We start from the raw sequence: 56486 nt of genomic DNA on the forward strand, positions 1-56486 counted from the left end.
TGGGCGCCGGCAAGACCACCTTGCTGCGCCATCTGCTCAAGGCCGAACATGGCCTGAAAATCGCGGTGATCGAAAACGAATTCAGCGATGCCGGCATCGACAGCCAGTTGCTCGGCGACGAGCCGGTGCAGGTCATGACCCTGTCCAACGGCTGCGTGTGCTGCACCATCCACACCGACCTGACCAAAGCGCTGTACCTGTTGCTGGAGCGTCGCGACAGCGGCGAGATCGCCTTCGACCGTCTGGTGATCGAATGCACCGGCCTGGCGGACCCTGCTCCGGTGGCGCAAACCTTCTTCATCGACGAAGAGCTACGCGAGCGCTACATCCTCGACGGCATCATCACCCTGGTCGATGCCGCCCATGCCGATGTACACCTGACCCAGACCATCGCCCAGGCGCAGATCGGTTTTGCCGACCGGCTGCTGGTCAGCAAGCGCGACCTTGTTGACGACGCAGCTTTTGAAGCCCTCAGCGCACGCCTGACGCGCATCAACCGTCGCGCGCCGATCCGCCTCGTCGACCACGGCCGCATCGACCTTGCCGAGCTGCTCGACGTGCGCGGCTTTAACCTCAATGCCGACCTGGGCGGCGGCATGACCCTGCGCCCGGTGGCCCCCACCGGTAATAGCGGCGACCGCATCTCCAGCCTGGTGCTGCGCACCGACCAGCCGCTGGATATCGACAACCTCAGCACGTTCATGAACGAACTGCTCGAAGAACACGGCAAGCAACTGCTGCGTTACAAAGGCGTGCTCAGCATCAAGGGCGAACCGCGTCGCCTGGTGTTTCAGGGCGTGCTCAAGTTGTACGGCTTCGACTGGGACACCGAATGGGCCGAGGGTGAGCTGCGCGAGAGCGTGATCGTGTTCATTGCCGATGAACTGCCGGAAGAGAAGATCCGGGCGGGGTTTGCGGCGATGGCGGGGGTGTAACGGTTTTAATCCTGACCCCCGCAAGGCAAGCGGGGTCAGGTATGTGCGAGCCTGGCAATTAGCGTTCTTTGCACGCGTCCAGTTCTTCCTGAGTGTTCAGCTTGGTTTCGATGCCCAGGCGGTATTTGCAGTAATCCTGAACTGTCTTCAATTCAATCTCACTGAGTTCCGCCAAGGACCTGCTGTCCCTGTCGCTGGTATAGATGTTTTCAAACCTGAGTTGCAGGGTCGGGTGTTTTTTTATAAATACCATATATCGAGGGTCTTCAATGTCCAGGGAAATGTAGTAGCCAATATAAAGATGAGTGATTGTCATCAGGGTGAAAATGGATAGAGTTTTCTTCATGGTTGATATTGGCCTGGACAGTTTTTACTCGCTTCGGCAAGCGCGGAATTCTTTCTCGGTTTTTAGTTGGGTTTCTATGCCCAGTCGGTATCTGCAGTAGTCGATCATGTGTTGTCTTTGTGTATCGGTCAAATCATGCAGGCTTGTTTCAAAATTTGGGTGAAATATTCGATGAAATATGATTTTTGATGTGGGCTCTTTCTTGATGAATATCACAGGGTATGAGCCAATTTCTTCGTGGTGCTCATAGTAGCCAACAAAGGGCAGTGTTACCAAAACTGTGATTATCAACGCAGTTGTTTTTTTCATGGTGTGGGCGGTGCCAGTAATTGGGTTTTGATTCGTATCATATGGGCGAGCTCCATGCCGATATGGCCCGGGCAGATCTTTCCCTCACCTTCCTGAAAAGGAAATTCTTTATGGCCGCCAAAATAGGTGAGTGTGAAGACCGCTTTTAGCGCAGTAAGAAGCGCAAGCGTCGCATCTATTTGCGGAGCGGGTATCTGGTTGGTTGTGCCAATACCTATGGAGTCCAGTGCCTTGCGTCCAAAGGCCACGACACCTCCGCCTTCTTCGATTGTAGTGAGGTTATTGAGTAGTACGATACCAATTACATGTGTGTTGAAGAGCGAAACGCTTGAGCCTTTGAATCGAATATCCCGCCCTTCGTATATGTTTCCCGAGCAGTCAATCCCAAAGTGATAGCCGATGTCTGAAAATCCTTTCTGGTATTGAAGCCTCTGGGTTTCAAGCATCTGCTGCGCACCTGCGCCACACGAGTAACTTCTGCCTGCGTGATGTAGCGCGACCATGCTGTAATCCCAATCTTTTTCAGGGATTCCTTTAAATTTATGAGCGTCCCATTCTGATCGCTCCACAAACTCATGCCCCAATCCCCTGATCTTACGAATCAGCGCCTCACGCGTCGCCGCTCGGTCATTCACGGTAATCACTATTGGCTCCGCCGCTTGTCCCGCCCAAACTTCGTGTGCATTGGCCGTTGCCGTAAAGCGTGGATCACGTCCTGACAGTTCATCCAGCAGACGTGCCGGCGATTTGAATATCATATGCATTGCAATGATCGAATCCACCGACGGCGCCTCTATCTGCGCCATGCCGGCAGCATCGGTGGTGCCAGTGACCTGCTGTTCATCCACCACCGCAGTAAACGGGCGGTTGGCCAGCGGTTCGCCGGTTTCGCTGTCCGTCACCTTGAATACGCGGGCAAAAGTTCTGGCAGCATCAATCGGCACATCGTTGGGTTGCACCAATGCCCCGGCAGCCTGAGCACGTTGTTCCAGTTGCGGATCGGCAAGCAGGGCTTGCAGCTTCTGATCGTCGACATTGCCCAATTCATCGATAGCGCCAAGCCTGGCGAAATTGATCGCCATTCTGGGCGTCACGAAGTTGACCGGGCAGCCTTGAGTGTCCTGGCTGCCGGTAACAATCCCGCCACCATGGCTGGTCAGGCTGCCCATGTGCGCCATGGGACGGCCATCAACCAGAATATTGACGAAGCCACTGACGATCACCGCACCACAGGCGGACCTGTCGCCGATGCGGGCCACGGGCAGGCCGTTGACATAGACGGTGGGGGAGGCGGACACCAGCGGGGTAATGCCATGCAGCGGAATCGGGCAGGCGTGCAGGTCGGTCAGGCGCGAGACGGGAATCATGGTCAACCTCGTGAATGCGGGGTGTGCATCCTGACGCGGGTTGCCATGAGCTTTATGTAGGGCGTTTCTGCGTGTTATGTCCGATATGGCTTCGCAGCCTGTCCAATAAGGCCGCAAAGAAAAAGCCCGGCGCAGAGGCCGGGCTTTTCAGGGTGTTGCCAGCGCTATCAGGCGCCGTAAACCGGCAGGCGGGCGCAGATGGCCTTGACCTTTTCACGAACGGCGTCGATCACCGCTTCGTTGTTCAGATCGGCGAGGATGTCGCAGATCCAGCCGGCCAGCTCTTTGCAGTCGGTTTCGTTGAAACCACGGGTGGTGACGGCCGGGGTGCCGAAACGCAGGCCCGAGGTGACGAACGGCGAACGCGGGTCGTTAGGCACCGAGTTCTTGTTGACGGTGATGTAGGCGCGGCCCAGGGCTGCGTCTGCGTCTTTACCGGAGATGTCCTGCTTGATCAGCGAGAGCAGGAACAGGTGGTTCTCGGTACCGCCGGAGACCACGTCGAAGCCGCGCTCGATGAACACGCCGGCCATGGCCTTGGCGTTTTTCACCACTTGTTGCTGGTAAGCCTTGAACTCAGGCTGCAGCGCTTCCTTGAAGCACACGGCCTTGGCGGCGATGACGTGCTCCAGCGGGCCACCCTGTGCACCCGGGAAAACGGCCGAGTTGAGCTTTTTCTCGATGTCGGCGTTTGCCTTGGCCAGGATCAGGCCGCCACGTGGACCGCGCAGGGTCTTGTGGGTCGTGGTGGTGACCACGTCGGCGAATGGCACCGGGTTCGGGTAGACGCCCGCAGCGACCAGACCGGCTACGTGAGCCATGTCGACGAACAGGTAGGCACCGACCTTGTCAGCGATTTCGCGGAAGCGCGGGAAGTCCAGCACTTGCGAGTAGGCCGAGAAACCGGCAACGATCATTTTTGGCTTGTGCTCGACCGCCAGGCGCTCGACTTCGTCGTAGTCGATCAGGCCGTTGCCGTCGATGCCGTACTGGATGGCGTTGTACAGCTTGCCCGAGGACGAAACGCTGGCGCCGTGGGTCAAGTGACCGCCGTGGGCCAGGCTCATGCCCAGGATGGTGTCGCCGGCTTGCAGCAGCGCCAGGTAGACCGCCGCGTTGGCTTGCGAGCCTGCGTGCGGCTGAACGTTGGCGTAGTCGGCACCGAACAGCTCTTTGGCGCGGTCGATGGCCAGTTGCTCAACGACGTCGACGTATTCGCAGCCACCGTAGTAGCGCTTGCCCGGATAGCCTTCGGCGTACTTGTTGGTCAGGGCCGAACCCTGAGCTTCCATGACGGCGGGGCTGGTGTAGTTCTCCGAAGCGATCAACTCGATGTGCTCTTCCTGACGCACGGCTTCTTGCTCCATGGCTTGGAAGAGATCGGGGTCGAACTTGGCGATAGTCAAATCACGGCTGAACATGGCTGTCCTCGGGAGGTCGGAGCGGAAAAGGGAGGCATTCTACCCCATCGGCTTTTATCTGGCATATGAAAGGCAATCATCTGCTGGATAAGCGGCTTTCATTCGTAGGACCGGCTTTAGCCGGGAAGCAGACACCACCAATTCGTGTTGGTGCCTTCGCGGCTAAAGCCGCTCCTACGACGACCGTGCGTAGCGGTCAATCGAGCATGAACAGGGCATCATTGCTGAACTGGGCTTCGAAGTGGCTGGCCGACATCGGGCGGCCGAACAGGTAGCCCTGGACTTCGTCGCAGCCGTGTTCGCGCAGGAATTCGAGTTGTTCGTGGGTTTCGACGCCTTCGGCGATCACCGCCAGGTTCAGGCTGTGGGCCATGGCGATGATTGCACGGGCGATTTGCGCGTCCTGTTCTCCCGACGGCAGGCCGTCGACGAAGGTGCGGTCGATTTTCAGTACGTCGATCGGGAACTGCTTGAGGTAGTTCAGCGATGAGTAACCGGTGCCGAAGTCGTCGACGGCGATGCTCAGGCCCAGGTTTTTCAGGCCGTCGAGAATCTGCATGGCTTCGCTGACTTCGCGCATCAGGATACTTTCGGTCAGTTCCAGTTCCAGGCATGCCGGTGGCAGGCCGGTCTGACGCAGGATTTCGGCGATGCGCTCGCCCAACTGGCCGTCGGAGAATTGCCGCGCCGAGATATTCACCGAGACTTTGGGCACCCGCACCTTGTTCTGGTGCCAGGTCTTGAGCTGGCGGCAGGCTTCGGCCAGCACCCAGTCGCCGACTTCGACCACCAGGCCCAGTTCTTCAAGCACCGGAATAAAATCGTTGGGCGGTACCAGCCCGCGGCGAGGGTGACGCCAGCGCAGCAGCGCTTCGGCGCCGGTCAGGCGCTTGCCGTCGCCGCTGAACTGCGGCTGGTAGAACAGCACGAATTCCTGCTGCTCCAGCGCGTGGCGCAGGTCGCTTTCCAGTTCCAGGCGCTCCAGCGCCGTGGCGTTCATGTCGGCCTGATAAAACTGGAAGTTGTTCTTGCCGCGCTCCTTGGCGTGGTACATCGCGGTGTCGGCGTTTTTCATCAACTGACTCAGCTCGTTGCCGTCTTGTGGGCTGAGGGCGATGCCGATACTGGCGGTGACGAAGAACTCGCGGCCTTCGAGCACGAACGGTGTCACCAGGCTGGTCAGAATTTGCTCGGCGACATGAATAGCGCGGTTCAGTGCGGTTTCACGGGTGATGCTGGGCTCCAGCAGCAGGGTGAATTCGTCGCCGCCCATGCGTGCCACGGTGTCATCGTCGGTGACGCAGGCCAGCAGGCGGCTGGCCATTTCCTTGAGCATCCGGTCGCCAGCGGCGTGGCCCAGCGAGTCGTTGATCGGCTTGAAGCGGTCCAGATCGAGGAACATCAGCACCACCCAGGCCTGCTGGCGCTCGGCGTGTTGCAAGGCCGAATGCAGACGGTCCTGGAACAAGGTGCGGTTGGGCAGGTGGGTCAACGCATCGTAATAGGCCAGGCGATGAATATGCTGTTCGCTGGCCTTGCGTTCGCTGATATCGCTGAAGAAGCACACATAGCTGGCCAAGTCGCCTTCATCGTCGAACACCGCCGTGATGCCGACCCACGCCGGGTATTGCTCACCGTTGCGGCGTTTGAGCAGCACTTCACCTTCCCAACTGCCGCGCTGGTTGAGCTGCGTCAGAATGTGGTGCAGGTGTTTTTCCTGTTCGTACTCGACGGTGAGCAGGGTAGGCAACTGGTCGAGCACTTGCGCCACTTCATAGCCGCTGACCCGGGTGAACGCCTCGTTGGCCTGAACGATGTAGCCGGCCGGGTCGGTGATCAGAATGGCCGAGGTCGAGTGTTCGAACACCGTGGCGGCCATGCGCAGGTCTTTCTCGGCGCGGCGCTGTTGGCTGACATCGCGGCCTACGCCCAGAATGCCCTCGAAGCTGCCGTGCTCGTCCCAGACCAGCACCAGACGCAACTCGATGGGAATCTTGCGCCCGTCGGCGCGCAGGCTGTCGAACAGAAACAGATGGGTCGGCGCTTCATTACGCAGCTTGTCCAGCTCGGCGGGCTTGTTCAGCACTTTGCGAATACGCGCGATCAAGGCGTGAATCGGCATGAGTTGTTGCGGGTTGGCGATGGCTGCGCTCCAGCCATTGTGCAGAATCCACTCGGCGTCGTAGCCCAGCACGCTTTGCACCGAAGGGCTGACGTAATTGAGATCCAGCTGGTTATCGGTGGAGAAAATCACATCGCTGATGCTTTCGGCGAGCATTCGATAACGTTGCTCGCTGTCGCGCAGCGACTGGCTGGCGGCAACCTGTTCGGTAATGTCCTTGGCGATGCCGATGATCCGCGTGACCAGACTTTCCTTGTCCCAGGCCATGGCTTGCTCGCGAATATCGAAGCAGCGCCAGTTCTGTTGCTGGTCGCGAAAGCGCAGCACGCATTGCAGCAGCTCGTTATGGCCATGGTGGCGCTGGCGCAGGCGCATGTCCCGGTAGTCACGGGCGTCGTCCGGGTGCAGGAGGATTTCCCAGAAAAACTCGCCCATCGCGTGCAGCTCGGCCTTGCTGTAGCCCAGCGTCTGGCCCAGATGATGGTTGCTGTAGATCATCCGCTGGCTGAGCACGTCTTGCACATAGAGGTGATCGGGAACGGTGCGCACGACATCCGACCAGAAGCTCTCGCGGTCCAGCAGCGACAGTTCGATCTGTTTGCGGCTGGTGATGTCGCCGATGCTGAGGATCACTGCGTCGAAGTCGGCCTGTGCCTGGGGCAGGCGCATCACCAGCCACAGATGCTGGTCCTGGCCATTGTCCTGGGTCAGACGGATTTCCAGCTCAAGGCGTTGTTGTCCGTTGAGAACCGCTTCGATGATCTGCAGGCCGATCCCGATGCGGCTGCGCTGGCAGCCTTCGATCAATTGCTGCCAGGCCTGTTGGTTGTTATCGATGGCCAGCAGGTCCAGCGCGACCTGATTGACTTCGGTAATGACCAGTTGCTGCAGCAGGCGCCCGCGCTGGCCGGGCTGATGGTCGAGCAGCTTGTGCAGGTCATTGGCGGTCTTGATGTGCAGGTTGTCGAGCAGCGCCGGCAGCCCGGACATATCCAGTACGCAAAGGGCCACGCCGGTGCCTTCGAAAATGCCCTGATAGCGGCGCCGGCTTTCGAGCAATTGCCCTTGGCGGCGGCGCAGGCTGATCAGGGCCATCAACGGCAGGATCGAGAACAGCAGGGCGAACACGCACTTGATGATCAGCGGCACCAGCAAGGTCTGGCGCTCGCGGTAGGCGTCGAACAGGCCGCGCAGTTGCCAGTCACTGTTGCTGATCGGTTGCAGCAGCACGGTTTCGGCGCTGCCGGTGGCTTTATGGTTGTCGCGGGCCAGGGTCTGCTGACCTTCGCGGCTTTCGAGGCGCCACAGGTGGATAAAATCGTGGTCGTACTGCTGGGTCAGCCCCTTGAATACCTCGGTGCCCAGGCGCAAAACCCAGTAGTCGCCGCTGAACCCGCCGGCCTGGCGCAGCAGCAGATAGACCCGGGTGCCGTCCTCGGCGTGGCTGTAATAGAAGGGCAGCCCTTGTGCCTGAGCCAGTTGAGCCTTGAGAAACGCAGCGTCATGGGTGCCGCCGGCACTGTCCTTGATCACCTCGCCGGTCGGGTTGAGCCAGACCACGCTTTGCAGGGCAGGCAGTGCCTGGCGCAGCGGGGCCAGGGTCGATGGCTGGTCAAGGGACTGGCCGATGGACTTGGCCTCGTCCAGCAGGCTGGTGCTGACTTGCGCACTCAGGGCCATGTTCAGGCTCAGGCGGTCGGCAAGCTGGGTGCTGTAGTCGAGGCTGCGTTGACGCTGGCGGTCCTGGGTCTGCTGAAACTGCTCGAACGATTGCCACAGCAGCAAGGTGAGCATCAACAGTACCAACGCGGCCAGCACACCTTTCAATGAGCTGCGCAAAGGCACAGCACCGGTGCTGTTGGCGATACGCTGCGATGAGAGAGAGTTAGGTGTGGGCAAGTCGTTGTTCCTGACTACTGGACTGAAGCAGCGAATGCGCTAATGCATCAACTATAGGCCGGGCGCCCAAAGGGCGGCTAGCATGCCTTGAGTCTAGGCGAAGTGCCAGCGTTTGTTGGGCTTTACGCCCGCGCCATGGACGCGGGCCTTGCCTTGCGATACTCGTCCGGGGTGACGCCCATCAACTTGCGAAACATGCCGATAAATGCCGATGAGCTGCTATAGCCCAGATCCAGTGCGATAGCCTCGACGGTCATCGACGTTTCCAGGCGCTCCAGGGCACGGACTACGGTCAGCCGTTGCTTCCATTGCGCCAGCGACATGCCCAGATCACGCTGGCAGCGGCGCAGCAGGGTGCGTTCGGTGGTGTTGGCCATCTTCGCCAGTTCCAGCAGTGAGTTCGAGTCGCCGGGATTACGCTCAAGCCACAGCAAGACCGGTGCCAGAACCGGGTCGTCGGAGCCGGGCAAATAGCTGCCCGCTTGTGAGGTCTGCTTGAGCTTGTCGAGCAGCACCTGCAACAACCGCTCGTCCTCGGCGCTTTGCGGCACGCCGGGCGGTGCGGCGTGCAGGTCGTCGAGCAGAGCGCGGATCAACGGGGTGATGGTCAGCACACAGGCCTGTTGCGGCAAGTCTGCGCACAGGGGCCGGGCGATGTACAGCGAGGCATGGCAGGCTTCGTAGCGATTGCGCCCTACGTGTTCGGTTTCGGGCGGCAGCCACACACCATAGTGCGGCGGCGCCAGCAAATGCTGGTCGCGCATCTTGATGTCCATCACGCCGCTGTATGAATAGACGAACTCGCCCCAGGGATGACTGTGCACCGGATAGGTGCTCGAAGCCGGCACCCAGGCGCTGCGAAAATAAATCGGCGCAGGAATCGCTTCGGTAAAGGGCGGCAACTGCAGGTGTCGGGCTGTTTCAGCCATGGGCAGGTTTTCCGTCAGGTAGACGCAGAGTGGCGATTATGCGCTATGGCTTGTCGGTTTGGCGCTATGTACTTCTGATCCGTCGCACCCACACTGCCGGTACTAACTGATGAGTACCGATCATGAACACACGCTTACCCGTCGATGCCCGCGCCGCCGCGCTGATGTGCGGCATTTGCGCCTTGTGGGGCTTGCAGCAGGTGGCGGTCAAGGTGGCGGCAACTGACATGGCGCCGCTCATGCAGTTGTCGATCCGCTCGGGGCTGGCGGCGATTCTGGTCTGGGCGCTGATGCTCTGGCGCGGCGAAGGACGTACCTTTGATCGTGCGACGTTGATACCCGGCATTGTCGTCGGACTGCTGTTTGCCCTGGAGTTTCTGTTCGTGGGCGAGGGCCTGCGCTATACCAGTGCTTCGCGGATGGTGATCTTCCTTTATTGTGCGCCGATCTTTACCGCCATCGGCCTGCACCTGTTCGTGCCGGGCGAGCGTTTGAGCCCGGTGCAGTGGGGCGGGATTCTGCTCGCGTTCGTCGGGGTGGTTTTTGCGTTCTATGGACCGGCCGACAACCTGGCCAACAGTCCGGCAGCGGCCGCCGATCAGCGCCTGGGCGATGCCTTTGGCTTGCTGGGCGCCATTGCCTGGGCGGCGACCACTGTCACGGTACGCGCTACACGTCTGGCGGCGGCACCGGCCAGCCAGACGCTGCTGTATCAACTGCTGGGCGCATTCGGTTTGCTGCTGGCGGTGGCCTGGCTCAGCGGCCAGACCAGCTTCACCCTGTCGCGTACGGCTTTGGTGAGCCTGGCGTTCCAGACATTTCTGGTGGCTTTCATGAGTTTTTTGGTGTGGTTCTGGCTGCTGCGCCATTACCTGGCGTCGCGCCTTGGCGTGTTGTCGTTCCTGACCCCGCTGTTTGGGGTGGTGTTCGGCGTGTGGCTGCTCGATGAGGTGCTGGAGCCAGCCTTTATAACCGGCGCGTTACTGGTCATGGCCGGCATCGTCGTGGTCAGCGGCCACGATCTGCTCAGGCAGCGCTCGGTGCAGCCGTCCCCCTGCCAGCCACCGTCGAGTTAGGTTAAGCTTGCCGACCCTGAGCGCGGCGCGTCTGCGCTCGATGTCGATTTCAATGCAGCCTGCTTCTGGCACGGCTTTCCATTTGTGTCTTCAAGGCACTTCTAAAAACGTAGGCGAGGCAGTCAGCGCAAGGCAAAAACAGGCGAGGAAGCGGAGTTTACGTGTTGTAAATGAGCATTCTGAGCCTGTTTTTAACGCAGCGATGGCAACGCAGGTAGTTTTTAGGGGTGCCCTTCAAGCGAGGTCAACGTTTTGGCTCAATATGTCTACACCATGCATCGGCTGAGCAAAGTTGTGCCGCCGAAGCGGGAAATTCTCAAGAACATCTCTCTGTCGTTCTTCCCCGGCGCCAAGATCGGCGTGCTGGGCCTGAACGGTTCGGGTAAATCCACCCTGCTGAAAATCATGGCCGGCGTCGACAAAGAGTTCGACGGTGAAGCGCGTCCGATGCCTGAGCTGAACGTCGGTTACCTGCCGCAAGAGCCGCAACTGGACCCTGAGAAAACCGTTCGCGAAGTGGTCGAAGAGGCCGTCAGCGTCATCAAGGACGCCCAGGCGCGCCTCGATGAGGTGTATGCCGCCTACGCTGACCCCGATGCCGACTTCGACAAGCTGGCCGCCGAACAGGCCAAGCTTGAAGCCATTCTGCAAGCCAGCGATGGCCACAACCTTGAGCGCCAGCTTGAAGTCGCCGCCGATGCCCTGCGCCTGCCGGCCTGGGATGCCAAGGTTGCCGTGCTGTCCGGTGGTGAAAAACGCCGCGTAGCGCTGTGCCGCCTGCTGCTGTCGGCCCCGGACATGCTGCTGCTCGACGAACCGACCAACCACCTGGACGCCGATTCGGTCGCCTGGCTGGAGCAGTTCCTGCACGGCTTCCCCGGCACCGTGGTTGCGATCACGCACGACCGTTACTTCCTCGACAACGTCGCCGGCTGGATCCTGGAACTCGACCGCGGCGCCGGTATTCCGTACGAAGGCAACTATTCGGGCTGGCTGGAAGCCAAATCCGATCGTCTGGCCCAGGAATCCAAGCAGCAGTCGGCCCATGAAAAGGCCATGAAAGAAGAGCTGGAGTGGGTGCGCAAAGGCGCCAAGGCGCGTCAGTCCAAGTCCAAGGCTCGCTTGCAACGCTTCGAAGAAATGCAGTCGCAGGAATTCCAGAAGCGCAGCGAAACCAACGAGATCTACATTCCGGCCGGTCCGCGCCTGGGTGACAAGGTCATCGAATTCAAGAACGTCAGCAAAGGCTATGGCGATCGCGTGCTGATCGACAACCTGTCGTTCGCCATGCCAAAAGGCGCCATCGTCGGCGTAATTGGCGGTAACGGTGCTGGTAAATCGACGCTGTTCCGCATGCTGATGGGCAAGGAACAGCCGGATTCGGGCAGCATCGAAATCGGTGAAACCGTGCAACTGGCGTGTGTCGATCAGGCGCGTGACGACCTGGATGGCAGCAAGACCGTGTTCCAGCAGATTTCCGACGGCTCCGACCAGATCCGCATCGGCAACTACGAGATCCCGTCGCGCACCTACGTTGGCCGCTTCAACTTCAAGGGTGGCGACCAGCAGAAGTTCGTCAAGGACCTGTCTGGCGGTGAGCGTGGTCGCTTGCACCTGGCGCTGACCCTGAAAGAGGGCGGCAACGTCCTGCTGCTCGACGAACCGTCCAACGACCTCGACGTCGAGACCCTGCGTTCGCTGGAAGAAGCCCTGCTGGACTTCCCTGGCGCCGCCATTGTGATCTCCCACGATCGGTGGTTCCTGGACCGTGTGGCCACTCACATCCTGGCGTACGAAGACGATTCGCAAGCGGTGTTCTTCGAAGGTAACTACACCGAATACGAAGCTGACCGTAAAAAACGCCTGGGCGATGCTGCTGCACAGCCGCACCGTGTACGGCATAAGAAACTGGCGTAATACGCCGGTTTAGGTGCGCAAAAATGGGGCTTTTATAGCCCCATTTTTGTGCCTTGAATTCGGTTATTTATGGGTTTAACGCACATTAATTTATAGAATTGCACCATTTAATTTCATTAAAACGACATTTTGCCCTTTTTAAGTGCGTTATCCCTTGGTAGAGTCCGGAAAAAATTCCTGCAAGCCTCCACTCTCCGAGACGTTCCCCATGACTGAATCCGTCGATAATTTCCTCGCCCGCCTCAAGCTTCGTGACCCGGCGCAGCCTGAATTTCATCAGGCCGTGGAAGAAGTATTGCGCAGCCTCTGGCCATTTCTGGAAGCCAACCCGCATTACCTGCAGGCCGGTATTCTGGAGCGCATGGTCGAACCGGAGCGGGCGGTGTTGTTTCGCGTGTCGTGGGTCGACGATCAGGGCAAGGTCCAGGTCAACCGCGGCTACCGGATTCAGATGAGCAGCGCCATCGGCCCATATAAGGGCGGTCTGCGCTTTCATCCATCGGTAAACCTCAGCGTGCTCAAGTTCCTGGCCTTCGAGCAGGTGCTGAAAAACTCTTTGACCTCGTTGCCCATGGGCGGCGGCAAAGGCGGCTCGGACTTCGACCCCAAGGGCAAGAGCGACGCTGAAGTCATGCGTTTCTGCCAGGCATTCATGAGTGAACTGTACCGCCACATCGGTGCCGACCTCGACGTGCCGGCCGGTGATATTGGCGTCGGCGGTCGTGAGATCGGCTTCATGTTCGGCCAGTACAAGCGCCTGGCCAACCAGTTCACCTCGGTGTTGACCGGCAAGGGCATTACCTACGGCGGCAGCCTGATTCGCCCGGAAGCCACCGGCTATGGCTGTGTGTATTTCGCTGAAGAGATGCTCAAGCGCCAGGACAAGGCCATCGATGGCCGTCGCGTGGCGATTTCCGGTTCCGGCAACGTGGCTCAGTATGCAGCGCGCAAGGTCATGGACCTGGGTGGCAAGGTGATTTCGCTGTCCGACTCCGAGGGCACGCTGTACATCGAAGCCGGCCTGAACGATGCGCAGTGGGAGGCGTTGCTGGAACTGAAAAACGTCAAGCGCGGACGTCTCAGCGAACTGGCTGCACCGTTCGGCCTGGAGTTCCGCAAGGGCCAGACGCCGTGGAGCCTGGCCTGCGACATCGCCCTGCCATGCGCGACGCAAAACGAACTCAATGCCGAGGATGCCCGTACGTTGTTGCGCAACGGCTGCATCTGCGTGGCCGAAGGCGCCAACATGCCGACCACGCTGGAGGCTGTGGATATCTTTATCGAAGCCGGCACTCTGTTTGCGCCGGGCAAGGCTTCCAATGCCGGCGGCGTGGCGGTCAGCGGCCTGGAAATGTCGCAGAACGCCATGCGCCTGCACTGGACCGCAGGCGAGGTGGACAGCAAACTGCACGGCATCATGCAGTCGATCCACCATGCCTGCGTGCACTACGGCACCGAAGCCGATGGCCGCGTCAATTACGTGAAGGGCGCCAACATCGCAGGCTTCGTCAAAGTTGCCGATGCAATGCTGGCACAAGGCGTGGTGTGATCCGTTGCAATCACTGGCTGGTATCAGCCTCGATCTGCAGCACTTCGATCAACTGATCACCGGCCGGGCGTTTCCATAGCACTTCGTCGCCTGGCTGGGCGCCGAGGAGGGCGCGGCCCAGTGGCGAGCCCCAGTTGATCAGGCCGTGGCTGGCGTCGGCCTGGTCTTCACCGACCAGTTGCACACGCTGGCGCCGGTCCTGCTCGTCGGCGTAGGTCACGGTACTGCCGATCTGCACCTTGTCGGTGGACGACACCGCCATCACCACTTTGGCACTTTGCAGGCGCTGGGTGAAATAGCGCAGGTCTCGCTCCAGGTCGGCCTGGCGCTGTTTATCGGTGTCGTCGCCCAGCTCCGATTGCTGGCGGTGCTGCTCCTGCAATTGGTTGACCTTGCTGTGCAGCAGGGCCAGGCCCTGGGCCGTCACGTAATTGGGCTGTTCGCTGACCTGCCGTTCGACCGGCTGGCTGGCTTGGGATGCAGTGTTGTCTTCGTTAACAAAAGCACGACTCATGATGTCCTCCCGGCTAGATAAGCGTTAGGCACTCGCAGGCCGTGGAAGTTGAGGTGCTGTCAGACGCACGGTCGCCATTCAGTCAGACATGAAGGCTTTGGCCTTGCTGCGGGTTTTCTCTCGTTCCCAGTCACGGTCGCGATCATTGCTCCAACTGTTGGTGTCGCGGTCACGGCTTTGCTGCATGGCCTGACATTGACGAAACCCGTCGTCCCAGCCCTTGGCGTACAGCGGTTCTTTCAAGTCGCGCGGCACGTCCTTGCGGTACACGCCGCCAATGGAGCCGGCCGCCTGTCGGCCACTGCCGCAACCATCCTGAAAGCCGTCGGCAAACGCCGGTGGATAGCCCTCGGCGACCAATTGCTCGTGGGTCGACTGGCAACCTGCAAGCACAACGATCAAGCCCAACAACGCGACACGCATGTTCATGACCGGATTCCTCGATTACTCAGGAAAGTCTAGATCACCCTGTGTCCGGGAGTGGTCAACGGTTTGTCGCTTATTTGTCAGGCTCGGTTGTCAGGCTCAGTAGTGATACCACTTCGCTTGCAGCATGACTTCGTTCTGCGCGCCACCCAGATGGCTGAAATCACGTTGAGCGCTCAGGCGCAGGCCCAGGTTGCGCGACACTTCCCATTGCTGGTTGAGGCTGATGCTGCGGCGCACTTCGCCATTGGTGAAGTAATCGCCCTTGGTTTCCAGGCTCAAGTTGCCCAGCGGGTTGCGCCACAGCAGGCCGGTGTCGAAACCGGCGGCAGGGGCGACGAAGGCAGCGAAATCGTTGTTGTGTTCAACGCGCACGGTGCCGAGGGCAAAGCCCAGCAGGTTGTCGTGCAATTGCCAGGTGCCGCCAGCGCCGCCGTTGACGTGGCTGACCAGATTCTGGTCGCCATGCTTGCCCGGCACCCGCTCAAGGCCGCCGGCCACTTGCCAGGACCATGGCTTGAGCAGTTCGGTGCGCGGCGTCATCGAGCGGATGGTTGCCAGGTCCAGACGCTGCACTTGCCACTGGTTGCCTTCGTACTGGCGCAGCTTGAGTTGCAGGATCTCGATCTGCGCGCCCAGCGGAAAGCCATAGGCGTTGTCGTTGAGGTCGTGGTAGGCCATGCGCAGGCCATATTCGGCGAACGCCTTGTCGTCGCGGCTGCCGACGCCCAGTTGCCAGGTGCGCGATTCATGGCCTTCTTCGGGCAGGCCCGGTTGTTCGATCTGCAAGGCCGGTGGCGGGTTGCGGTTGATGGCTTGCAATAATGCAAAGCTGCGCTGCGCCGCCTGGCTGTCGCGAGCCTGGCCGTTGGCGCGGTAGCGTTCCAGGCGGTAGGCGGCGTCCTGAATCAGGGCGCGGCGTTCAGGCGGCAAGGCCTGATAAGCCGGTGCTTGCAATTGCGCGGTGTCGGCGCTGATCGCCAGTACCCACTGTTGTTCGTCGGCGTCCAGCGGCTCGGCGCGGCTGAGCAGTTCACGCTCGCGCGAGGGGCGGTATTCGGTCTTTTCCACCAGGCCTGCTGCCTTGATGGCCTTGACGGTGTCGGTGGGGATTGCGGTCAACTCGAACTGGTCGGTCAGCTTCAGACCGGGCCGGGCGATTTCCAGCAGTTCGAGCAAGCGATAGGAGCAGTTTTCGTCGAAAAAGAAGTAGCTGAAGCGCACCTGCTTCAATTCCCAGACGTGCTCGACCATGCGCTCGGTTTCAGCGGTGCTCAGGTTCAGCCGGTATTCCCACAGGTCACGGTTTTCCAGGCTGCGGTATTCAGAGAGCTTTTCCTGATACGGGACCATGGAAAACAGCCCCGGATAACCACCGGCCAGACCTTTCCAGGCATACAGAATGCTGTTGTCCATGCCCTCGATATAGGCACCGAAGTTGATCGCGTAGCTGAGCAGCGTGGTGTTGCTGGTTTTGGCACTGGCCGGATCGATGCGCAGCAAGGTATGGCCGAACATCGACGACGGGCTATTGAGGTAGGCGGCCGGGAAGATCAGCACAGTGCTGTCGGGGGCTACGTCCTTGAACCAGGCCTTGAATTCGCTGCAATCCACCACTGGCAGGTCGCGCAGATTTAACTGATCGCGCAGCCAGCGCGTGCGCGCCGGGTAGACACATTGAGCGTGTTCTTGCGGGTTGGCGACCGGGGCCTGAATGGCCGCCAGGGTCGCGCTCAGTTCGGCGCGCGGGTCGTGGGCGCCGTCTTTGGCGAGAAAGAATTTCGGGTCGTCGACATAGCTGCGCCAGCCACTCAGACGGGTTTTCTCGTAGTGGCCCAGCGAGATCCAGAACGGGTCGTCGGCCAGTTGCTGCAAGCGTGCGGCGTGGGGTTCAGAAGTCGCAGCGGCCGCGCACAGCGGGGCACAGGCCAACAGCGTCAGGCAGGCGAGACGTTTGAGCATGGGCAGGCAACTGTTCGAAAAGAGAAGACCCGCCCCTTGTTACAGAGGCGGGGACACGCGTCAAGCCTGGGTCGCGTACTTGGCCAGGGTTGGGTCGTTTTTCAGCACATCGAGGGTTTTGGCGTGAACGTCTTCAGCGGTGGCGTCGGCCTTGGTGAAGATCTTCGAGAAGTTGTCATGGGTGACGGCTGCAAAGCGGTCACGGTCCTGTGGTGCTACACCGAGGATCACGGCATAGGTGGTCAGCGCTTCGCCCTGACCCATGGCCATGTCCTTGGACAGCTCGTCCATCATGCCATTCATGGCCAGCCACGATTTACCGCCGTAAGTCAGCGCACTGTTGGTCGAGCAACCGTTGGTGCCGCTGGTCATGCCGAAGGTGGCGTTACCGGAGGTGCCGTTGGTGGTAGAAGCCAGGAAGTGTGCCGGAGTGCCGCGCTGGCCTTCGAACAGCATGTTGCCCCAACCGCAGTCCGGACCGCCTGGCGCCTGGGCCATGGCATTGACGGAAACAGCGGCAAAGAGCGTTCCAAGAAGAATCCGTTTCATAGCTTTATTCTCTTTATGTGCGACCTGAGTGGGCCGGGAGTTGTGCGTCATGCATCACTGCAAAGGGCCATGAACGCCACTGTGCGAAATTTTGAGTATGGGTTGTGTGCGAGGGTTCCGTGATTTGTTGCGGTTTGTTGCGCTTTGTCGGGGACAGATGAGAGGTTGTCGCAGATTGCGATGCGCAGGCGCGCTTGGTGCCTTGCAAGTGGTGTCCAGCGAGCGCCAGAATGCTGCTATCTGCCCCGCGTGATGTAAGGAACACTGATGCCCGATTCTGTAGCTGCCAGTCTGCGTCTGGCGCCACAAGCGCTGACCCGTCCATTTACCGCTGAACAGTTCGCTTTCCAGACCACCAATGATCTGGAGCCCTTTCGCGGAGTCCTCGGCCAGGAGCGTGCCGTTGAGGCCTTGCAGTTCGGTGTGGCGATGCCACGTCCCGGTTACAACGTGTATGTCATGGGTGAGCCCGGCACCGGCCGGTTCTCGTTCGTCAAACGCTACCTCAAGGCTGAGGCCAAGCGCCTGCAGACCCCGTCGGACTGGGTCTATGTCGAAAACTTCGAAGAACAACGCGAGCCCCGTGCGCTGGAGCTGCCGTCCGGCACGGCGATGGCGTTCATCGCCGACATCGGTGGCCTGATCGATAACCTGCTGGCGACCTTTCCGGCGGTATTCGAACACCCGTCCTACCAACAAAAGAAAAGCGCCATCGACCGTGCCTTCAACCAGCGTTACGACCGCGCGCTGGACGTGATCGAGCGCCTGTCGCTGGAAAAAGACATTGCCCTGTACCGCGACAGCTCCAATATCGCCTTTACGCCGATGGTGGACGGCAAGGCACTGGACGAGGCGGAGTTCGCGCAGTTGCCCGAGGCTGATCGCGAGCGCTTTCATGAGGATATTTCCGGCCTGGAAGAGCGCCTGAACGAAGAGCTGTCGAGCCTGCCGCAGTGGAAGCGCGAGTCCAACAATCAACTGCGCCAGCTCAACGAAGAAACCATCACCCTGGCCTTGCAACCGTTGCTGGCGCCGTTGTCGGAACAATACGCCGAGAACGCCGCCGTGTGCGCGTACCTGCAGGCCATGCAGGTCAACCTGCTCAAGACCGTGGTCGAGCAACTGGTCGACGACAGCAAGACCGATGCTCAGGCGCGCAAGCTGCTGGAAGACCAGTACAGCCCAAGCCTGGTGGTGGGTCATACCCATGGCGGCGGCGCGCCAGTGGTGTTCGAGTCGCACCCGACCTACGACAATCTGTTCGGGCGCATCGAATACAGCACCGATCAGGGGGCGCTGTACACCAGCTACCGGCAGTTACGCCCAGGCGCCTTGCACCGCGCCAATGGCGGCTTTCTGGTGCTGGAAGCAGAGAAACTGTTCGGCGAACCGTTTGTCTGGGATGCGCTCAAGCGCACCCTGCAATCGCGCAAGCTGAAAATGGAGTCGCCACTGGGCGAACTGGGCCGAGTGGCAACCGTGACCCTGACACCACAGGTGATTCCGTGGAACGTCAAGGTGATCATCATTGGCTCGCGTCAGCTGTATTACACCTTGCAGGACGTCGATCCGGACTTTCAGGAGATGTTCCGGGTGCTGGTCGACTTCGACGAAGAAATCCCGATGGTCGACGAAACCCTGGAGCAGTTCGCGCAGTTACTCAAGACCCGCACTTTCGAAGAGGGCATGGCACCGCTGACCGCCGACGCGGTGGCACGCCTGGCGACCTACAGCGCGCGGCTGGCCGAGCATCAGGGGCGCTTGTCGGCGCGTATCGGCGACCTGTTTCAGCTGGTCAGCGAGGCCGACTTCATTCGCCAGCTGGCCAATGAAGAACTCACCGATGCCGGGCACATCGAGCGGGCGCTCAAGGCCAAGGCCACGCGCACCGGACGGGTTTCGGCGCGGATTCTCGACGACATGCTTGCCGGCATCATCCTGATCGACACCGATGGCGCGGCAGTGGGTAAGTGCAACGGCCTGACCGTGCTGGAAGTCGGCGACTCGGCCTTCGGTGTGCCAGCGCGTATTTCGGCGACGGTTTATCCGGGCGGCAGCGGCATTGTCGACATCGAGCGTGAGGTCAACCTTGGCCAGCCGATTCACTCCAAGGGCGTGATGATCCTCACCGGTTACCTGGGCAGCCGCTATGCGCAGGAGTTTCCGCTGGCGATTTCGGCGAGCATCGCGCTGGAGCAATCCTACGGCTATGTCGACGGCGACAGTGCGTCGCTGGGCGAGGTCTGCACCTTGATCTCGGCCTTGTCGCGCACGCCGCTGAAACAGTGCTTTGCGATCACAGGCTCGATCAACCAGTTTGGCGAAGTGCAGGCAGTGGGCGGGGTCAACGAGAAGATCGAAGGCTTCTTCCGGCTATGCGAGGCGCGGGGCCTGACAGGCGAGCAGGGCGCGATCATCCCACGCTCCAACGTCGCCACCCTGATGCTCGACGAGCGTGTGTTGCAGGCCGTAAGGGACGGTCAGTTCCACATCTATGCCGTCAGCCAGGCCGACGAGGCGCTAAGCCTGCTGGTGGGCGAACCTGCCGGTGAGCCGAACGAGGAGGGTGAGTTTCCTGAGGGCAGCGTCAACGCCCGTGTCGTTGAACGGCTGCGTGACATTGCGCAGATGCTCAGCGATGAAGACCTCAAGGAAGAACTGGAAAAAGAGCCGGCGCAACTGGCTCCGGAGCTCAAGCCCTAGAAGCCTGTAGGGGCGGATAATGCCGCAGGGGTCACATTCTGCGGCATCCGTTCGTCTTGCCCCCGGATACGTTGGGGTTTCTCCTCTATGATAAATGATCAATGCAGTGCCACATGGACTGGCGCCCGACTGCACAGTATCCACAAGGAGGAACCCGCCATGTCACGAAGCCTTTGCCTGACCCGCCACTGCCTGGGGCTGGTGACGCGGATCGAATGCATCATTCGGCCCTTGGGTGACAGTGGGCTATGGACGTTATTGTTCGCCGCCGGCATGTCGGGCGAGCAGCCATCGGCGATCAAGGCCCAGGGCCCGTTCCAGGGCGCCCGCGCTGCCGAGTCGGTGCTGGAGGCGATTGCCGACAGCCTGAGCCTGAATGGCTATCAGTCCAGCGACGACCTGCCGATCTGGAGCCTGCACCTGCAAGGCGAACTGCGACGCCTCAACCTGCAACTGACCGACTGCCAGCGGTCATCACCGTTTTAGTACGGCGACCCCGGAATCGCCCATCGTGCGCGGCATTTTGTCGCGTCTTCAGAGCGGTCATGCCGCGCTGATATACTCGCCCGCCCATTTCCAATCACATGCGAGTCCCGATGGAACGTTTCTTTGAAAATGCCATGTATGCATCGCGCTGGCTGCTGGCACCGATTTATTTCGGCTTGTCCCTTGGATTGCTGGCGTTGGGGCTGAAATTCTTTCAGGAAGTCTTCCACGTCCTGCCCAATATCTTTTCGCTGGCCGAAGCCGACCTGATCCTGGTGCTGCTGTCGCTGATCGACATGGCGCTGGTCGGCGGCCTGCTGGTCATGGTGATGATTTCCGGCTACGAGAACTTCGTCTCGCAACTGGACATCGACGAAGACAAGGAAAAGCTCAACTGGCTCGGCACCATGGACTCTTCGTCGCTGAAGATGAAAGTGGCGGCCTCCATCGTGGCGATTTCCTCGATTCACCTGCTGCGGGTGTTCATGGACGCGCGTAACACGCCGACCGAATACCTGATGTGGTACGTGATCATCCACATGACGTTCGTGATCTCGGCGTTCGTGATGGGCTATCTGGATCGTCTGACCAAGCACTGACAGGCCTTTGTGTTACGGCCAGCCCGCCCGATTATGCTAGGCTGGCCGCCCTTTTATAGACCCCCTTGCGGAGCAGCGTTATGTCCGAAGTCAATCTGTCCACCGACGAAACCCGCGTCAGCTATGGCATCGGCCGCCAACTGGGCGACCAACTGCGCGACAACCCGCCACCGGGCGTTGATCTGCAGGCCATCCTCACCGGTCTTACCGATGCCTTCAATGGCCAGCCAAGCCGCGTCAGCCAGGAAGACCTGTCGGCCAGCTTCAAGGTCATTCGTGAAGTGATGCAGGCGCAAGCTGCCGCCAAGGCCGAGCAAGCCGCTGCTGCCGGCGTGACCTTCCTGGCTGAAAACGCCAAGCGCGAAGGCATCACTACCCTGGCTTCGGGTCTGCAATTTGAGGTGCTGACCGCAGGCGACGGCGCCAAGCCAACCCGCGAAGATCAAGTACGCACTCACTACCACGGCACCCTGATCGACGGCACCGTGTTCGACAGCTCTTACGATCGTGGCGAGCCTGCCGAGTTTCCGGTGGGCGGCGTGATTGCCGGCTGGACCGAAGCCCTGCAACTGATGAATGCCGGCAGCAAATGGCGCCTGTACGTGCCAAGCGAGCTGGCTTACGGCGCTCAAGGCGTTGGCAGCATCCCGCCGCACAGCGTTCTGGTATTCGACGTCGAGCTGCTCGACGTTCTGTAAGCCGTATCGGTGTTTGCTAGGCGCTCAAGCGCCTAGCTCACCCATCGGGCGCAACGCTCGCGCATAGCAAAACAGAAACAGATTGCGCACCAGCTCCTTGAGCACCACCGGCTCGCTGGAACTGAGGCTGTTGACGTCAAGGTCACCCTGATCGCGCAATTCCTCCAGTGCCTCCTCCTCAAGTACCGCACAGACCTCACCCGTTTCGCGATGAAGAATGCGCAGGTAGGGTTGTGGGCGATCCAGCCATGCATCGATCAAATAAGTCATGTTCATCTCCTGTTTCGATGTGATGAGAATAATTCTTATTACGATAATAGCAAGACTCTATTGAGATTAATTCGCATTTTCTGTCGGGCGGTTGGACAGTACTCAATAAATGCGCCCAACAAAAAGCCCGTCACGAGGACGGGCTTTTTGCGTGCGGGCTGCGGGATCAGTGCGTGCGGGCGACCGCAAATTCGCTCAGTTCCACCAGTGCATCACGGTACTCGCTCGGCGGCAGCGCATCGAGGCAGGCAATGGCGCGGGCGACATAATCGCGCGCCAACTGCGCGGTATAATCCAGCGCGCCGGCACTCTCGACGGCATCGCGGATGCTTTCCAGATCGTCCAGGCCGCCTTTCTGGATCGCCTGACGCACCAGGGCGGCCTGTTCGGCCGTGCCTTCGCGCATGGTGTAGATCAGCGGCAGGGTCGGTTTGCCTTCGGCCAGGTCGTCGCCGACGTTCTTGCCCAGGGTTTCGGCATCGCCGCGGTAGTCGAGCAGGTCGTCAACCAGTTGGAAGGCGACGCCCAGGTGATCACCGAACGTGCGCAGGGCTTCGGTCTGCTCGGGGCTGGCATTGCACAGCGCTGCGGCGCTATGGGTCGAGGCCTCGAAGAGCATGGCGGTCTTGCCGCGAATCACTTCCATGTAGATTTCTTCGGTGGTGCTGGCGTCGCGAATCTTCGACAGCTGCAGCACCTCGCCCTCGGCGATCACCCGGGTGGCCTTGGAAAGAATCTTCATGACCGGCATCGAGCCCAGTTCGACCATCATTTCGAACGAGCGCGAATAAAGGAAGTCACCGACCAGCACGCTTGGCGCGTTGCCCCACAGCGCGTTGGCTGTCGAGCGGCCGCGGCGCATGCCCGACATGTCGACGACGTCGTCGTGCAGCAGGGTGGCGGTGTGCAGGAACTCGATGGTGGCGGCCAGCAGGCGCAGGTCGTCATCCTGATGCCCCAGGGCCTTGCCGCTCAACAGCACCAGCAGCGGACGCAGGCGTTTGCCGCCGGCCGAGGTGATGTAATCGCCGATCTTGGAGACCAGCGGCACACGCGACGTGAGTTGCTGCTTGATGATCAGGTCAACGGCACTAAAGTCGTCCGCCACCGCGCGGTAGAAAGCTTGGGGTTGCATCAGCGACAGGTGCTCCAGATAGGTTGCGCCGCATGCTAGGTCGCGGGTCAGGGTGTGTCAAGGCGTGATGGGCGGGCACTTGCAAGGCTCTGGCAGCTTGCGTACAATCGCGCACCCTTACTTTCTTGGGCAGCACCTGCCTTACGCAATTGCATTAAGGTCTCCAGCCTGATGCAGCCATGCCAGCCGACACTCTACCTATAAAGAGCTGGGTGAGCAGGATTTTCGGAGAGATACCATGTCTTACGCAGTAATCGTTACGGGTGGCAAGCAGTACAAAGTCGCCCCGGGTGAATACCTGAAAGTTGAAAAACTGGAAGTCGCCACTGGCGAATCCATCACTTTTGACCGTGTGCTGCTGATCGGCAACGGCGACGAAGTCACCATCGGCGCTCCAGTCGTTGCTGGCGCTACCGTTGTCGCTGAAGTGGTTGCACAAGGTCGTCACGACAAGGTTCGTATCATCAAGTTCCGTCGTCGTAAGCACCACATGAAGCGCCAGGGCCACCGTCAGTGGTACACCGAGATCAAAATCACCGGTATTCAGGCGTAATTCAGCCTAATCCTCATTTGGAGAATTGACTCATGGCACACAAAAAAGCCGGCGGTAGTACTCGCAACGGTCGCGACTCAGAAAGTAAACGTCTTGGCGTTAAAATCTACGGCGGCCAGGCAATCATCCCAGGCAACATCATCATTCGTCAGCGCGGCACCGAGTTCCACGCTGGCTACGGTGTTGGCATGGGCAAAGACCACACCCTGTTCGCGAAAGTGGAAGGCGTGGTCAAGTTTGAAGTGAAGGGCGCTTTCAATCGCCGTTACGTAAGCATCATTCCGAAGGCTGAAGCCGCGGCAGTGTAATTACGTGTTGCATGAAAAGCCCTGTCTTGCGACGGGGCTTTTTCGTTTTCGGTGGTGGTGAGTCTCTTGCAAAGCTGTCTGTGCGAGCTGTTGTGATACGGGCCCTGGGCCCTCTGGTTTTTGATCGGTGTCGCAGCGCTCATCTTTGCAAGAGGCTTATGAATTCATGTGGTTTTGCTCGTCCTTGTGACGGGAGCAAGTGTTATGAAATTTGTTGATGAAGTATCGATTCGAGTAAAGGCCGGTGACGGCGGCAACGGTTGCATGAGCTTCCGTCGTGAAAAGTTCATCGAAAACGGCGGCCCTAACGGCGGCGACGGTGGCGATGGCGGTTCGGTGTACATGGTCGCCGACGAAAACCTCAATACCCTGGTCGACTACCGCTACACCCGTCACTTCGATGCGCAGCGCGGTTCCAACGGCGGCAGCACCGACTGCACCGGCGCCAAGGGTGAAGACATGATCCTGCGCGTGCCGGTCGGCACCACGGTGATCGATGCCGGTACCCAGGAAATCATCGGTGACCTGACCAAGGCCGGTCAGCGCCTGATGGTTGCACAAGGCGGCTGGCACGGCCTGGGCAACACCCGTTTCAAATCCAGTACCAACCGTGCGCCGCGCCAGACCACGCCAGGCAAGCCGGGCGACCAGCGTGACCTCAAGCTGGAACTGAAAGTGCTGGCCGACGTCGGTCTGCTGGGCCTGCCGAACGCTGGCAAGAGCACCTTCATTCGCTCGGTATCGGCCGCCAAGCCGAAAGTCGCCGACTACCCGTTCACCACCCTGGTGCCGAACCTGGGTGTGGTCAGCGTCGACCGCTGGAAAAGCTTTGTCATCGCCGACATTCCGGGGTTGATCGAAGGCGCGTCCGATGGCGCAGGCCTGGGCATTCGCTTCCTCAAGCACCTGGCGCGTACCCGCCTGTTGCTGCACCTCGTCGACATGGCGCCGATGGATGAGTCCAGTGCCGCCGATTCTGCCGAAGTGATCATCAACGAGCTGGTGCGCTTCAGCCCGGCGCTGGCTGAGCGTGACCGCTGGCTGGTGCTGAACAAGTGCGACCAGTTGCTTGAAGAAGAGCAGGAAGAGCGCAAGCGCGAAATCGTCGAGCAACTGGGCTGGACCGGCCCGGTCTACGTGATCTCGGCCATTGCCCACGAAGGCACCGAGCGCTTGTCGCGCGACATCATGCGTTATCTGGAAGATCGTGCCGATCGCCTGGAGCGTGACCCTGCGTACGCCGAAGAGCTGGCCGAGCTGGATCAGCGCATCGAAGACGAAGCGCGTGCCCAGTTGCAAGCGCTGGACGATCAGCGTGCTCTGCGTCGTAGCGGCGTGAAGAGCGTCGAAGATGTCAGTGACGACGATTGGGATGATGATCTGGACGATGAAGACGGTCCGGAAATCATTTACGTCCGCGACTGATCTCTTGCAGTAAACTAGCGCCGCTTTCGAGCGGCGTTTTTGTGCCTGCTTTATTCGTATTCAAGATTCGTATTCAAAAACTCTCTGGCTAAGGTTGGAAGATGATGCGCAGCAAAGTGACAGGTGCCCAGCGCTGGGTCGTGAAGATCGGCAGTGCCTTGCTGACCGCTGATGGCAAGGGCCTGGATCGTTCGGCGATGGGTGTGTGGGTCGAGCAGATGGTGGCGCTGCATAACGCGGGCGTCGAGCTGGTGCTGGTGTCCTCGGGCGCTGTGGCGGCGGGCATGAGCCGCCTGGGCTGGACGACCCGACCGAGCGCGATGCACGAGCTGCAGGCAGCGGCCGCCATCGGTCAGATGGGCCTGGTGCAGGCCTGGGAGTCGAGCTTTGCTGAGCATGGCCGGCACACCGCGCAGATTCTGCTGACCCATGACGACCTGTCCGATCGCAAGCGCTACCTGAATGCGCGCAGCACCTTGCGCGCGCTGGTCGAGCTGGGCGTGGTGCCGGTGATCAACGAAAACGACACCGTGGTCACCGACGAGATTCGTTTCGGCGACAACGATACCCTGGCTGCCCTGGTGGCCAACCTGGTCGAGGCCGACCTGCTGGTGATCCTCACCGATCGCGATGGCATGTTCAATGCCGACCCGCGCAACAACCCCGGTGCCCAGCTGATTTCCGAGGCGCGTGCCGATGACCCGGCGCTAGATGCCGTGGCGGGTGGCACCGGCGGCGCGCTGGGGCGTGGCGGTATGCAGACCAAGCTGCGGGCGGCGCGGCTGGCGGCACGTTCGGGCGCGCATACGGTGATTGTCGGCGGGCGCATCGAACAGGTGTTGTCGCGGCTCAAGGCAGGCGAGCTATTGGGCACGCTGCTGTTGCCAGAGCGTGAAATGCTCGCGGCGCGCAAGCAGTGGCTGGCCGGGCACTTGCAAACCCGTGGCACCCTGGTGCTCGACGAGGGTGCAGTGGCAGCGCTGGTCTCTGACAGCAAGAGCCTGCTGCCGGTGGGCGTCAAGCTGGTGCAAGGCAGTTTCCGCCGTGGCGAAATGGTCGTGTGCGTGGCGCCTGACGGTCGAGAGATCGCGCGCGGTCTGAGCAACTACAGTGCCATCGAAGCGCAGAAGATCATTGGCCAGTCCTCCGAGGCGATTGTCCGGGTGCTGGGCTACATGGCCGAACCTGAGCTGGTGCATCGCGACAATCTGATTCTGGTCTGAACAAGGTGGTGGTGAACATGCGGCATGTGCTCAAGAAGGCGGCGGCGCTGATGCTGTGCTGGCCTTTGCTGGCAGGCGCTGAAGAGATTGGCCAGGTGTCGACGGTGTTCAAACTGGTCGGCCCCAACGACCGGATCATGGTCGAGGCGTTCGACGACCCCGGTGTCGAAGGCGTGACGTGCTACCTGTCGCGGGCCAAGACCGGCGGCGTGAAGGGCGGTCTGGGCCTGGCCGAAGACCGCGCCGAGGCGTCGATTGCCTGCCGTCAGGTCGGGCCGATTCGCTTCAAGGGCACGCTCAAGGACGGTGAGGAGGTGTTCAAGGAGCGCACTTCGCTGGTGTTCAAGACCATGCAGGTGGTGCGTTTTCTCGATCAGAAGCGCAACACGCTGGTGTACCTTGTCTACAGCGACCGCCTGATCGAAGGCAGCCCGCAGAATGCGGTGACTGCGATTCCGATCCTGCCTTGGGCCAATACGACCGCGCCTTGATTGTGGCTGGGGTGATGATAGTAATATGTCATCACTTTTCCGCTGCTAGATGGTGATGTGTCATGTTCGCCCTGTCTGACTGCTAGTCGTGCCGCGCCGCTTTTTCTCCTCGCCCTCTGTCATACGGCCGCTGCTGTTGCTGCTGTGCGCCATCACGCTGGCCTTTCTCTGGGTGCTGTATGTTCAGCAGCGGGCCCATTCGCGTGATGAGGCGCTGGCCGCCAAGTCGGCAGAGCACCTTAATCTGGCAACCATTGCCGCGCAGAACCTGCGTCAACTGGTCGATCGTGCTCAGGCTGTAGGTCGGGTGGCGCGGGGCGACATGGATGGTTCTGTGGATAACTACCGGTCTCTGGTGCGCATGCTCGCCGAAGATACGGTGTTCAAGCGCATGGCGCTTTATGGTCTGGGTGGTCATCTGCTGTCTGCCAGTCATCCCGATACGTCGGCGCAATTGCCACCGCGTGTGCTTGCGCAATTGCATGAACATGTCGAGCGCTATGGCCTCACGGCGCTGTTGCTGGGGCCTGACAGCCTCCCGGTGCCCGTCGGACGATTGCCTTTTCTGCTGCCACTGACCCACTCCGCGACTGGGAAGATGGAGAGCATCCTTGTCGTGCAGCTGGATGCCGAGTATCTGGCGGCGCTGTTCGAGCATATCGATCTGGGGCGTAGCGGCATGATGCGTCTGCTCGATGGCGAGCAGCGCGAGCTGTTGCGGGTGGCCAGTGGTGGGGTGATGGTTTCTGGCGGTTCACCGGCAGCGTCGCAGGATCGTGGGCAGTACCAAAGCCTCTATGCGGCCGTGCCGCAGCGCGGTTTCAGTGTGGTGGTCAGTCAGGCTTACGATGAGATCCTGGCCTCGTCGCGGCAGATTTATCAGCGTCAGCTCTGGCTGAACCTGTGCATGACGCTGGTGATACTCGGCGCGGTCCTGTGGATCTTGCACGGCTTGCGCAAGCGCCAGGAAGCTTTTGTGGCGCTGGACCATGCGGCTGCCACCGATCACCTCAGTGGCCTGCATAACCGCCGCAAGTTTCTCGAAATTGCACCTCGGGCCTTGCTGGATCAGTGCGGCAGAGGGCGGTTACTGGCCATTCTGTTCATTGATATGGACCGCTTCAAGTCGATCAACGATTCGCTGGGGCACAAAGTGGGTGATCTGCTGTTGCAGGCCGTGGCCGGGCGAATTCAGGGGTTGCTGGCGGCGGGTGATCAGGCGGCACGTTTCGGTGGCGATGAGTTTGTCGTGCTGCTTGCCGGTGAGCGCAATGAGGCGCAGGTCGAGGCCTGGGTTCAAGCGTTGGTGCAAAGGTTGACGGAAGTTTATGCGCTGGGCGAGCACCGGGTGCACAGCAGTCCCAGTGTGGGGGTCGGCCTGTGTCCGGATGACGGGCAGGATATCGACGAGCTGATTCGGGTTGCCGATGCGGCCATGTATTCGGCCAAGCGGGCAGGGCGTGGGCAGTACCGCTTCAAAAATCAGGCAATAAAAAACCGGCCCTGAGGCCGGTTTTTCAAGAACAGATCAATCAGGCAGCTTCTTTCAGAGCCTTGATGTGACCATTCAGGCGGCTCTTGTGGCGAGCAGCCTTGTTCTTGTGGATGATTCCCTTGTCGGCCAGACGGTCGATGACAGGAACAGCCAGAGTGTAAGCGGCTTGCGCTTTTTCTGCGTCTTTTGCGTCAATGGCTTTAACTACATTCTTGATGTAGGTACGAACCATGGAACGCAGGCTGGCGTTGTGGCTGCGACGCTTCTCAGCCTGTTTTGCACGTTTTTTGGCGGAAGGTGTGTTGGCCACCGTCAAGCTCCTCGAAAGACTTTATGAATTAGCTTACAAACAAGGCCGCGAATCATGCCGATGAGTGGATGTGTTGTCAAGGGCGGATGCCTGGTTCCGCTGAGCGGTCGTAGCATGACGCCGGTACTTCACTTCCACTGCGCGACCTGTAAACTCGCGCACCTTGGCTTCGGGCTCATTTGGGGCGCGGAGTATTGCATGCATGAGTCGATTGGTCGAGGCGCGTAACTCTTAAATGAATCTGCTCAAGTCACTGGCTGCGGTCAGCTCCATTACCATGTTGTCCCGGGTCCTGGGCTTCGTGCGCGATACCATCATCGCTCGGGCCTTCGGTGCCGGCATGGCGACCGATGCCTTTTTCATTGCCTTCAAGCTGCCCAACCTGCTGCGGCGCATTTTTGCCGAGGGGGCGTTTTCCCAGGCGTTCGTGCCAATCCTGGCCGAATACAAACAGCAACAAGGCGAGGAGGCGACCCGCACCTTCGTGGCCTATGTCTCGGGGCTGCTGACCCTGGCGCTGGCACTGATCACTTTGCTGGGCGTGATCTTCGCACCCTGGATCATCTGGGCCACGGCGCCGGGCTTTGCCGACACACCGGAAAAATTCGCCCTGACCAGCGACCTGTTGCGGGTGACGTTTCCTTATATATTGCTGATCTCGTTATCGTCGCTGGCGGGCGCGATTCTCAATACCTGGAACCGCTTTGCCGTGCCGGCCTTCGTGCCGACCCTGCTTAACGTCAGCATGATCGGCTTCTCACTGTTCCTGATTCCGTATTTCGATCCGCCGATCATGGCGCTGGGCTGGGCGGTGCTGGTCGGTGGCCTGCTGCAGTTGCTGTACCAGCTGCCGCACCTGAAAAAGATCGGCATGCTGGTGCTGCCGCGCCTCAACCTGCGCGATTCAGGCGTGTGGCGGGTGATGAAGCAGATGCTGCCGGCCATTCTCGGCGTGTCGGTCAGCCAGATCTCGCTGATCATCAATACGATTTTTGCCTCGTTTCTGGTCGCCGGCTCCGTGTCGTGGATGTACTACGCCGACCGCCTGATGGAGCTGCCGTCCGGCGTGCTTGGCGTGGCGCTGGGGACGATCTTGCTGCCGACCCTGGCCAGAACCTATGCCGACAAGGACCGTAACGAGTATTCGCGCATTCTCGACTGGGGCCTGCGCCTGTGTTTTGTACTCGTCTTGCCGTGCACCCTGGCGCTTGGCCTGCTGGCTGAGCCGTTGACCGTCTCTCTGTTTCAGTACGGCCAGTTCGATGCCCATGATGCGGCCATGACCCAGCGGGCGCTGGTGGCCTATTCGGTCGGTTTGCTGGGCCTGATCCTGATCAAGGTGCTGGCGCCGGGCTTTTATGCTCAGCAGAACATTCGCACGCCGGTCAAAATCGCGGTCTTCACCCTGATCGTCACGCAACTGCTGAACCTGGCATTTATCGGGCCGTTGCAGCACGCAGGCCTGGCGCTGGCGATCAGTGTCGGCGCGATCATCAACGCCGCGCTGCTGTTCTGGCAGTTGCGTCGTCAGGACCTGTTCCAGCCGCAGCCGGGCTGGATGAAGTACCTGTTCAAACTGTGCCTGGCCGCCGGCGTGATGTCGGGCGTGCTGCTGGGGATGCTGCATTACATGCCGGCCTGGGACCAGGGCGGCATGCTGGAGCGCTTCGTGCGTCTGGGGATTCTGGTGGTGGCCGGTGTGGTGAGCTATTTCGCCATGCTGCTGTTGCTGGGCTTTCGTCTCAAGGATTTTGCCCGCAAGGCGATCAAGGCGTAAGGCGCCTGTCACCCTGGGGCCTGTCTGGGTATAATCGGCCACTTTATGAGCAAGAAGCGCGTTATGCAGCTGGTTAGAGGCCTTCACAACCTGCGCCCCCAGCACCGGGGCTGCGTCGCCACGATTGGCAATTTCGACGGTGTTCACCGTGGCCACCAGGCTATCCTGGCGCGCCTGCGTGAGCGGGCCGTCGAGTTGGGCGTGCCCAGCTGCGTGGTGATTTTCGAGCCGCAGCCGCGTGAATTTTTCGCCCCCGATACCGCACCTGCGCGTCTGGCACGGCTGCGCGACAAGATCGAGCTGCTGCGTGCCGAGGGCGTTGACCGGGTGTTGTGCCTGTCGTTCAATCAGCGCTTGAGCAAACTCAGCGCTGCCGAGTTTGTCGAGACCATCCTGATCGACGGGCTCGGTGTCAGGCACCTTGAGGTCGGCGACGATTTCCGTTTCGGCTACGACCGCTGCGGCGATTTCGACTTTTTGCAGCAGGCTGGCGCCGATCATGGTTTTACCGTCGAGGCGGCACAGACCGTCGAGATAGAAGGCGTGCGGGTCAGCAGCACCAAGGTGCGCAAGGCCCTGGCCGCCGCAGACTTCCTGTTGGCCGAGCAACTGCTCGGTCGCCCGTTCGCGATTGCCGGGCGTGTGTTGCATGGTCAGAAGCTGGCCCGCCAGTTGGGCACGCCCACCGCCAATGTGCAGCTCAAGCGCCGTCGCGTGCCCTTGAGCGGGGTCTACCTGACCAGCACCCTGATTGATGGCCAGGTCTGGCCGGGTGTCGCCAATATTGGCGTGCGCCCGACCGTGGCCGGTGACGGCAGCGCCCACCTCGAGGTGCACCTTCTGGATTTTGCCGGTGATCTCTATGGCCGGCGTTTGACGGTGGTCTTCCACCAAAAGCTGCGCGATGAGCAGCGTTTCGCCTCGCTGGAGGCGCTCAAGACGGCGATCAATGCGGACGTCGCCGCCGCCCGTGCCCATTGGCATGGCCAACCGCTAACCAAGAGCCTGAAATGACCGACTACAAAGCCACGCTAAATCTTCCGGACACCGCCTTCCCGATGAAGGCCGGCCTGCCCCAGCGCGAGCCGCAGACCCTGCAGCGCTGGGACAGCATTGGCCTGTACCAGAAGCTGCGTGAAATTGGCAAGGACCGGCCCAAGTTCGTCCTGCACGACGGCCCGCCCTATGCCAATGGCAAGATTCACATCGGTCATGCGCTGAACAAGATCCTCAAGGACATGATCGTGCGCTCCAAGACCCTGTCGGGCTTCGACGCGCCGTATGTGCCGGGCTGGGACTGCCACGGTCTGCCGATCGAGCACAAGGTCGAAGTCACCCACGGCAAGAACCTGGGCGCCGACAAGACCCGCGAGCTGTGCCGTGCCTATGCCACCGAGCAGATCGAAGGCCAGAAGGCCGAGTTCATCCGCCTGGGCGTGCTGGGCGACTGGAACAACCCGTACCTGACCATGAACTTTGCCAACGAGGCCGGCGAAGTCCGCGCCCTGGCCGAGATGGTCAAGGGCGGCTTCGTGTTCAAGGGCCTCAAGCCCGTCAACTGGTGCTTCGATTGCGGTTCGGCACTGGCCGAAGCCGAAGTCGAATACCAGGACAAGAAATCCTCGACCATCGACGTGGCTTTCCCGGTCGCCGATAAAGAAAAACTGGCTGCCGCCTTCGGCTTGTCAGCGCTGCCAAAGCCTGCGGCCATCGTGATCTGGACCACCACCCCGTGGACCATCCCGGCCAACCAGGCGCTGAACGTTCACCCTGATTTCACCTACGCGCTGGTCGATGTCGGTGACCGCCTGTTGATTCTGGCCGAAGAACTGGTCGCCTCGTGCCTGGCGCGCTACAAGCTCGAAGGTTCGGTGATTGCCACCGCGACCGGCAAGTCGCTGGAGTTGATCAACTTCCGCCACCCGTTCTATGACCGCCTGTCGCCGCTGTACGTGGCCGGCTACGTCGAACTGGGTGCCGGCACCGGTGTTGTCCACAGCGCCCCGGCCTATGGCCTGGACGACTTCAACATCTGCAAGCAATACGGCATGAGCAACGACGACATCCTCAGCCCTGTGCAGAGCAATGGCGTGTATGCCGAGTCGCTGGAGTTCTTTGGTGGCCAGTTCATCTTCAAGGCCAACCAGAACATCATCGACAAGCTGGCCGAAGTCGGCAACCTGCTGCACACCGAGACTATCAGCCACAGCTACATGCACTGCTGGCGCCACAAGTCGCCACTGATCTACCGCGCCACCGCGCAGTGGTTCGTGGGCATGGACAAGCAGCCTGCGACCGGCGACACCCTGCGCGAGCGCTCGCTCAAGGCCATCGACGACACCAAGTTCGTTCCGGCCTGGGGCCAGGCGCGCCTGCACTCGATGATCGCCAACCGCCCGGACTGGTGCATCTCGCGTCAGCGCAACTGGGGCGTGCCGATCCCGTTCTTCCTGCACAAGGAAAGCGGCGAGCTGCACCCACGCACCGTCGAGCTGATGGAAGAAGTGGCGCTGCGCATCGAGAAAGAGGGCATCGAGGCCTGGTTCAAGCTCGACGCCGCCGAACTGCTCGGTGACGAAGCGGCTCAGTACGACAAGATCAGCGACACCCTGGACGTCTGGTTCGACTCCGGCACCACGCACTGGCACGTGCTGCGCGGCTCGCACAACATCGGCCATGACAGCGGCCCGCGTGCCGACCTGTACCTGGAAGGCTCCGACCAGCACCGCGGCTGGTTCCACTCATCGCTGCTGACCGGTTGCGCCATCGACAACCACGCGCCGTACCGCGAGTTGCTGACCCACGGCTTCACCGTCGATGAAAGCGGCCGCAAGATGTCCAAGTCGCTGGGTAACACCATCGAGCCGCAGAAGGTCAACGACACCCTGGGCGCCGACATCATGCGTCTGTGGGTTGCCGCGACCGACTATTCCGGTGAGATCGCCGTCTCCGACCAGATCCTGCAGCGCAGTGCCGACGCCTACCGGCGTATCCGCAATACCGCACGCTTCCTGCTGTCGAACCTGTCGGGCTTCAACCCGGCCACCGACCTGCTGCCGGCCGAAGACATGCTGGCACTGGACCGCTGGGCCGTGGATCGCGCATTGCTGCTGCAACGCGAGCTCGAAGAGCACTACAGCGAATACCGCTTCTGGAACGTCTACTCGAAGGTCCACAACTTCTGCGTGCAGGAGCTGGGTGGTTTCTACCTGGACATCATCAAGGACCGTCAGTACACCACCGGTGCCAACAGCATCGCGCGGCGTTCGTGCCAGACCGCACTGTTCCACATCAGCGAAGCGCTGGTGCGCTGGATCGCGCCGATCCTGGCGTTCACCGCCGACGAGCTGTGGCAGTTCCTGCCGGGCGAGCGCAACGAGTCGGTGATGCTCAACACCTGGTATGAAGGCCTGAGCGAACTGCCGGAAGGCTTCGAACTGGACCGTGCCTACTGGGAGCGCGTCATGGCCGTGAAAACGGCAGTCAACAAGGAAATGGAAAACCTGCGCGCTGCCAAAGCCATTGGTGGCAACCTGCAGGCCGAAGTGACCCTGTACGCCGAAGACGCACTGGCGGCCGACCTGACCAAACTGGGCAACGAGCTGCGTTTCGTGCTGATCACCTCGACCGCCTCGGTGGCGCCATTGCTGTCGGCCCCGGCCGATGCGGTGGTCACCGAAGTGGCGGGTCTGAAGCTCAAGGTGGTCAAGTCCGGTCACGCCAAGTGCGCCCGTTGCTGGCACCACCGCGAAGACGTCGGCAGCCACGCCGAGCACCCGCTGATCTGCAACCGTTGTGTGGATAACCTGAGCGGCGCAGGCGAGGTTCGCCACTATGCTTGATAAAGGCGTGCCTAAAACCGGTTTGGGTCGCTTGTCCTGGTTGTGGTTGACGCTGCTGGTTCTGGTCGTTGACCAGGCCAGCAAGTACTACTTCGAGCACTCGCTGAACCTGTACCAGCAGATCATCGTCATTCCGGACTATTTCAGCTGGACCCTGGCCTATAACACCGGCGCTGCTTTCAGCTTTCTGGCGGATGGTGCCGGCTGGCAGCGTTGGTTGTTTGCCCTGATCGCGATTGTGGTCAGTGCGGTGCTGGTGGTCTGGCTCAAGCGTCTGGGGCGTGACGACACCTGGCTGGCGATTGCCCTGGCGCTGGTGCTGGGTGGGGCGATCGGCAACCTGTATGACCGCGTGGTGTTGGGTCATGTGATCGATTTCATTCTGGTGCACTGGCAGAACCGCTGGTACTTCCCGGCGTTCAACGTGGCCGACAGCGCGATCAGCGTCGGCGCGGTCATGCTGGCGCTGGACATGTTCAAGAGCAAGAAAAGCGGAGAAGCCGTTCATGACTGACTATTCGGCAAGCGAGCAGCGCATTGGCCAGAACACTCAGGTCACCCTGCATTTTGCCCTGCGTCTGGAAAACGGCGACACGGTAGACAGCACCTTCGACAAGTCGCCGGCGACCTTCAAGGTCGGCGATGGCAACCTGTTGCCGGGTTTTGAAATGGCGATCTTCGGCTTCAAGGCCGGCGATCACAAGAACGTGCGAATCCTGCCGGAAAACGCCTTTGGTCAGCCCAACCCGCAAAACGTGCAGATCATGCCACGCTCGCAGTTCGAGGGCATGGAGCTGTCCGAAGGCCTTTTGGTGATCTTCAACGATGCGGCGAACACCGAGCTGCCGGGTGTGGTCAAAGCGTTCGACGATCAACAGGTGACCATCGACTTCAACCACCCTCTGGCCGGCAAGACGCTGGACTTCGAAGTGCAAATCTTCGACGTCAAGGCTCTGGATTCCTGAGTCGACATCAGGCCCGGCCAAGGCCGGGCCTGATGCCAAACTACGAGGCACAGCATGCAAATCAAACTCGCCAACCCCCGCGGCTTCTGCGCCGGAGTGGACCGTGCGATCGAAATCGTCAATCGCGCCCTCGAAGTGTTTGGCCCGCCGATTTATGTGCGTCATGAAGTGGTACACAACAAATTCGTCGTCGAAGACCTGCGTGCCCGTGGCGCGATCTTCGTCGAAGAGCTGGACCAGGTGCCGGACGACGTCATCGTGATCTTTAGTGCCCACGGCGTTTCCCAGGCCGTGCGCACCGAAGCCGCCGGGCGTGGCCTGAAAGTGTTCGATGCCACCTGCCCGCTGGTGACCAAGGTGCACATCGAGGTAGCCAAATACAGCCGTGACGGCCGCGAATGCATCCTGATTGGCCATGAAGGCCACCCGGAAGTCGAAGGCACCATGGGCCAGTACGATTCCAGCAATGGCGGCTCGATCTATCTGGTCGAAGACGAGGAAGATGTCGCCAACCTGCAGGTGCGCGACCCTGAACGTCTGGCTTTCGTGACCCAGACCACGCTGTCGATGGATGACACCAGCCGGGTCATCGATGCCCTGCGCACGCGCTTTCCGGCAATTGGCGGGCCGCGCAAGGACGATATCTGCTACGCCACGCAAAACCGCCAGGACGCGGTCAAGCTGCTGGCCGACGAGTGCGAAGTGGTGCTGGTCGTGGGTAGCCCCAACAGCTCCAACTCCAACCGCCTGCGTGAGCTGGCCGAGCGCATGTCGACCCCGGCCTACCTGATCGATGGCGCCGAAGACCTGCAACGCAGCTGGTTCGACGGCATCACCCGCATCGGCATCACCGCCGGAGCCTCGGCACCGGAAGTGCTGGTGCGCGGCGTCATCGAGCAACTGCATGCCTGGGGCGCGACCGGCGCCGAAGAGCTGGCAGGTCGCCCGGAAAACGTGACGTTCTCGATGCCCAAAGAACTGCGCGTCAAGTCGCTGACCTGATCCGAGCGGGCAGCTTCAGCCGCAGAGGGCCTGATCGGCCTCTCGCTCGACGACCCGGACATGCCCGGTGATCGCCACCACCACCCGGTAGTGGCTGACCGGGCGGTCTTTCAGGCATACGAAAAGACTGCCGTTGCCTGAGCCTTGCAAACCACCGAGCCCCCCGAAACTGAGCTTTTGTACAACCTTGCTGTTGCCGACGATGCGCACCTTGCCATTCAGTGCGCGCTCGACCAGCAGCGGATTGTCCGGGCTGCCGGCAGGCGGCTCGGTGAGAATGCGCCAGCCCTGGCTCCAGTCTTCGTCGATGGCCTCGATACTCACCGTCTGGTTGCGGGTAATGGCCGCCACCCGCGCCGAGCGGATGCCACTGGCCAGCTCCCGGGCCGCCACCAGACGCTGCTGGGCCTGAAACAACTGACTCAATTGCGGTACAGAGACTTGCACCAGAATCGCCAGGACGGCTATCACAACCATGAGTTCTACCAACGTGAAACCGCTCTGTTTCAAGATTCTTCCTCCCTGGAAGTACATTTCCTACACTCGTCACCGTCAAAAGACCGTATATCCTTCTAGAGTTGTCCCATGTTGCAGCGGCTCTATAGTCGTAACGTCAAGGAGACACTCAATGCGTGATAGAGCCAAGGGGTTCAGCCTGGTTGAACTGTTAATCACTGTGTCGGTGGTGGGCATACTGGCAGCCATAGCCATGCCCAGCTTTACCCAGACGGTGCAGGGCAATCGGGCCGATACCGAGGTGGGCGACCTGCAACATGCGCTCAACTATGCGCGGTTGGAGGCGATCAACCGTGGGGTGACCATGCGCATCGCGCCGGTGAGTGGTTCGGACTGGACCACGGAATTGAAGGTCACCCGCAGCAGCGATACGGACACGGTATTGCGCACGGTCGCTGCCATGGCCAGTGGTGCAGCAGTGGGGACGGGGAATGTCGCGGCCATCGAGTTCAATAATCTGGGCGGGATGGTGACGCCGAGTGCGGCTGTGACCATGACCTACACCCGAGGATCGCTGACCCGGACCTTGTATGTGTGTTTGACCGGACGAATCATGCTGACGGGAAGCTGCGGATGAACTGTAAACGTCGAAGTACCCAGTCGGGCATGACGCTGATCGAAGTGCTGGTGTCGCTGCTGGTATTGGCCATCGGCTTGCTGGGTGCAGCGGCTATCCAGATCAATGCGCTGAAATATACCGACAGCTCGACCATGAGCAGCCAGGCCAGTTTTATCGCCTACGACATGATGGACCGCATTCGCGCCAATGTGGACGGTAACGCCGCTGCCAATGGCTCTACCAATGTGCTGGCAACTTATGCGCTGAGCAGCCTGAGCGCCGCGCCGGTTGCCTCAAACAACGCCCGTGACAGGGATCTGGCGGACTTCAGGACGAATATCATCGCTTTTGCCAGCGACTCTGGCGCCAACAGCAATATTGTCGTCAATAAGCCAGTCGTGACCATCACGGTCACTTGGGATGAGACCCGGGCCGCCAGTGCCAGTGCAGTTGCCAGCGGCCAGACGCCGGATGCCACTACCCAGAAATCCTTTGTACTCACTTCGCAAGTCGGGGTGAATTGATGAGTTACCGTAGCCGGGGCTTCGGTCTGGTCGAGATCATGGTTGCACTGGTGCTGGGGCTGGTGGTCAGCATGGGCATCATCCAGATATTCAGCGCGTCGCGCGGCACCTTTCAGAGTCAGAACGCCGCTGCGCGCATGCAGGAAGATGCGCGTTTTGTGCTCAGCAAAATGATTCAGGAGCTGCGCATGACCGGGATGTATGGCTGTCTGAGCCTCAGCAGTTATGTGCCGATCACGCCGGCTATCGCTCTGCCTTCGGTGCTGGATAGGCCCATTTTCTGGGACAGCACCACCAGCACTCTGACATTGGTCACCGCCGACATCGGGTCGACTGGAACTGTACCAACCTGGACCATCATTTCCGATTGCCAGACCAGCTCTCAGCTTTACTCGGGCGCACGTACGCCCGCAGCCGGACAGACCGCCTTTGCATTGCGCCAGGTGGAGTATTCCTTCAGTAACGGAACGTTGTTTATAGGGCCGGTGAGCAACAGGCAGCCCTTGTTGCAGAACGTTAGCAACATGGGGGTGCTATTTGGGATGGCTGGTAACCCGATGACCTATACCGACACTATTACGGCGGCCAACGCCGGCAATATCCGTAGCGTACGTTTGACGGTGACCTTGAGAGACCCTGACGGTCGGGTTGAGGATCAGCCATATTCCGTGGTCGCTTATCTGCGCAATCGCTTTTGAAGGGGCTGTACGTGATGAACAGGATACAGTTACAAACAGCCCCGACGTTCAAGACTCGCCAACGCGGTATGGTGTTGCTGGTCAGCCTGGTGTTTCTACTGTTGCTGACGATGCTGGGTATTTCCTCGATGCAGAACGCTACGTTGCAGGAAAAGATGGCCGGCAGCGTGACCCAGCGCAACCTGTCCTTCCAGAAGGCCGAGGCGTCCCTGCGTGTGGGCGAGGCGTGGGTGACAAGCAACGCTTCAAGTGTGGCCAGATGCACCTCGCTCACCACCTGCGCACCGCCCGCCGAGTCCACTACAGTGACAACTCCTGGCCTCAATACAACATCGGGGGTGACTTGGGTCAGCACAAGTTCCGGGCTCTATGGGGTTCAGAACCTGGGCACCACCGCCACACCGATCAAGCGTCCGCCCACTTGTGGAACCGGCTCTGTGATCATGTATCGAGTGACCTCTGTGGCCATTCAGGGAAATTCGCGTACCGTGCTGGAGAGCATTTATGCCAATTGCTAAGGCGCTGCTGACAGTGTTCTATGGCTTCTTGCTGGTCTTGTATCTGGCGACGCCCGCCTATGCCTTCAACCCGTCTCAGGTGCCATTGCTCAGTACCTCGGCAGTCACACCCAATGTCATGCTGCAAGTAGACAACTCCGGCAGTATGGACACCATCCTTACCGCCGCCAGCTTCGATCCCTCGGCGAACTGGGGGGCCGTTTACAAGGCCGACTACAACTGCCTGTTGTTTCTGTGCAGTTATACGCGTACGCAGGTTCTCAATGGCACCGCTGATTATGTTTTCATCAGCAACCTGAGCCGGGGCAACTGCAACAGTGGCTCTTACGCGTTTTACCGCAGTCTGACGTCACCTTCGTCGACGATTATCTGCATTGCCCTGGCAGACCCGGCAGGCTCCGGCGATACCCGTTACCCCATCGATTATCTGGCTTATCTGGTCGCCGAGGTCGTGGCCGGACGCAGCGTGACCGCCATTCCGACACAAAGCCGCCTGACCACAGCCATCAGTGTGGCGCTGAGTCTGGTGCAAAACAACCGTGCCCTGCGCATGGGGCTGGCTGGCTATAACGCCCCGACCACTACTGATCGTGGGCCGGGCGGTAGCATCAAGCAGCCCATTGTCGATCTGTCACCTGTGACGGCCACCACTTACCAGGCGGCTGTCAGTCAGTCGACCGCTGACACCAACTACGCCAACCTGCGCAATGCCATCTCGGCCATCAAGGCTGAAGCCAACACGCCACTGGCCGAAACCTATTTCCAGGTGACCCGCTATATGCGGGGGCTGGCGCCGTCGCCTTCGTATACGGGTTCGCCGGCCACGTTTACCAGCCCGATCCAGTACCGCTGCCAGAAAAACTATGGCGTGGTGATCACTGACGGCTTGCCCACCTATGACCGGACCTTTCCGACCAACGATCCGGACGATCCCAATGGCTGGCTGCCCAATTGGGACCGTGTCGCCAATGACGGCCCTAACCTGCTGGGCGACGGGGAGGGCGATACGCTGTACTTCGATGACATCGCCAAATTCGCCTACGACATCGACATGCGCAAGGACTCGCGAACCACCGGTGGCGACCTGACCGGCAAGAGCTGGGATACCGCAGGCTTCCCTACACAGAATATGAGCACCTACGCGATTGGCTTCACGCTGGACAACCAGATGCTGATTGATGCGGCCGACAGTACGCACGGCCGCGGTCTGTATTTTCAGGCCAACGACAGTGCCGCGCTGAACACTGCATTGAATCTGGCGCTGAGTGATATCTATGCCAAGGCGGGCTCCGGTGGGGGCGGTACTTCAAACTCTTCTACTCTGCAGACCGGGACCCGTTTCTACCAGACGCTCTATGACCCGGCGACCTGGCGCGGCACTATCCGTGCTTACAATCTCAATGCCAGCACCGGTGCGCTGGGTGCGCTCGCCTGGACCACCGACACCACCATTACCAGCAGTACTACGGCGCCGACCTTCGAGTCCTGGAGCACGGCGGCGACCCCGACCCGGATCGCGCTGGACTACGCCAATTTTTCCACGGCCCAGCAGACTGTCCTCAACACCAGTCTGCCCACAGGCGTCACCGGAGCAAACCTGATCAACTGGACCAAGGGCACCGCCAATGCCAGCCTGCGCACCCGGACCCAACTACTGGGCGATATCGTCAACTCACCCTTGGCGGCGGCTTTACCGACTGACAAGACTGCCGCTGATCTGATTGGCGACAGCACCTACACCGACTACCTGAGCACCAAGGCTGCCAACATGACCAACAGCCTGCTGGTCAACGCCAACGATGGTTTCTTCAACGTTCTTACCACCGCCAGCGGCGCACGTCGTTACGCCTATATGCCGTCCACGGCACTGTCTTCGTTGTCGACTATAGCCTCGACCAGTTACGGCTCCGGTGTTCACAAGTTCACTGTCGACGGTCAAATTGCGGTCTTCGATACCCAGGCCGGTTCCGGCACGGCTTGGCGAACCGTGGCCTATGGGGGCACCGGCGCAGGCGGCAAAGGGTTTTTCGCGATCAAACTGTTCGAGGGCACCAGCAATACGATCAGTGCATTGTGGGAGGTAAAGGCGCCTGACACCTCTGACACCAGCAACAGATTCAATAACCTCGGTTACACCTACTCAAAGCCTGAGGTGGCGCGCCTGGCCAACGGCACTGGGGTCATGATCGTGGGCAATGGCTACGGCAGTTTTACCGGCCGGGCATCGCTTTATGTGATCAATGCAAACACCGGGGCATTCATTACCGAGATCCAGACGCCGATCCTGAACAGCGAGACTGATAACGGCCTATCGTCGGTCAAGCTGCGGGTCAACTCGCAGAATGTGGTGCAGGCCGCTTATGCCGGTGACCTCAAGGGACGGATGTGGAAGTTTGATTTGAGCGCTACAGATCCAGCCAACTGGAGAGTGGCCTTCAGCGGTCAGCCGCTGTTTACTGCGCCACTTGGCGCCAGTCAGCCGATTACGGTACAACCGTTGGTGCTCGATCATCCGTTGAACGGCAAGATTGTCTATTTCGGCACTGGCAAGTTCAACGAGACCACTGACAAGCAGACCACTGCCCAGCAGGCGTTCTATGCCATCTGGGATGCCGATGCCGGAACCGGCAGTATCGTCCAGTCCAACCTGCAGCCGCAGGCGATCAATGGCACGGTGACGGGGGCCAATGCGACGTACTTCACCTCGACCAGCAACGATGTCGACTGGGCAACCCGCAAAGGCTGGTATTTACCTCTGGCAACCGCCGCGCCTTATCTGGGCGAGCGAATCATTTATCCTGCATTGACCAGCCGAGGACGGGCGATCTTCACTACAGCGGCGGTGAATTCTAATGATCCGTGCGAGAGTACCGGTACCGGGCGCCTGTTCGAACTCAATGCGGCCACCGGTAGCATGCTCACTTATCCGGTGCTCGATACCACGGGCGATGGGGTGGTGAACTCCAGTGACGGCATCATTTCCGGTAAGGCCTACGGCGGCGGGATTCCAGTGGTCAACTCAGTGCTGGCAGCCGAAGATCCAACCAAGAATGATGTGAAGATCGTCACTGATTCCAGTGGCAACATCAACGCTGAGTCTGAAGCGGGCGGAGCAACATCGACCTTCCAGCGCATCATGTGGCGACAGATCCAATAGCAAGGAGCACGCATGCACAGCAAAACCCGTGGCTTTACCTTGATCGAACTCATGATTGTCGTGGCGATTGTCGGTATTCTGGCCGCCATCGCTTATCCGAGTTATACCGAGTACGTGAAGCGTACTCAGCGCTCGGCTATTGCCAGTCTGTTGTCGGAGCAGACCCAGGTACTGGAGCGTTGGTACTCACAGAAAGGGGTTTATAACGGTAATCCGGGGCCGTCGGTTTCAGCTGGTAACGATTACTACACCATAGCCGCAGTACTCAATGACCAGACTTTCAGCCTGGGGGCGACGGGCAAGGGCATGATGCTGAATGACAAATGCGGTGTATTCACCATTACCAATACCGGCGCGCGGACCAATCCAGGCGCTACCAGTGGCGTAACACCCAAAGATTGCTGGAGCCGCTAACGCTTTTCTTCCTTTGACCCGAGAGCAGAATGTCAAAGCAACCCATAGTCATCATCGGTGGCGGCGTAATCGGCCTGTTGACCGCGTATAACCTCGCCCGCGAAGGGCAATCCGTTGTATTGCTGGAACGCACCGAACTGGGCCGCGAATCGTCGTGGGCAGGCGGCGGTATCGTCTCGCCGCTGTACCCCTGGCGCTACAGCCCGGCAGTCACCGCACTCGCACATTGGTCGCAGGATTTTTATCCACAGCTGGGCGAGCGCTTGCACGCCCAGACCGGCCTTGACCCTGAAGTACACACCACTGGCCTGTACTGGCTCGATCTGGACGATGAAGAGCAGGCGCTGGCCTGGGCGGTGCGTGAGCAGCGGCCATTGAGCCGCGTCGATGTCTCGGCGGTACACGATGCCGTGCCGGTGCTGGGGCCGGGATATAAAAGCGCCATCTACATGGCCGATGTCGCCAACGTGCGCAATCCGCGACTGGTCAAATCCCTCAAGGCGGCGTTGCAGGCGATGCCGGCGGTGGAGATTCGTGAGCAGTGCGAAGTCACCGGCCTGGTGCATCAGGACGGCAAGGTGCAGGGCGTTGCGACCCGTGACGGCGTTATCCACAGCGAGCGAGTGGTGCTGGCCGCTGGCGCCTGGAGCGGCGAGTTGCTCAAGCCGTTGGGCGTCGAGCTGCCGGTCGAGCCGGTCAAGGGCCAGATGATTCTGTTCAAATGCGCGGCGGACTTTTTGCCAAGCATGGTGCTGGCCAAGGGGCGCTATGCGATACCGCGCCGCGACGGGCATATTCTGGTCGGCAGCACGCTGGAATATGAAGGCTTCGACAAGACCCCGACCGAGGCGGCGCAAGCCAGCCTCAAAGCCTCCGCTATTGATCTGCTACCCGCGTTGGCCGACGCTGAAATCGTCGGGCACTGGGCCGGGTTGCGGCCGGGCTCACCGGAAGGCATTCCGTATATCGGCGAGCTGCCGGGGTTTGCCGGGCTGTGGCTCAATTGCGGCCATTTCCGCAACGGCCTGGTGCTGGCGCCGGCGTCTTGCCAGTTATTGAGCGATTTGCTGCTGGGGCGCGAGCCGATCATCGACCCGGCGCCCTATGCCCCGGCCGGGCGGTTGGTCACAAACCACGAGCGTTAATCCAGCCCCAGCTTCTTGAGCCGGTAACGCATCGAGCGGAACGACAGGCTCAGGCGCTGGGCGGCGGCGGTGCGGTTCCAGCGGGTTTCTTCCAGGGCCTGGAGGATCAGTTTGCGTTCGATGCTTTCCAGATAGTCTTCCAGGTTGTCGATACTCGCCAGGCTGTGTGCGTCGCCTTCCTGCGGGCTTGTGCTGTCGGACAGGCGCAGGTCGGCGGCCAGAATCTGATCGTTCTCGCACAGTGTGTAGGCGCGCTCCAGCATGTTTTCCAGCTCTCGCACATTGCCCGGAAAGCGATAGTTTTTCAGGGTTTCCTGGGCTTGCGGGTGCAGCCGGGCGAGTGGCTGGCTGTAGTTGTTGGCCAGGCGTTGCAGCACGCTGCTGGCCAGGGTCTCGATATCTTCGCGGCGCTCGCGCAGCGGCGGCACCCTCAGTTCGATGACGTTGAGGCGGTAATACAAATCCTGCCGAAAGCGCCCGGCGCTGACTTCAATATTCAGGTCCTTGTGGGTCGCACACAGGATGCGCACGTCGACCACCTGTTCCTGCTGGCCACCGACACTGCGTACGGATTTTTCCTGGATGGCGCGTAGCAGCTTGACCTGCATGCCCAATGGCAGGTCAGCCACTTCATCGAGAAACAGCGTGCCGCCGTTGGCGACCTGAAACAGGCCGGGCTTGTCTTCATGGGCGCCGGTAAAGCTGCCCTTGCGATGGCCGAAGAACTCGCTCTCCATCAGTTCCGAAGGAATGGCGCCACAGTTGACCGGCACGAATGGTTTGTCGGTGCGTGGGCCTTGCTCGTGAATCAGGCGCGCGACCAGCTCCTTGCCGCTGCCCGATTCGCCGCTGATATAAATCGGCGCCTGGCTGCGCGCCAGCTTGTCGATCTGCTTGCGCAAGGCGCGCATGGGCGGCGAATCACCGAGCAGGCGGCTGTCGATGCTGCGTTGCGGGGCGGCGCTGCCGGGCAGGCGCAGGGCGCTGCTGACCAGTTCACGCAGGCGGGTAAGGTCCACCGGTTTGGTCAGAAAGTCGAACGCACCGGCTTTCAGTGCGCCGATGGCGAGGTCGACGTTGCCGTGGGCGGTGATCATTGCCACCGGCACTTGCGGGTATTTCTGCTGGATATGCTGCACCAGTTCCAGGCCGTTGCCGTCCGGCAGGCGCATGTCGGTCAGGCACAGGTCGAAGGCTTCACGCTTGAGCCAGTCGCGGGCCTCGCCGACAGTGCGCGCACTGCGGGTGTCGAGCTTCATCCGGCCCAGGGTGATTTCCAGGAGTTCGCCAATGTCCGGCTCATCGTCAACGATCAGGATTTTTTGCCGTGGGGTCATGCTCAACTCAACTTGAACGGATGGGCGAAGGTAATGCGCAGACAACTGCCACCGCCTTGTCGCAGAGAATAGTCCAGATGCGCCTGATTGCTTTCGCACAGTTCGCGGGACAGGTACAGGCCAAGCCCGGTGCCTTTGCTTTGCGTGGTGAAAAACGGCTCGAAGATTTTGCTCAGGTGCTGTTCGGCCACGCCATTGCCGTCGTCCAGCACTTCCAGGGTCGGCAGGTCGCTGACCGGATGATGAAATAGCCTCAGCCACACCTGCGCCTGTTCATGGGCCTGGCCGCTGTGGCGCAAGCCGTTGTTCACCAGGTTACTGAGGATCTGATGCAGTTGTTCGGCGTCCATGCGCGTGGTCAGCAGGCCGCCGCCGATATCGCTGTGCAGGTGCTGATGGGGCGCGGCGCTGCTGCGCCATTCGCTGACAAAGCCGTTCAACCAGCTTGCCAGGTTAAGCAACTGGGCTTCTGATTCGCGTCGGCGCGACAGTTGCAGCACGTTTTCGATGACCACGTTGATGCGCCGCGACTGGTCGTGAATGATCTGCCCCAGACGACGGTCGTCAGTGCTCAGTTCTTCTGATTCGTTGAGCAATTGCACCGCATGGCTGACCGCGCCCAGCGGGTTGCGGATCTCGTGGGCGATGCCGGCCGTCAGGCGTCCTAAGGCGGCGAGCTTGAGCTGCTGGGCCTGATGGGCGATTTGCGAGAGGTCTTCGAGAAACACCAGGGTCTGGCGCTGATCGCTGCGGTTGAGGGTGGCGAAACTGGCTTGCAGTACGGGACCGGCCGGTGAGTTCTGGAAGCTGCCAGGCACCCGGATCGGGTTCATGCGCCAGTGCCGCAGGCGTTCGACCAGGTGCGGGCAGTACTCGTCGATCACTTCACCCAGCAAATGCGTGTGGCCCAGCAGCGCCAGGGCGCTTTGGTTGACCAGCAGCACTTGTCGGCCGGCATCGAGCACCAGAATGCCGGTGCGCATGCGTTGCAGAATCAGGCCATTGAGTTCTTCGAGGTTATCGACATCGGCGGCGCGTTGTTCGGCCAGCCCTTCGCTGATCTGCAGGCGAGCGGTCAGGGCCTGCATCAACAGGGCGACGGCAAAGCACAGCGCGCCAAGGCTGCCGGCCTGCACATAGTCGTTGGTGGTCTTGCTGTTGTTGAAGCTCAGGTAGAAAGTCAGGTAGATGATGCCGATCGCCGACACCGCCGCAATCAACAGGCCGATGCGCCCGCGTAGCAGGATATTGCTGATGGCAACCGAGGCGATCAGCAGGTTGCCGATGCCGCTGGCCGGTCCGCCACCGGCATAGAACAGCCCCGAGAGCAGAATCACATCGCTCAGCGCCAGGCTGAACATCTGCGCCTTGTGCCGGGGCCGCTCCAGCAGCACGACCACCAGAATATTGAACACCAGATAAATCCAGCAGCCGGCCCGAAACAGGTTCGGGTTGGCCATCTCCAGCAGCTCGATGTCCAGATCGGTGGACACCAGCAACACCAGCATGATGCCGATGACCAGACGATAGAGGTGGTAGAGCCGCAGGATCCGTTGCGCGAGCGGACTACTCAGTAACAGTGGCTCAGTGTTCACGCGAGGCGGGGCCTTGGAGCCTGTGTGCCTCGCTGCAAAACCATTGCTGTTCCTGGCTCAATGCGCGGTCGCGAGGAAGGTGAACGCCGCACTGGGCGCAACGCACCATGGGCGCGGGTTCTGCAGGCGCAGGCGGTGCGGCCGGCGGCTTGCGCGGGTTGAGCAAACGCTTGACGAACCAGACGGCCACCGCAATCAGGACGGCCCACAGGATGATACGAATCATGGTTAATCGCTTGAAGTTGGATAATGGGCTAAAGGCCGGGCGAAGATCTGACGTAGGACCGACTTTAGTCGGGAAGCGGGCGCCACCAATCTGCGGTGTGGCATTCCCGGCTAAAGCCGGTCCTACGAGAGCACAAAGAAAGCCGGTCCTGCGAGAGCGCAAATATAGACAAAAAAAGAGGCCCGCAGGCCTCTTTTTTATCAGCGCACGGTCTTAGTCGAACAGGCCGAACGTTGCGTAGCTGAACCACGAGCGGCTTTTCTTGCCGGCCGCTTTCTGTGCCTCTTCGGCCTGCTCGTCGAGTTCTGCCTGGTTTTCCGGCAGCAGCTCTTTCGGGATGGCCGACTTGGCGTCCTGGTACTGACGCACGATGTCCTGATTGGCGCGGGTTTCGCCCGGTGGCAGCGGGGCGCTGCTGCCGATCATGCCCAGGGTCGCCTTGGACAGCCACGAGCGGTTGTCCGCTTCAGGCTCGCGTGGGGTGAACTCGCCATCGGCCACTTGCGGGTGTTTCGGGTAGTTGGCCTTGAGCACTTCCAGGCTGGTGGCCGACAGGTCGTCCAGGTGCAGGCGCTGGTAGGCTTCGACCATCACCGCCAGGCCGTCGCCGACCGATGGGGTTTCCTGGAAGTTTTCCACGACATAACGGCCACGGTTGGCGGCTGCGACATACGCCTGGCGGGTCAGGTAGTAGTCGGCGACGTGGATTTCGTAGGCCGCCAGCAGGTTGCGCAGGTAAATCATGCGCTGCTTGGCGTCAGGCGAATAACGGCTGTTGGGGTAACGGCTGGTCAACTGGGCGAACTCGTTGAACGAGTCGCGGGCCGCGCCCGGGTCACGTTTGGTCTGGTCCAGCGGCAGGAAGCGCGCCAGCAGGCCAACGTCCTGGTCGAAGGAGGTCAGGCCGCGCATGTAGTACGCGTAGTCGACGTTCGGGTGCTCGGGGTGCAGGCGGATAAACCGTTCGGCAGCCGATTTGGCAGCCTCCGGTTCACCGTTCTTGTAGTTCGCATAGATCAGTTCGAGCTGTGCCTGGTCGGCGTAGCGACCAAACGGATACCGCGACTCCAGCGCCTTGAGTTTCTCGGTGGCACTGTTGTAGCTGTTGTTCCCCAGGTCGTTCTGCGCCTGCTGGTACAGCTCGACTTCGCTGAGGTTCTCGTCAATGACTTCTTTCGACGAGCAGGCCGCAGTCGTTGCGAGGATGGCGATCAGCAGCAGGTGTTTCACTTGCATGGCGGCTTGCGTCCTATAACGGCCTGCTGTCTTGGGCGGGGCCGTCCTGTTATGATGAGCGCCCCGCGAAAACTGTCGGGGCAAAAGACGCCGTATTTAACCACAAGCGCGCTGCCGAAACCAAAGGCTAGCCGCCTTCCAGTCTGGCCATGTCCGAAAATATAGAACTAAGCGCAGAGGTACCGTCCGATTCGGGTGGTCAACGCCTCGATCAAGTCGCCGCCCAATTGTTTGCCGAATACTCGCGCTCGCGCCTTGTCACCTGGATCAAGGACGGCCGTCTGACGGTCGACGGCAACGTTTTGCGCCCGCGCGATATCGTCTACGGTGGCTCCATTCTGCACCTGACCGCCGAGCAGGAAGCCCAGGGTGAGTGGATCGCCCAGGACATCGCTCTGGACATCGTCTATGAAGACGATCAGATCCTGGTCATCAACAAGCCTGCAGGCCTGGTGGTCCATCCGGCCGCTGGCCATGCCGACGGCACGTTGCTCAACGCCTTGCTGCACCACGTGCCCGACATTATCAATGTGCCGCGCGCCGGCATCGTGCACCGTCTGGATAAAGACACCACCGGTTTGATGGTGGTGGCCAAGACGTTGCAGGCCCAGACCCAACTGGTCAACCAGTTGCAGGGCCGCACGGTCAGCCGCATCTATGAGTGCATCGTGATCGGTGTCGTGACTGCCGGTGGCAAGATCGACGCGCCGATCGGCCGTCACGGTCAGCAGCGCCAGCGCATGGCGGTGATGGACAACGGCAAGCCGGCGGTGAGTCATTACCGCGTGCTGGACCGTTTCCGTAGCCACACCCATGTACGGGTCAAGCTCGAAACCGGCCGTACTCACCAGATTCGTGTGCACATGGCGCATATCAACTTTCCGTTGATCGGTGACCCGGCCTACGGCGGACGCTTCCGCATTCCGCCGGCTGCCAGCCAGACCCTGGTCGAGTCGCTGAAGACCTTCCCGCGTCAGGCCCTGCATGCGCGCTTCCTGGAGCTGGATCACCCGGTGACCGGCCAGCGCATGCGCTGGGAATCGCCATTGCCAGAAGACTTCGTCTGGTTGCTGTCGCTGCTCAAGCAGGACCGCGAGGCGTTCGTCGGGTGATCACCGACTGGCTGACGCCTGACTGGCCCGCGCCGGCGCACGTTCGCGCCTGCGTGACCACCAGAGCCGGCGGCGTCAGCCAGGCCCCGTTCGACCGCTTCAATCTGGGCGACCATGTTCAGGACAGTCCTGAGGCGGTGGCCAGCAATCGCTTGCAACTGACCTCACAGTTGAACGTGCAACCGGCCTGGCTGCGGCAGGTGCACGGTGTGGTGGTGGCGCGGGCCAATCCGGCACAGGTCGATGAGGCCGATGCCAGCTGGAGCGAAACGCCCGGCGTGGCCTGCACCATCATGACTGCCGACTGCTTGCCGGCTTTGTTCTGCAACCGCGCCGGCACCCGTGTTGCCGCTGCCCACGCCGGCTGGCGTGGTCTGGCCGCTGGCGTGCTGGAAGCCACGGCCGACAGCCTGCACAGTGCGCCGGAGGATATTCTGGTGTGGCTGGGTCCCGCCATTGGCCAGCCGTCCTTCGAGGTCGGCGTCGAGGTGCGTGAGGCCTTCATCGCCACCCATCCGCAAACCAGCGCTGCCTTTATTCCCAGCGTCAATGCCGGTCGTTACATGGCCGATATCTACGCGCTGGCACGTTTGCGCCTGGCTGCGCATGGCATTCAGGCTGTCTACGGCGGCGGCTTTGATACCTTTACCGACGAACGGTTCTTCTCCTATCGCCGCGCTGCCCGCACCGGGCGCTTCGCTTCCTTGATCTGGATCAGCCGTGCCTGACCTGTATCAACGGTCTGTCACTTGAAACCGGCAGAATTGTCCGCATCTAACGGGTAATCCAGCAGGTTTTCTTTACAGGTGTGTTCATTGCTCCGGCCTGCTCAATAGGAAGGTGAAGAATGCGTATCGACAGATTGACCAGCAAACTCCAGTTAGCCTTATCCGATGCCCAGTCACTGGCCGTCGGCTTCGATCATCCGGCCATCGAACCGGTGCATTTATTGCACGCCTTGCTTGAACAGCAGGGCGGCTCGATCAAGCCCCTGCTGATGCAGGTCGGCTTTGACGTCAACAGCCTGCGCAAGGAACTGGGCAAAGAGCTCGATGCCTTGCCGAAAATCCAGAACCCCACCGGCGACGTCAACATGTCGCAGGACCTGGCGCGCCTGCTCAACCAGGCCGATCGCCTGGCGCAGCAGAAGGGCGACCAGTTCATCTCCAGCGAAGTGGTGCTGCTGGCGGCCATGGACGAGAACAGCAAGATCGGCAAATTGTTGCTGGGCCAGGGCGTCAGCAAAAAAGCCCTGGAAAACGCCATCAATAACCTGCGCGGCGGCAATGCGGTCAATGACGCCAATGTCGAAGAGTCGCGTCAGGCGCTGGACAAATACACCATCGACCTGACCAAGCGTGCCGAAGAGGGCAAGCTCGACCCGGTCATCGGCCGCGACGATGAGATTCGTCGCACCATTCAGGTGTTGCAGCGCCGTACCAAGAACAACCCGGTATTGATCGGTGAGCCCGGCGTGGGCAAGACCGCGATTGCCGAAGGACTGGCGCAACGCATCATCAATGGTGAAGTGCCCGATGGCCTGCGCGGCAAACGCTTGCTGTCGCTGGACATGGGGGCGCTGATTGCCGGTGCCAAGTTCCGTGGCGAGTTCGAAGAGCGCCTCAAGTCCTTGCTCAATGAACTGGGCAAGCAGGAAGGCCAGATCATTCTGTTTATCGACGAATTGCACACCATGGTCGGCGCCGGCAAGGGCGAGGGCTCGATGGACGCCGGCAACATGCTCAAGCCGGCACTGGCGCGTGGCGAGCTGCATTGCGTTGGCGCGACCACACTCAACGAGTACCGCCAATATATAGAGAAGGACGCGGCCCTTGAGCGGCGCTTTCAGAAAGTGCTGGTCGAAGAGCCGAGCGAAGAAGACACCATCGCCATCCTGCGTGGCCTTAAAGAGCGCTACGAGGTCCACCACAAGGTGGCAATCACCGACGGCGCGATCATTGCGGCGGCCAAGCTCAGCCACCGCTATATCACCGACCGGCAGTTGCCCGACAAGGCCATCGACCTGATCGACGAAGCGGCCAGCCGCATTCGTATGGAAATCGACTCCAAGCCTGAAGTGCTCGACCGCCTGGAGCGCCGCCTGATTCAACTGAAGGTCGAATCCCAGGCATTAAAGAAAGAAGACGACGACGCTGCGATCAAGCGTCTGGAAAAACTGCAAATCGAGATCGAGCGTCTGGAGCGTGAATACGCCGACCTCGAAGAAATCTGGACCTCGGAAAAAGCCGAAGTGACAGGCTCTGCGCAGATTCAGCAAAAGATCGAGCAATCGCGTCAGGAACTGGAAGCGGCGCGTCGGCGTGGCGACCTGAACCGTATGGCCGAATTGCAGTACGGGATCATCCCGGACCTGGAACGCAGCCTGCAAATGGTCGACCAGCACGGCAAGCCCGAGAACCAGTTGCTGCGCAGCCGCGTGACCGAAGAAGAAATCGCCGAGGTGGTCTCCAAGTGGACCGGCATTCCGGTGGCGAAGATGCTCGAAGGCGAGCGCGAGAAGCTGCTGAAAATGGAAAGCCTGCTGCACCAGCGCGTGATCGGTCAGGAAGAGGCCGTGGTCGCGGTGGCCAACGCAGTGCGCCGTTCACGTGCCGGGCTCTCCGACCCGAACCGCCCGAGCGGCTCGTTCATGTTCCTGGGCCCTACCGGGGTGGGCAAGACCGAGCTGTGCAAGGCGCTGGCCGAGTTCTTGTTCGACACCGAAGAGGCCATGGTCCGCATCGATATGTCCGAGTTCATGGAGAAACATTCCGTGGCGCGGCTGATCGGTGCACCACCGGGCTATGTGGGTTACGAAGAGGGCGGCTACCTGACCGAAGCGGTACGGCGCAAACCGTATGCGGTGATCCTGCTGGATGAGGTCGAGAAGGCGCACAGCGATGTGTTCAACATTCTGTTGCAGGTGCTGGAAGACGGCCGCCTGACCGACAGCCACGGGCGCACGGTGGATTTCCGTAATACCGTGATCGTGATGACCTCCAACCTGGGCTCGGCGCAGATCCAGGAACTGGTCGGTGATCGTGAAGCGCAACGGGCTGCGGTGATGGATGCCGTGGGCACGCACTTCCGCCCGGAATTCATCAACCGTATCGACGAGGTGGTGATCTTCGAGCCGCTGGGTCGTGAGCAGATTGCCGGCATCACCCAGATCCAGCTGAGCCGCCTGCTGGGCCGTCTGGCCGAGCGCGAGCTGAACCTGGTGCTCAGCCCTGAGGCGCTGGACAAGCTGATCGCGGTGGGCTACGACCCGGTATATGGCGCACGGCCACTCAAGCGTGCCATCCAGCGCTGGATCGAGAACCCGCTGGCGCAGTTGATCCTGTCGGGACGCTTCGTGCCGGGCTCGACCATTACCGGCAGCCTGGAAGGCGACGAGATCGTGTTTGCCTGATACCACCTCGTAACCATCTCGTAGGAGCGGCTTTAGCCGCGAAGGGCGCCAACGCAATATTGTGGTGGTGCTTTCCCGACTAAAGTCGGTCCTACGAAAAAAAATCGCAAATCATTGTAGTAAAAGCAATTTAGGGTGTTGACAGGTGTTTCGAATCTTGTAGAATGGCGCGCCTCAGAGACGTGAACGTAACGCGAAACGCGAAGTGTAAACGGCGAAGAGATTGGATCTGAAGACGTTCCGCGATAGCTCAGTTGGTAGAGCAAGTGACTGTTAATCACTGGGTCCCTGGTTCGAGTCCAGGTCGTGGAGCCAGATTCAGGTTCGGGTTGTACAAGTCGGGGTATAGCGCAGTCCGGTAGCGCGCCTGCTTTGGGAGCAGGATGTCAGGAGTTCGAATCCCCTTACCCCGACCATTTTTGGGTCGTTAGCTCAGTTGGTAGAGCAGTTGGCTTTTAACCAATTGGTCGTAGGTTCGAATCCTACACGACCCACCATTTTTGACCTTGCAACACCGGGTCGAATCTTAGGGAAATGATGCCAGTCGCATCATTCTTGTAAAAGCGCCCTTAACAAGGCGTGTTGTAAGTAGCAACGGGGTATAGCGCAGTCCGGTAGCGCGCCTGCTTTGGGAGCAGGATGTCAGGAGTTCGAATCCCCTTACCCCGACCATTTTCACCTGGCTTTGCCAGGGCGAAAATCTGGATTCACAGACCAGTTGCTGTGAATCAAACAAAAAAGGCGTCCTTCGGGACGCCTTTTTTGTGCGCGTGTGTTTTACCGCGCAGACTCAGTTCTGCACCGCCTGAACCGAGCCACCGTCGACCCGCAGGTTGCTGCCATTGACGAACGTCGCCCGGTCCGACACCAGCCAGGCAATCGCCGCCGCGACTTCCTCGACCTGACCACGGCGTTTCTGCACGATGCCCGGACGTTCTTCATCCAGAAAGGTCTTCACGGCCTCCTCGAACGACACACCCATTTCCTCGGCACGCTGCTTCATCATGCCGTCGGTCATATTGGTTTCGATAAAGGCGGGCGCCACGGTATTGCACAGCACACCGTGCGCGGCCTCCTTGTACGACAGGTTCTTCACGAAGGCCGCCAGCGCAGCTTTGGCGGTGTTGTAGACCGCCTCTTCCCAGTAGGGCTGCACGGCGTTTTCAGAGGTGATACAGACGAAGCGGCCCCAGTTACGACTGCGCATGGTGGGGATGGTGGCGCGTGCTACCCGCACGGCCGAGAAAAAGTCGGTGTCCCAGGCGTGCTGGTAGTCCTCGTCGGTCAGTTCCAGCGGATCACCTTTGGCGCCGGTGACGCCTGCGGTGTGCACCACGATGTCGACATGGCCGAAGCGGGCACCCGCCTGCCTGACCAGATGATCGACCTGAGCCTGATCGGTCATGTCGGCCGCGAAGAGCATGGGCTCGCCCGGCAAGCCGGTGCACGCTTTATTCAGTGCATCCTGATCCAGATCGGTCAGCACCAGATGCACCCCTTCTTCGCCCAGCAGACGCGCGGTTGCCAGGCCGATGCCGCCACTGGCGCCGGTAATCAGCGCAACCCGCCCTTTGATAGCCAAATCCATACCGCACCTCGTTCGTAGACATGCCGGTTTTCCGGCTTACGAAAGGTGTGACTGGTGCGGTGGGGATTTGATTCAAGGAGATTGCGTGAGCGGCGATGCGGATGAAACCCTTCGGGGTTTCATCCGCAAACCCATCAATGCAGCTTCATTCTCGGCTCGGTGCCTTTACCTATCCGGCTGCCCAGCATCAACATCAGCGTACGGAACGCGCCATACAGCGCCATCTGGTGCATGCGGTACAGCGAGATATAAAACATCCGCGCCAGCCAGCCTTCCAGCATCACGCTGCCGGTGAGGTTGCCCATCAGGTTGCCGACCGCCGAGAAGCGCGACAGCGAGATCAGCGAACCGTAGTCCTTGTAGCTGTACTCCGGCAGTGGTTTGCCTTCGATGCGCAGGCGCAGCGATTTGGCCAGCAACGAAGCCTGCTGATGCGCGGCCTGGGCGCGAGGCGGCACATTGCGGTCGCTGCCTTTTTGCGGGCAGGCGGCGCAGTCACCAAAGGCGAAGATGTTTTCGTCGCGGGTGGTCTGCAAGGTCGGCAACACCTGCAACTGATTGATGCGATTGCTCTCCAGCCCGTCCAGGTCCTGCAGAAATCCCGGCGCACGAATGCCCGCTGCCCAGACCTTGAGCACCGCCGGAATGACCTGGCCGCTGCTGGTCACCAGCGTGTCAGCGGTTACTTCGCTGACCGCCGCATTGGTCAGCACCGTGACGCCGAGTTTTTCCAGCGTCTTGTGCACCGGGCCGCCGATGCGCTCGGGCAGGGCGGGCAATACCCGCGGGCCTGCTTCTATCACGGTAATGCGCAGGTTTTCCGGCTTGAGCCGGCCCAGCCCATAGGCGGCCAGTTCGTGAGCCGCGTTGTGCAACTCTGCCGCCAACTCCACGCCCGTCGCGCCAGCGCCCACGATCGCCACGCTGATTTCCTGAGTGCTGTCGTCCTGGCCGGCGTGCGCACGCAAGTAGCGGTTGAGCAACTGCTGGTGAAAGCGCTCGGCCTGTTTGCGCGTATCGAGAAACAGGCAGTGCTCGGCAGCGCCCAGCGTGCCGAAATCATTAGTGGTGCTGCCCACCGCAATCACCAGACTGTCGTAGTCCAGGCTGCGTGCCGGCACCAGCTCATTGCCGTTCTCGTCTTGAGTTGCCGCCAGATGAATCTTGCGATTGGCGCGATCCAGCCCGGTCATGCGCCCGAGCTGAAACTGAAAGTGGTTCCACTTGGCCTGGGCCACATAGTTCAGCTCGTCCTCGTAAGAGTTGAGCGAGCCAGCCGCCACTTCGTGCAGCAGCGGTTTCCAGATATGGGTCAGGTTGGCGTCGACCAGCGTGACGCTGGCGGTGCCTTTCTTGCCCAGGGTTTTACCCAGGCGGGTGGCCAGCTCGAGACCGCCGGCGCCGCCGCCAACGATGACAATGCGATGAGTCATAGGGATTACTCGTAAGGTTAAGGAAAGCGGGTGGCACGGTCTTCGCGAGCGCAATAGGGCAGCTCATAGCGGCGGACCGTACTGAAAAAGGCTTCAAGAGGTGGCTGGGCACAACGCACGACTCGTATTGAATGGGGTATAGACGCAATAGACCGCTGATACGTTACAAGGTTTATAAGTGCGGCGGTTCGACCTGCAGCGTGTCGCATAAGCGAATGATTCCGCTTTGTATCACTCGCGCCGTAATTCCGCCATGCCCACGTACCGCCTGAAACGTACCCAGGCCCAGATTCTGCTCCAGGCGTGCGCAAGGCTGGCACCAGCCGGTGGTTTCAAAAATCGCCTGACCAATCCGAAAGCGCCGGTTCTTGAGGCTGAACAGGTTGATGCCGCTGATCACCAGGTTGCGCCGC

The 56486-nt window shown here is 60.5% G+C and carries 49 protein-coding genes, 4 tRNA genes and 1 pseudogene (1 of these 54 cut by a window edge); 34 read left to right on the plus strand and 20 right to left on the minus strand.

Translation table 11 applies throughout. The features are described 5' to 3' along the window. Nucleotides 1-935: GTPase (gene yjiA / locus ACYP2A_RS06195; RefSeq protein WP_459743706.1), on the plus strand; the 935-nt coding region annotated here is incomplete at its 5' end. A gap of 58 nt (nucleotides 936-993) precedes the next feature. On the opposite strand, the gene ACYP2A_RS06200 is transcribed toward yjiA, so the two are convergent. The 5 genes from ACYP2A_RS06200 to ACYP2A_RS06220 form a co-directional block, all read right to left on the minus strand. Then, the gene (locus ACYP2A_RS06200) at nucleotides 994-1281 is read right to left on the minus strand and encodes a hypothetical protein (RefSeq protein WP_459743708.1); all 288 of its coding nucleotides are present in this window, start codon (nucleotides 1279-1281) and stop codon (nucleotides 994-996) included. A 305-nt stretch (nucleotides 1282-1586) separates the two neighbouring features. Then, complete coding sequence (locus ACYP2A_RS06205; protein ID WP_459743709.1) at nucleotides 1587-2957, minus strand: PAAR domain-containing protein; 1371 nt, start codon at nucleotides 2955-2957, stop codon at nucleotides 1587-1589. Nucleotides 2958-3124: 167 nt separating this feature from the next. After that, nucleotides 3125-4378: a serine hydroxymethyltransferase gene (glyA, locus tag ACYP2A_RS06210; RefSeq protein WP_459743711.1), complete on the minus strand. Its 1254-nt coding sequence runs from the start codon at nucleotides 4376-4378 to the stop codon at nucleotides 3125-3127. Nucleotides 4379-4574: 196 nt separating this feature from the next. Then, a complete protein-coding gene (locus ACYP2A_RS06215) occupies nucleotides 4575-8294 on the minus strand; it encodes a sensor domain-containing protein (RefSeq protein WP_459743844.1) in 3720 nt (1239 codons plus the stop codon). Nucleotides 8295-8521: 227 nt separating this feature from the next. Continuing rightward, nucleotides 8522-9328, minus strand: a complete 807-nt coding sequence (locus ACYP2A_RS06220) for an AraC family transcriptional regulator (protein ID WP_459743712.1) — start codon at nucleotides 9326-9328, stop codon at nucleotides 8522-8524. A 122-nt stretch (nucleotides 9329-9450) separates the two neighbouring features. On the opposite strand from ACYP2A_RS06220, the gene ACYP2A_RS06225 reads away from it, so the two are divergent. From ACYP2A_RS06225 to gdhA, 3 genes are all read left to right on the plus strand, one after another. Continuing rightward, nucleotides 9451-10404: a DMT family transporter gene (locus ACYP2A_RS06225; protein WP_459743714.1), complete on the plus strand. Its 954-nt coding sequence runs from the start codon at nucleotides 9451-9453 to the stop codon at nucleotides 10402-10404. 252 nt (nucleotides 10405-10656) lie between these two features. Then, on the plus strand, nucleotides 10657-12321 hold the full coding sequence (gene ettA / locus ACYP2A_RS06230) for an energy-dependent translational throttle protein EttA (RefSeq protein WP_056841932.1): 1665 nt from the start codon (nucleotides 10657-10659) through the stop codon (nucleotides 12319-12321). Nucleotides 12322-12529: 208 nt separating this feature from the next. Next, the gene (gdhA, locus tag ACYP2A_RS06235) at nucleotides 12530-13870 is read left to right on the plus strand and encodes an NADP-specific glutamate dehydrogenase (RefSeq protein ID WP_459743716.1); all 1341 of its coding nucleotides are present in this window, start codon (nucleotides 12530-12532) and stop codon (nucleotides 13868-13870) included. 10 nt (nucleotides 13871-13880) lie between these two features. Here gdhA and ACYP2A_RS06240 read toward each other — a convergent pair whose 3' ends face one another. The 4 genes from ACYP2A_RS06240 to ACYP2A_RS06255 all read right to left on the minus strand — a co-directional run bounded on the left by ACYP2A_RS06240 (nucleotide 13881) and on the right by ACYP2A_RS06255 (nucleotide 17321). Next, a complete protein-coding gene (locus ACYP2A_RS06240; RefSeq protein ID WP_459743717.1) occupies nucleotides 13881-14384 on the minus strand; it encodes a GreA/GreB family elongation factor in 504 nt (167 codons plus the stop codon). A gap of 78 nt (nucleotides 14385-14462) precedes the next feature. Beyond that, the gene (locus ACYP2A_RS06245) at nucleotides 14463-14813 is read right to left on the minus strand and encodes a hypothetical protein (protein WP_459743719.1); all 351 of its coding nucleotides are present in this window, start codon (nucleotides 14811-14813) and stop codon (nucleotides 14463-14465) included. 96 nt (nucleotides 14814-14909) lie between these two features. Then, complete coding sequence (locus ACYP2A_RS06250) at nucleotides 14910-16772, minus strand: Lnb N-terminal periplasmic domain-containing protein (RefSeq protein WP_459743721.1); 1863 nt, start codon at nucleotides 16770-16772, stop codon at nucleotides 14910-14912. Between the two features lie 60 nt (nucleotides 16773-16832). Then, nucleotides 16833-17321, minus strand: coding sequence for a DUF3015 domain-containing protein (locus ACYP2A_RS06255; protein WP_459743723.1), 489 nt, complete (start codon nucleotides 17319-17321; stop codon nucleotides 16833-16835). 267 nt (nucleotides 17322-17588) lie between these two features. On the opposite strand from ACYP2A_RS06255, the gene ACYP2A_RS06260 reads away from it, so the two are divergent. The 4 genes from ACYP2A_RS06260 to ACYP2A_RS06275 all read left to right on the plus strand — a co-directional run bounded on the left by ACYP2A_RS06260 (nucleotide 17589) and on the right by ACYP2A_RS06275 (nucleotide 21807). Beyond that, nucleotides 17589-20024 (plus strand): Lon protease family protein, encoded by a 2436-nt coding sequence (locus ACYP2A_RS06260; protein WP_459743725.1) that lies wholly within the window; start codon nucleotides 17589-17591, stop codon nucleotides 20022-20024. 159 nt (nucleotides 20025-20183) lie between these two features. Then, on the plus strand, nucleotides 20184-20510 hold the full coding sequence (locus ACYP2A_RS06265; protein WP_459743727.1) for a PA4575 family protein: 327 nt from the start codon (nucleotides 20184-20186) through the stop codon (nucleotides 20508-20510). A 110-nt stretch (nucleotides 20511-20620) separates the two neighbouring features. Then, entirely contained in the window at nucleotides 20621-21109 is a 489-nt protein-coding gene (locus ACYP2A_RS06270; protein ID WP_459743729.1) for a TIGR00645 family protein, read from the plus strand. An 80-nt stretch (nucleotides 21110-21189) separates the two neighbouring features. Further along, entirely contained in the window at nucleotides 21190-21807 is a 618-nt protein-coding gene (locus ACYP2A_RS06275; RefSeq protein ID WP_459743731.1) for an FKBP-type peptidyl-prolyl cis-trans isomerase, read from the plus strand. 24 nt (nucleotides 21808-21831) lie between these two features. On the opposite strand, the gene ACYP2A_RS06280 is transcribed toward ACYP2A_RS06275, so the two are convergent. Both ACYP2A_RS06280 and ACYP2A_RS06285 read right to left on the minus strand, forming a co-directional pair. Then, nucleotides 21832-22077, minus strand: a complete 246-nt coding sequence (locus ACYP2A_RS06280) for a PA4570 family protein (protein WP_459743732.1) — start codon at nucleotides 22075-22077, stop codon at nucleotides 21832-21834. A gap of 166 nt (nucleotides 22078-22243) precedes the next feature. After that, complete coding sequence (locus tag ACYP2A_RS06285; RefSeq protein WP_459743734.1) at nucleotides 22244-23212, minus strand: polyprenyl synthetase family protein; 969 nt, start codon at nucleotides 23210-23212, stop codon at nucleotides 22244-22246. A 238-nt stretch (nucleotides 23213-23450) separates the two neighbouring features. On the opposite strand from ACYP2A_RS06285, the gene rplU reads away from it, so the two are divergent. The 6 genes and pseudogenes from rplU to ACYP2A_RS06315 all read left to right on the plus strand — a co-directional run. Continuing rightward, nucleotides 23451-23765 carry a 50S ribosomal protein L21 gene (gene rplU / locus ACYP2A_RS06290; RefSeq protein ID WP_459743736.1) on the plus strand — a complete coding sequence of 105 codons (315 nt, stop codon included), beginning with the start codon at nucleotides 23451-23453 and terminating at the stop codon, nucleotides 23763-23765. A 32-nt stretch (nucleotides 23766-23797) separates the two neighbouring features. After that, entirely contained in the window at nucleotides 23798-24073 is a 276-nt protein-coding gene (gene rpmA, locus ACYP2A_RS06295; RefSeq protein WP_056841945.1) for a 50S ribosomal protein L27, read from the plus strand. 204 nt (nucleotides 24074-24277) lie between these two features. After that, nucleotides 24278-25498: an Obg family GTPase CgtA gene (gene cgtA, locus ACYP2A_RS06300; protein ID WP_459743738.1), complete on the plus strand. Its 1221-nt coding sequence runs from the start codon at nucleotides 24278-24280 to the stop codon at nucleotides 25496-25498. 104 nt (nucleotides 25499-25602) lie between these two features. Beyond that, on the plus strand, nucleotides 25603-26721 hold the full coding sequence (gene proB / locus ACYP2A_RS06305) for a glutamate 5-kinase (protein WP_459743845.1): 1119 nt from the start codon (nucleotides 25603-25605) through the stop codon (nucleotides 26719-26721). A gap of 50 nt (nucleotides 26722-26771) precedes the next feature. Continuing rightward, nucleotides 26772-27212 (plus strand): CreA family protein, encoded by a 441-nt coding sequence (locus tag ACYP2A_RS06310; RefSeq protein WP_459743847.1) that lies wholly within the window; start codon nucleotides 26772-26774, stop codon nucleotides 27210-27212. Between the two features lie 88 nt (nucleotides 27213-27300). Then, a pseudogene (locus tag ACYP2A_RS06315) lies at nucleotides 27301-28689 on the plus strand (diguanylate cyclase domain-containing protein); the annotation flags it as partial. Between the two features lie 55 nt (nucleotides 28690-28744). Here ACYP2A_RS06315 and rpsT read toward each other — a convergent pair. Further along, nucleotides 28745-29017 (minus strand): 30S ribosomal protein S20, encoded by a 273-nt coding sequence (gene rpsT, locus ACYP2A_RS06320; RefSeq protein WP_459743740.1) that lies wholly within the window; start codon nucleotides 29015-29017, stop codon nucleotides 28745-28747. 235 nt (nucleotides 29018-29252) lie between these two features. Between rpsT and murJ the strand changes: the two genes are divergently transcribed. From murJ to ispH, 6 genes are all read left to right on the plus strand, one after another. Beyond that, complete coding sequence (gene murJ, locus ACYP2A_RS06325; RefSeq protein ID WP_459743741.1) at nucleotides 29253-30794, plus strand: murein biosynthesis integral membrane protein MurJ; 1542 nt, start codon at nucleotides 29253-29255, stop codon at nucleotides 30792-30794. A gap of 63 nt (nucleotides 30795-30857) precedes the next feature. Further along, nucleotides 30858-31808, plus strand: coding sequence for a bifunctional riboflavin kinase/FAD synthetase (gene ribF / locus ACYP2A_RS06330; protein ID WP_459743743.1), 951 nt, complete (start codon nucleotides 30858-30860; stop codon nucleotides 31806-31808). After that, complete coding sequence (ileS, locus tag ACYP2A_RS06335) at nucleotides 31805-34636, plus strand: isoleucine--tRNA ligase (protein ID WP_459743744.1); 2832 nt, start codon at nucleotides 31805-31807, stop codon at nucleotides 34634-34636. Before ribF ends, ileS begins: the two co-directional genes overlap by 4 nt. Beyond that, complete coding sequence (gene lspA, locus ACYP2A_RS06340) at nucleotides 34629-35150, plus strand: signal peptidase II (protein ID WP_459743745.1); 522 nt, start codon at nucleotides 34629-34631, stop codon at nucleotides 35148-35150. Before ileS ends, lspA begins: the two co-directional genes overlap by 8 nt. After that, nucleotides 35143-35601, plus strand: coding sequence for an FKBP-type peptidyl-prolyl cis-trans isomerase (locus tag ACYP2A_RS06345; protein WP_459743747.1), 459 nt, complete (start codon nucleotides 35143-35145; stop codon nucleotides 35599-35601). Before lspA ends, ACYP2A_RS06345 begins: the two co-directional genes overlap by 8 nt. 54 nt (nucleotides 35602-35655) lie before the next feature. Further along, the gene (gene ispH / locus ACYP2A_RS06350) at nucleotides 35656-36603 is read left to right on the plus strand and encodes a 4-hydroxy-3-methylbut-2-enyl diphosphate reductase (RefSeq protein WP_459743748.1); all 948 of its coding nucleotides are present in this window, start codon (nucleotides 35656-35658) and stop codon (nucleotides 36601-36603) included. 15 nt (nucleotides 36604-36618) lie between these two features. Here ispH and ACYP2A_RS06355 read toward each other — a convergent pair whose 3' ends face one another. Continuing rightward, the gene (locus ACYP2A_RS06355) at nucleotides 36619-37113 is read right to left on the minus strand and encodes a GspH/FimT family pseudopilin (protein ID WP_459743750.1); all 495 of its coding nucleotides are present in this window, start codon (nucleotides 37111-37113) and stop codon (nucleotides 36619-36621) included. Between the two features lie 118 nt (nucleotides 37114-37231). Between ACYP2A_RS06355 and ACYP2A_RS06360 the strand changes: the two genes are divergently transcribed. Genes ACYP2A_RS06360 through thiO form a run of 7 tightly spaced genes read left to right on the plus strand, consistent with a single transcriptional unit; the run spans nucleotide 37232 to nucleotide 44134 of the window. Continuing rightward, nucleotides 37232-37696 (plus strand): GspH/FimT family pseudopilin, encoded by a 465-nt coding sequence (locus ACYP2A_RS06360; protein ID WP_459743751.1) that lies wholly within the window; start codon nucleotides 37232-37234, stop codon nucleotides 37694-37696. After that, complete coding sequence (gene pilV / locus ACYP2A_RS06365) at nucleotides 37693-38202, plus strand: type IV pilus modification protein PilV (RefSeq protein WP_459743753.1); 510 nt, start codon at nucleotides 37693-37695, stop codon at nucleotides 38200-38202. Before ACYP2A_RS06360 ends, pilV begins: the two co-directional genes overlap by 4 nt. Further along, nucleotides 38202-38900 (plus strand): prepilin-type N-terminal cleavage/methylation domain-containing protein, encoded by a 699-nt coding sequence (locus ACYP2A_RS06370; RefSeq protein ID WP_459743755.1) that lies wholly within the window; start codon nucleotides 38202-38204, stop codon nucleotides 38898-38900. Before pilV ends, ACYP2A_RS06370 begins: the two co-directional genes overlap by 1 nt. Nucleotides 38901-38914: 14 nt before the next feature. After that, entirely contained in the window at nucleotides 38915-39418 is a 504-nt protein-coding gene (locus tag ACYP2A_RS06375; RefSeq protein WP_459743756.1) for a pilus assembly PilX family protein, read from the plus strand. Next, nucleotides 39405-42575 (plus strand): pilus assembly protein, encoded by a 3171-nt coding sequence (locus tag ACYP2A_RS06380; RefSeq protein ID WP_459743757.1) that lies wholly within the window; start codon nucleotides 39405-39407, stop codon nucleotides 42573-42575. The genes ACYP2A_RS06375 and ACYP2A_RS06380 overlap by 14 nt, the downstream gene beginning before the upstream one ends. Nucleotides 42576-42587: 12 nt before the next feature. Further along, a complete protein-coding gene (locus ACYP2A_RS06385) occupies nucleotides 42588-42989 on the plus strand; it encodes a type IV pilin protein (RefSeq protein WP_459743759.1) in 402 nt (133 codons plus the stop codon). A 29-nt stretch (nucleotides 42990-43018) separates the two neighbouring features. After that, a complete protein-coding gene (gene thiO / locus ACYP2A_RS06390) occupies nucleotides 43019-44134 on the plus strand; it encodes a glycine oxidase ThiO (protein ID WP_459743761.1) in 1116 nt (371 codons plus the stop codon). On the opposite strand, the gene ACYP2A_RS06395 is transcribed toward thiO, so the two are convergent. From ACYP2A_RS06395 to ACYP2A_RS06410, 4 genes are all read right to left on the minus strand, one after another. Next, nucleotides 44131-45471, minus strand: a complete 1341-nt coding sequence (locus ACYP2A_RS06395) for a sigma-54-dependent transcriptional regulator (protein ID WP_459743763.1) — start codon at nucleotides 45469-45471, stop codon at nucleotides 44131-44133. The two genes, thiO and ACYP2A_RS06395, sit on opposite strands and share 4 nt — an antisense overlap. A gap of 2 nt (nucleotides 45472-45473) precedes the next feature. Then, nucleotides 45474-47066: a sensor histidine kinase gene (locus ACYP2A_RS06400; RefSeq protein WP_459743765.1), complete on the minus strand. Its 1593-nt coding sequence runs from the start codon at nucleotides 47064-47066 to the stop codon at nucleotides 45474-45476. Beyond that, on the minus strand, nucleotides 47056-47292 hold the full coding sequence (locus ACYP2A_RS06405; RefSeq protein WP_459743766.1) for a PP0621 family protein: 237 nt from the start codon (nucleotides 47290-47292) through the stop codon (nucleotides 47056-47058). Before ACYP2A_RS06405 ends, ACYP2A_RS06400 begins: the two co-directional genes overlap by 11 nt. Nucleotides 47293-47505: 213 nt before the next feature. Continuing rightward, nucleotides 47506-48528 carry an outer membrane protein assembly factor BamD gene (locus ACYP2A_RS06410; protein ID WP_459743767.1) on the minus strand — a complete coding sequence of 341 codons (1023 nt, stop codon included), beginning with the start codon at nucleotides 48526-48528 and terminating at the stop codon, nucleotides 47506-47508. A gap of 149 nt (nucleotides 48529-48677) precedes the next feature. Here ACYP2A_RS06410 and rluD point away from each other — a divergent pair, with 149 nt between their 5' ends. From rluD to ACYP2A_RS06445, 7 genes are all read left to right on the plus strand, one after another. Beyond that, the gene (gene rluD / locus ACYP2A_RS06415) at nucleotides 48678-49640 is read left to right on the plus strand and encodes a 23S rRNA pseudouridine(1911/1915/1917) synthase RluD (RefSeq protein WP_459743768.1); all 963 of its coding nucleotides are present in this window, start codon (nucleotides 48678-48680) and stop codon (nucleotides 49638-49640) included. Next, the gene (gene pgeF / locus ACYP2A_RS06420) at nucleotides 49640-50368 is read left to right on the plus strand and encodes a peptidoglycan editing factor PgeF (RefSeq protein ID WP_459743848.1); all 729 of its coding nucleotides are present in this window, start codon (nucleotides 49640-49642) and stop codon (nucleotides 50366-50368) included. Before rluD ends, pgeF begins: the two co-directional genes overlap by 1 nt. A 119-nt stretch (nucleotides 50369-50487) precedes the next feature. Then, nucleotides 50488-53052 (plus strand): ATP-dependent chaperone ClpB, encoded by a 2565-nt coding sequence (gene clpB, locus ACYP2A_RS06425; protein WP_459743770.1) that lies wholly within the window; start codon nucleotides 50488-50490, stop codon nucleotides 53050-53052. A 239-nt stretch (nucleotides 53053-53291) separates the two neighbouring features. Then, nucleotides 53292-53367, plus strand: a tRNA-Asn gene (locus ACYP2A_RS06430). Nucleotides 53368-53391: 24 nt separating this feature from the next. After that, nucleotides 53392-53468: transfer RNA gene (locus ACYP2A_RS06435), tRNA-Pro, on the plus strand. 5 nt (nucleotides 53469-53473) lie between these two features. Continuing rightward, nucleotides 53474-53549 (plus strand) — tRNA-Lys (locus ACYP2A_RS06440). A 98-nt stretch (nucleotides 53550-53647) separates the two neighbouring features. Next, nucleotides 53648-53724, plus strand: a tRNA-Pro gene (locus ACYP2A_RS06445). Nucleotides 53725-53842: 118 nt separating this feature from the next. Here ACYP2A_RS06445 and ACYP2A_RS06450 read toward each other — a convergent pair. The 3 genes from ACYP2A_RS06450 to ACYP2A_RS06460 all read right to left on the minus strand — a co-directional run. Then, entirely contained in the window at nucleotides 53843-54640 is a 798-nt protein-coding gene (locus ACYP2A_RS06450) for an SDR family NAD(P)-dependent oxidoreductase (protein WP_459743771.1), read from the minus strand. 134 nt (nucleotides 54641-54774) lie between these two features. Continuing rightward, nucleotides 54775-56073, minus strand: a complete 1299-nt coding sequence (locus ACYP2A_RS06455) for an NAD(P)/FAD-dependent oxidoreductase (RefSeq protein WP_459743773.1) — start codon at nucleotides 56071-56073, stop codon at nucleotides 54775-54777. Nucleotides 56074-56245: 172 nt separating this feature from the next. Beyond that, nucleotides 56246-56486, minus strand: partial view of an MOSC domain-containing protein gene (locus ACYP2A_RS06460; RefSeq protein WP_459743775.1) — the final stretch only. It continues 260 nt past the right edge of the window; the window shows 241 of its 501 coding nt (coding positions 261-501); the start codon falls outside the window, past its right edge; its stop codon occupies nucleotides 56246-56248.

The organism is Pseudomonas sp. 3A(2025), assembly GCF_054589175.1.

What these genes read in the sequence shown, in the direction of transcription:
- rplU (WP_459743736.1), top strand. Translation starts at nt 23,451, where the DNA reads ATGTCTTACGCAGTAATCGTTACGGGTGGCAAGCAGTACAAAGTCGCC.
- ACYP2A_RS06375 (WP_459743756.1), top strand. Translation starts at nt 38,915, where the DNA reads ATGAACAGGATACAGTTACAAACAGCCCCGACGTTCAAGACTCGCCAA.
- ACYP2A_RS06370 (WP_459743755.1), top strand. Translation starts at nt 38,202, where the DNA reads ATGAGTTACCGTAGCCGGGGCTTCGGTCTGGTCGAGATCATGGTTGCA.
- murJ (WP_459743741.1), top strand. Translation starts at nt 29,253, where the DNA reads ATGAATCTGCTCAAGTCACTGGCTGCGGTCAGCTCCATTACCATGTTG.
- ACYP2A_RS06260 (WP_459743725.1), top strand. Translation starts at nt 17,589, where the DNA reads ATGCCCGATTCTGTAGCTGCCAGTCTGCGTCTGGCGCCACAAGCGCTG.
- clpB (WP_459743770.1), top strand. Translation starts at nt 50,488, where the DNA reads ATGCGTATCGACAGATTGACCAGCAAACTCCAGTTAGCCTTATCCGAT.
- ACYP2A_RS06245 (WP_459743719.1), bottom strand. Translation starts at nt 14,813, where the DNA reads ATGAACATGCGTGTCGCGTTGTTGGGCTTGATCGTTGTGCTTGCAGGT.
- ACYP2A_RS06215 (WP_459743844.1), bottom strand. Translation starts at nt 8,294, where the DNA reads ATGCTCACCTTGCTGCTGTGGCAATCGTTCGAGCAGTTTCAGCAGACC.
- rluD (WP_459743768.1), top strand. Translation starts at nt 48,678, where the DNA reads ATGTCCGAAAATATAGAACTAAGCGCAGAGGTACCGTCCGATTCGGGT.
- ACYP2A_RS06220 (WP_459743712.1), bottom strand. Translation starts at nt 9,328, where the DNA reads ATGGCTGAAACAGCCCGACACCTGCAGTTGCCGCCCTTTACCGAAGCG.
- ACYP2A_RS06200 (WP_459743708.1), bottom strand. Translation starts at nt 1,281, where the DNA reads ATGAAGAAAACTCTATCCATTTTCACCCTGATGACAATCACTCATCTT.
- ACYP2A_RS06380 (WP_459743757.1), top strand. Translation starts at nt 39,405, where the DNA reads ATGCCAATTGCTAAGGCGCTGCTGACAGTGTTCTATGGCTTCTTGCTG.
- ACYP2A_RS06385 (WP_459743759.1), top strand. Translation starts at nt 42,588, where the DNA reads ATGCACAGCAAAACCCGTGGCTTTACCTTGATCGAACTCATGATTGTC.
- ACYP2A_RS06285 (WP_459743734.1), bottom strand. Translation starts at nt 23,212, where the DNA reads ATGCAACCCCAAGCTTTCTACCGCGCGGTGGCGGACGACTTTAGTGCC.
- ribF (WP_459743743.1), top strand. Translation starts at nt 30,858, where the DNA reads ATGCAGCTGGTTAGAGGCCTTCACAACCTGCGCCCCCAGCACCGGGGC.
- ACYP2A_RS06410 (WP_459743767.1), bottom strand. Translation starts at nt 48,528, where the DNA reads ATGCAAGTGAAACACCTGCTGCTGATCGCCATCCTCGCAACGACTGCG.
- ACYP2A_RS06395 (WP_459743763.1), bottom strand. Translation starts at nt 45,471, where the DNA reads ATGACCCCACGGCAAAAAATCCTGATCGTTGACGATGAGCCGGACATT.
- ACYP2A_RS06275 (WP_459743731.1), top strand. Translation starts at nt 21,190, where the DNA reads ATGTCCGAAGTCAATCTGTCCACCGACGAAACCCGCGTCAGCTATGGC.
- ACYP2A_RS06205 (WP_459743709.1), bottom strand. Translation starts at nt 2,957, where the DNA reads ATGATTCCCGTCTCGCGCCTGACCGACCTGCACGCCTGCCCGATTCCG.
- pilV (WP_459743753.1), top strand. Translation starts at nt 37,693, where the DNA reads ATGAACTGTAAACGTCGAAGTACCCAGTCGGGCATGACGCTGATCGAA.
- ACYP2A_RS06270 (WP_459743729.1), top strand. Translation starts at nt 20,621, where the DNA reads ATGGAACGTTTCTTTGAAAATGCCATGTATGCATCGCGCTGGCTGCTG.
- gdhA (WP_459743716.1), top strand. Translation starts at nt 12,530, where the DNA reads ATGACTGAATCCGTCGATAATTTCCTCGCCCGCCTCAAGCTTCGTGAC.
- ileS (WP_459743744.1), top strand. Translation starts at nt 31,805, where the DNA reads ATGACCGACTACAAAGCCACGCTAAATCTTCCGGACACCGCCTTCCCG.
- lspA (WP_459743745.1), top strand. Translation starts at nt 34,629, where the DNA reads ATGCTTGATAAAGGCGTGCCTAAAACCGGTTTGGGTCGCTTGTCCTGG.
- ACYP2A_RS06310 (WP_459743847.1), top strand. Translation starts at nt 26,772, where the DNA reads ATGCTGTGCTGGCCTTTGCTGGCAGGCGCTGAAGAGATTGGCCAGGTG.
- ACYP2A_RS06240 (WP_459743717.1), bottom strand. Translation starts at nt 14,384, where the DNA reads ATGAGTCGTGCTTTTGTTAACGAAGACAACACTGCATCCCAAGCCAGC.
- glyA (WP_459743711.1), bottom strand. Translation starts at nt 4,378, where the DNA reads ATGTTCAGCCGTGATTTGACTATCGCCAAGTTCGACCCCGATCTCTTC.
- ACYP2A_RS06405 (WP_459743766.1), bottom strand. Translation starts at nt 47,292, where the DNA reads ATGATTCGTATCATCCTGTGGGCCGTCCTGATTGCGGTGGCCGTCTGG.
- ACYP2A_RS06450 (WP_459743771.1), bottom strand. Translation starts at nt 54,640, where the DNA reads ATGGATTTGGCTATCAAAGGGCGGGTTGCGCTGATTACCGGCGCCAGT.
- proB (WP_459743845.1), top strand. Translation starts at nt 25,603, where the DNA reads ATGCGCAGCAAAGTGACAGGTGCCCAGCGCTGGGTCGTGAAGATCGGC.
- ACYP2A_RS06345 (WP_459743747.1), top strand. Translation starts at nt 35,143, where the DNA reads ATGACTGACTATTCGGCAAGCGAGCAGCGCATTGGCCAGAACACTCAG.
- rpmA (WP_056841945.1), top strand. Translation starts at nt 23,798, where the DNA reads ATGGCACACAAAAAAGCCGGCGGTAGTACTCGCAACGGTCGCGACTCA.
- ACYP2A_RS06360 (WP_459743751.1), top strand. Translation starts at nt 37,232, where the DNA reads ATGCGTGATAGAGCCAAGGGGTTCAGCCTGGTTGAACTGTTAATCACT.
- ACYP2A_RS06265 (WP_459743727.1), top strand. Translation starts at nt 20,184, where the DNA reads ATGTCACGAAGCCTTTGCCTGACCCGCCACTGCCTGGGGCTGGTGACG.
- ispH (WP_459743748.1), top strand. Translation starts at nt 35,656, where the DNA reads ATGCAAATCAAACTCGCCAACCCCCGCGGCTTCTGCGCCGGAGTGGAC.
- ACYP2A_RS06225 (WP_459743714.1), top strand. Translation starts at nt 9,451, where the DNA reads ATGAACACACGCTTACCCGTCGATGCCCGCGCCGCCGCGCTGATGTGC.
- thiO (WP_459743761.1), top strand. Translation starts at nt 43,019, where the DNA reads ATGTCAAAGCAACCCATAGTCATCATCGGTGGCGGCGTAATCGGCCTG.
- ACYP2A_RS06255 (WP_459743723.1), bottom strand. Translation starts at nt 17,321, where the DNA reads ATGAAACGGATTCTTCTTGGAACGCTCTTTGCCGCTGTTTCCGTCAAT.
- ACYP2A_RS06280 (WP_459743732.1), bottom strand. Translation starts at nt 22,077, where the DNA reads ATGACTTATTTGATCGATGCATGGCTGGATCGCCCACAACCCTACCTG.
- ACYP2A_RS06250 (WP_459743721.1), bottom strand. Translation starts at nt 16,772, where the DNA reads ATGCTCAAACGTCTCGCCTGCCTGACGCTGTTGGCCTGTGCCCCGCTG.
- ACYP2A_RS06455 (WP_459743773.1), bottom strand. Translation starts at nt 56,073, where the DNA reads ATGACTCATCGCATTGTCATCGTTGGCGGCGGCGCCGGCGGTCTCGAG.
- cgtA (WP_459743738.1), top strand. Translation starts at nt 24,278, where the DNA reads ATGAAATTTGTTGATGAAGTATCGATTCGAGTAAAGGCCGGTGACGGC.